Origin of the sequence: Pseudovibrio denitrificans JCM 12308 (assembly GCF_001310815.1) — a bacterium.
Classification (GTDB): Bacteria; Pseudomonadota; Alphaproteobacteria; order Rhizobiales; family Stappiaceae; genus Pseudovibrio; species Pseudovibrio denitrificans.
In genome coordinates this window covers 113,928-171,598 of record NZ_BAZK01000005.1, presented here as the reverse complement: position 1 = coordinate 171,598, position 57,671 = coordinate 113,928, and the positions used below count along the sequence as shown (strand labels likewise).

Below are 57,671 nucleotides of genomic sequence, written 5' to 3'. Positions count from 1 at the left end.
CATCCAGAGGCTCAATCCCAAGCTCCGGCGACGCCACATCTTTGTAAGAGGCAAACCCACTCTCCGTCAGAGCGCCATTGAGCATTTCGCCGGAAAAATCACCAAAGAACGGAATACCGGTGCGATTACCACCTTTGTGTCCCGGAGCCAGCCCTACAACAATGAGAGAGGCATCAACAGGACCATAGTCCAGCACAGGCGCATTGTGCCAATCAGGGTGAAGCTCGCGCAACTCCGCCCTATACGCAACAAGCCGGGAACAGAGTGGACACTCTCTCCCCGGCTTCTGCAAACTTTCGATACCGTGACAGACCTTAGTAGTCGTCATCTCCGATCTCATCATCCTCGTCTTCAACACGTGGTGGGCGCTCGTTTGGGTCACGACCAACACGTTGCATCAACGTGGAAAGTTCGATGAAGTGGTCCGCTTGACGGCGCAGATCATCAGCAATCATTGGCGGCTGCGTCTGAAGTGTAGAAACAACAGAAACCTTGCGACCACGACGCTGCAGCGCTTCAACCAGAGAACGGAAGTCACCATCACCAGAGAACAGAACGATATGGTCAACATGATCAATCAACTGCATGGCGTCCACAGCCAGCTCGATATCCATGTTGCCTTTAATTTTGCGACGTCCTGCTGAATCCACGAATTCCTTAACAGGTTTGGTAACGACCTTGTAGCCATTGTAGTCCAGCCAATCGATCAATGGACGAATGGAGGAGTACTCCTGCTCTTCCACCAGCGCAGTATAATAGTAAGCGCGTAGCAGGTAGCCCTTTGATTGGAATTCTTTCAAGAGACGCTTGTAATCGATGTCGAAACCAATTGCTTTCGCCGTCGAATAAAGGTTCGCTCCATCAATGAATAAAGCAATCTTTTCGCGGGGATCAAACATATTATTTTTAGCCTTTCCGCTGCACAGACGCGTAAGTCAGTAACTTGTTATAAGCAATCACTTTCTGGACATGCCTGTTTGCTGTCGTGACATGTCTAGAATGTATGCCGTTCTAATTGACCCGGTTGCACTCTACGTTAAATCGAATACGCATTCGTTACGGACAAACATAAAACCTTGTCCCTCAGCGTATATATTGCATTGGTCTAGTTAATATCGGACCAATACAGTTCGATTCACCGGCCAGAAACTAAAACAAGATGAATGAAATTTACAGATGTCATCTTGCATAAATTAACAGGAACCCACCAAATATTCCCACTTTATATTATAGTTCCAGTTTAGCTTAGAAACAAACCACCGGATATAGATACTAATGGTTCCAATAGAAACAAGGTTTCCTTGTTTTTTCGGATCTAGGGCATTCCAAGAATATCTGGACCAGAATTTCGGTTAATTCTAATTTGTTATTTTTTTTCATCTATTCCAATTCCAGTGTACAAAACGGATCTTGAAACTCACTCAGGAGTTGAAGATTTGAAAATTCGTTCCTCCAGAAAAACTAACAATAAAAAACTAATCCGACTTAGCACTGCACACTAAAGCAGCCCTTCACAATAGTATTGAAGTTAAAATCAAGCGCGTTAGACCTAAAGCCCCAATTTCTCTCTGGCCTAATCTTAAGCAGCTCCGGACTGGAAAATTTCTCCTTTCATAATAAGATGTAAAGGAGTTGCACAAAAAATACAGAAACGGCTCTTGCCTTAAAACAAGAAGCATTCTATGAGTGGCCTCTGAATTCCCAGATATTACGGAGTGATCGAATGGCACGTGTGACCGTCGAAGATTGCGTCGACAAGGTCGAAAACCGGTTTGAGCTGGTTCTGCTTGCCAGCCATCGCGCCCGGATGATTTCCAGTGGCTCGCCGCTGACAATCGACCGCGACAACGATAAGAACCCGGTTGTTGCGCTTCGCGAAATCGCTGAAGAAACAGTGAGCCCGGAGGACTTGAAAGAAGACCTCATTCACTCTCTTCAGAAGTTCGTGGAAGTGGACGAACCGGAAGCAGAAACAGCACCAATGGTTCCTAGCGACCCACAACAACTTCAGATCAATGCAGTTGACGATTCAGAAGTCGAATTCGACAGCATTACTGAAGAAGACCTGCTGAAGGGGCTTGAAGGCCTGGTACCGCCGGAACGTTCCGACGACTACTAATCGCCCTCACGCAAGATGTCGGCGTCGGCCGGGCCGGCGCCTCGCATTTTCAGGTCCGGCCCTAGCTTATTTGCATAGTGAAGCGGCCGCCCGAAAATGATGCGTCAATACGAACTTGTTGAGAGAGTAACCAGCTACAATCCTGATACGGATGAAGCGCTGCTCAACAAGGCATATGTTTATGCCATGCAAAAGCATGGTACCCAGACCCGCGCCTCTGGGGATCCTTATATTTCCCACCCTCTCGAAGTTGCAGCCATCCTCACCGACATGAAGTTGGATGATGCGACCATTGCTGTTGCCCTGCTTCATGACACTATTGAAGACACCGATGCCACACGTGCCGAAATTGATCGCATGTTTGGTGAGGAAATCGGCAAACTCGTAGAGGGCCTGACCAAGATCCAGCGACTGGATCTGGTATCCCGTAAAGCCAAACAAGCTGAAAACTTCCGCAAGCTTCTGCTTGCCATCGCTGATGATGTCCGCGTTCTCCTCGTAAAACTGGCCGATCGGCTGCACAACATGCGCACCCTGCACCACATGCGGGAAGATAAGCGCATCCGCATTGCCGAAGAGACCATGGAGATCTATGCGCCGCTCGCAGGCCGCATGGGTATGCAGGACATCCGCGATGAGCTGGAAGACATCTCCTTCGAGACCCTCTACCCGGATGCTCGCAACACCATCCGCGAGCGCCTTGCGATCCTGCACAGCAAGAACGAAGGCCTGATCACGGACATTGAGGAAGACCTCACACAGCGCCTCGCCGAACAAGGCATCACCGCCAAGATCAGCGGGCGCGAAAAGCGCGCTTACTCCATCTTCCGCAAGATGGAAGAAAAGTCCCTCGGCTTCGAGCAGCTCTCAGACATTTACGGCTTCCGCGCAATCGTGCCTGCACTGGAAGATTGCTACCGCGTACTAGGCGTCATCCATACAGCTTGGCCATGCGTACCGGGCCGCTTCAAGGATTACATCTCCACGCCGAAGCAGAACGACTACCGTTCCATTCACACCACGGTAGTGGGACCAAAGCGTCAGCGCGTTGAGCTGCAGATCCGTACTCAAGCCATGCACCGCATCGCAGAAAACGGCATCGCGGCACACGCGCTTTACAAAGACGGCGTCACTGGCGGTCGCAACATTCAGTCCATGACCGCGGAATCCCGAGCTTATGGCTGGCTACGCGGCACCATCGACCTGCTGGCACAAGGTGAATCTCCGGAAGAGTTCCTCGAGCACACAAAGCTTGAGCTCTTCCACGATCAGGTCTTCTGCTTCACACCAAAAGGCCGCCTGATCGCGCTGCCGCGCGGCGCAACACCGATCGACTTCGCCTACGCAGTCCATACGGACATCGGCAACACCTGCGTTGGCTGTAAGATCAACGGACGCATCTCCTCACTGGTCACAGAGCTGACCAACGGTGATGAAGTCGACATCGTGCGCTCACAAGCGCAGACCCCTCCTCCAGCGTGGGAAAACATCGCCGTCACCGGTAAGGCACGCTCTGCTATCCGCAAAGCGACCAAAGCCTCCGCCCGCCAGCAATACGGCGGCCTCGGCAAACACATTCTGGAACGCGCCTTCTCTCACGCAGGAAAGGACTTTGATGAGGCTGCTCTGGAAGCACACATCAAGAAGTTCAACCTGGAATCTACACTCGACCTACTCGTCGCCGTAGGCCGTGGTGACATTCAGGCAGGCGCAGTCCTCGAAGTCGCATATCCGGACTATGCGCCAGCACAAGGCACTGACCGCAATACAAGCACCCCTCCAGCAGGCTCAGCCTCTGAAGGCTGGTTCGATCTGGATAAAGGCAGCTCGGTCAAGTTCAAGATCCCTGAGGGGTCAGAGGACGGTGCAAAGAACGGTTCCCTACCGATCCGCACAAGCGTTTCCGGCTCTCTTCCAGTACGCTTCGCCCCAAGCGGCGGCGCAGTACCGGGCGACCGTATCGTTGGCATTCTGACACCAGGTGTTGGCATCACTATCTACCCAATCCAGTCCCCGGACCTGAAAGAGTTCGACGATCAGCCAGAGCGCTGGCTCGACGTTCGCTGGGATATTGACCCGAATGCACCAGAGCGCTTCCCGGCGCAAATCAGCGTGTTTGCAGTTAACGAACCGGGATCACTGGCGGCTATCACCAAAGTGATTGGCGACCATCGCGGCAACATTGATAATATCAAAATGATCCGCAAAGCCTCTGATTTTCACGAGATGCTAATTGATCTTGAGGTATGGGATTTGAAGCACCTGAATCTGATCCTGAACCAGCTGCGTGCCAAACCCAATGTCTCCGAAGCGCAAAGGGTGAATGGCTAGCCGCTGATAATAAAAAGGAAAACCCATGGGCCCAAATGCAGTCCTGGACGTTTTCAGAGAAACAGACGCCCTGAAGGAAGGCCACTTCGTTCTTCCTTCAGGCTGGCACGGCTCAGCCTACCTTCAACGACAAAAGCTGCTGGAGTATCCCGACAAAGTCGAGATACTCGCCTCCGAGCTGGTCAAAAAAATCGCCGCTCATCAGCTCCTGAACTTCTCCCATTTCGTTGCCCCCAGCTTAGGTGGCCTCATCGTTGGCCTGCAAACTGCAAGAATCATGCAGAAAAGTGCCCTATGGTTACGTCGCGAGGGTGGCGCGCTGACCACAGGCCCGGCAACCATCCCTCCAAAGTCAAATGTATTTATAGTTCAGGATGTTGTAGGAACAGGTCATCTATGCCTATCCACAATTGAGGCCTTGCAGTCACTGTCTCTTAACACCGTAGGTGTTGGTTGTTTTATCGACAGGAGTCTTGAGGATACAGACTTGGGAGTACCGCTAATATCTCTTGCTCCATTAAAACTGCCGGTGTATGCAGCCGAGAATGTACCAAAGGAACTCGCTGAGATACCGGCCATAGAAACAACCCCTGTCGAGCCATTCACCTGGCACGATTGAGAATAAGCAAAGTACTTGAACCGAAATGATTTTTAAACGGCGGGATAAACCAACAAGAATAGAACGTATCCGCGTGGCTGTCTGGCCGCGTCACAGTTGGTCTCGCTCATTCAGGTACTTTTCAAAGCGCGTCCTGCGCCTCTCAGCAAGCCCTCAAAAAGTGGCTGCAGGGTTCGCAGCCGGTGCCGCCGCCTCATTTACACCGTTCATCGGCTTTCACTTCATTCTCAGCTTCGTTCTCGCCTACATCCTGCGCGGCAACCTCTTAGCCGCCGCATTGGGCACAGCAGTCGGCAACCCACTCACCTTCCCGTTTATCTGGGCCAGCACCTACAAGGTCGGCCTTTACATCATGGCTGAAGGCGATCGCCCACTGCCGCATTTTGGCGATAAGCTCGATCACTCCATGCTGTCTCAGTCGCTGGACACCATCTGGCCAATCCTGAAACCCATGTTGATTGGCTCAATCCCATTGGGTCTTGTCGCTGGTGTTTTCTTCTATTTCGTTGTTCTGGGTTCTGTGTCCACCTACCAGAAAGCCCGTGAACATCGCTTCCGCCTGAAAAGAAAACTGGCAGCAAGAAGCAAAAAAGCAGATCAGGACAAATAAAAGCGGGCAGCTGGTAAAGCGCCCACCCCTGATCAGATGAACAAGAACGCTCCTTGAAAAAGCATTGCACCTGAACAACTTACTCTGAAGGCTTGTGGGTTTTCCGCTCACGCGCCAATATATCCGTCAATCAACGAGGCACAGATGATTATTGGCATTGGCAGCGATCTGAGCGACATCCGCAGAATAGAGAAAACGCTCTCCCGTTTTCCTGATCGCTTCACAAAACGCGTCTTCACAGACGTTGAACGCGAAAAGGCAGAAGGGCGCGCCAACAAGGCAGCGACCTATGCAAAGCGCTTCGCCGCCAAGGAAGCCTGCTCCAAGGCTTTGGGCACCGGCCTGTCAATGGGTGTTGCCTGGAAAGAGATGGGCGTGGTCAACCTGCCAAGCGGCAAGCCAACTCTGCACCTGACCGGCGGCGCGAAAGAAAGACTGGATAAACTTGTGCCAAAAGGCTTTGTGCCACGAATTGACCTTACAATTACGGATGATTACCCGCTGGCTCAGGCATTTGTGGTCATTTCGGCCTGGCCGGAGGACTGGCCTGGCCTAGAGCCGTGAAAACGTAAATGAACTGGATTGCAGAAGTGGTCTTGAACCGCTAAGAGATCCACCTATGTGAATTTTATTGTCTGGGGACTGACTCGCCTTAACAAAGTGATGGGCACCGGGCCAAGCGAGTATTCTCTTACCACGAAGGATGAACATGAGCCAATCCAAAGAAAAGGAGCAGGAAGGCGGCGTATATGAGACCATTAAGGTCATCGCCCAAGCACTGCTGCTCGCTCTGGTTGTTAGAACATTTCTTTTTCAGCCATTTTTTATTCCTTCGGGCTCCATGAAAGACACTTTGCTCATTGGCGACTACCTGTTTGTCTCCAAGTATAGCTACGGCTATTCAAAGTACTCCTTCCCGTTTGGGCTGGCACCGTTCGAAGGCCGCATCTGGAGCTCACCGCCAGAGCGTGGTGAAATTGCTGTCTTCAAACTGCCGAAAGACAATTCTACAGATTACATCAAACGTGTGATTGGCCTGCCGGGCGACGAAATTCAGATGATCAACGGTGTGCTGCACATCAATGGCGAAGCTGTTGAGCGCAAGCGTATCGACGATTACATCGAAAAAGATGCCTACGGCAACATCCACAAAATCCCGCGCTACATTGAGACATTACCGAATGGCGTGAGCTATCAGACTCTTGATATCACAACCAATGGCTCGCTGGACAACACACCCGTTTATCACGTACCAGCAGATCGCTATTTCATGATGGGCGACAACAGGGACAATTCGCAGGACAGCCGCGTACTTTCTGAAGTGGGCTACGTCCCGTTCGAGAACTTTATCGGCCGCGCTGAGATCATCTTCTTCTCCGTTGAAGACGACCAGCCAGCATGGATGTTCTGGAAATGGCCTTGGACCGTTCGCTGGGATCGACTTGGTGACGTACTCTAACAAGCCTGCAGCGCAGGCTTTGAAGGAATTAGCCGGAATATGAGCAGAAGAAAAAGACCGGTATCTGACGCAGCGCTGGAAGAGCGCATTGGCTACAAGTTCACGAACAAGGAACTCCTTGTTCGTGCGCTGACTCATGCCAGTGCCCTTCCGGTCGCCAAGCTTCTTTGCAAAGCTACCAGCGCCTTGAGTTTCTTGGCGATCGCGTGCTTGGCCTTGCGATTGCGACAATGCTGGAAGAAAATTTCCCTAAAGCGGATGAAGGGGAACTTGCTCGTCGCCTGAACCAGCTTGTGAAGCGCGAAACCTGTGCTGAGGTCTCTAAGGTCATTGGCATTGGCCAGCACATGCGCGTGGGCGAAGCTGAGGCGCACACTGGCGGCAGAACCAAAACGGCAATTCTTGCAGACATGTGCGAGAGCCTGATTGCAGCAATTTACCTTGATAGCGGATTTGACGAAGCAGAGAACTTCATCAAGCGCTATTTTGCTGAAAGAATGGTATCTTACACAGGCCCGTTGCGAGACGCCAAAACAACGCTTCAGGAGTGGGCGCAGTCCAAAGGACGCCCTACCCCGCAATACGAAACAATCTCTCGCAGTGGTCCCGACCACGCCCCGATCTTCAAGATCCGCGTCAACGTGGAAGGTGTGGACCCGGGCGAAGCAGTTGGAAGCTCAAAGCGCATCGCTGAACAGTCCGCTGCCGAGAACATCCTGCGCCGCGAAGGCGTGTGGAGCGAATAGGTCTTAAATGAACGACGAAAACAACAACAACGACGACCTGCCGGAAGGCTTCAACTTCGGCCTGGCGCCGGTCAACGAAAACTCACGCGCTGGCTTTGTCGCGTTGATTGGCGCGCCAAACGCGGGCAAGTCTACGCTGCTGAACCAGTTGGTTGGCACAAAAGTCTCAATCGTCACCCACAAGGTGCAGACAACCCGCGCAATCGTACGTGGCGTTGCCATTGAGGACGACAGCCAGGTTATCTTTGTTGACACTCCTGGTATCTTCCGCCCGAAACGCCGTCTCGACCGCGCAATGGTCGACACAGCCTGGGGCGGTGCAAAAGACGCTGACGTGGTGGCCGTGCTCATCGATGCCAAGAAAGGCATCAATGAAGCTGTTGAGCGCATCCTGAACGAACTGGAGCATATCAAGCTTCCAAAAGTCTGATCCTCAACAAGATCGACATCACCAAGCGCGAGCAGTTGCTGGAGCTGGCAGCAAAAGCCAACGAATACACCAAGTTCGATCAGACCTTCATGGTATCCGCCATCAATGGCTCAGGTACCAAGGACATTCTGAAGTACTTCTCTGAGCAGATGCCAAAAGGTCCATGGCTCTACCCGGAAGATCAGGCCTCCGACATTCCTCTGCGGATGCTGGCAGCTGAGATCACCCGTGAGAAGCTCTATCTGCGCCTCCATGAGGAACTGCCGTACATCTCCACCGTCGAGACCGACAAGTGGGAAGACAAAAAGGACGGCTCCATCCGCATCGAGCAGACCATTTTTGTTGAGCGTGACAGCCAGAAGTCCATCGTGCTGGGTAAGAACGGCCAGACCATCAAGGCAATCTCCAAAGCGGCACGTGAAGAGCTCACCGAAGCTTTCGAGACCAAAGTCCACCTCTTCGTGTTTGTGAAAGTGCGCGAGAACTGGTCCGACGACCCAGAGCGTTACCGCAACATGGGACTGGACTTCCCTCATTAGAGCAAAACCATGCAGTGGCAGGCAGAAGGCATCGTCATTGGAACGCGCAAGCAGGGTGAAAACAACATCCTGCTTGAAGTCCTGACGCCTGACAGAGGCCGTTGCCTTGGTTTGGTGCGCGGCGGCAGATCACGCCGCCAGCAACCTGCCCTTCAACTAGGCAACCACCTCAATCTCACATGGCGCGCCAGACTGGATGAGCATCTGGGCTTCTTCACCGTTGAGCCCTTACAGCTCCGCGCGGCCCACCTCATGCAAACGGCACGTGCCATTCACGGCCTGCAAAGCCTGTGCGCACAAATCCGTCTGTTGCCAGAACGCGATCCACACCCCAATCTGTTCCATGCGCTGGATGTCATCCTCGACCATCTGGAAGATCCGCAAATCGGCGCAGCGCTCGTGCTTCGTTTTGAGCTGGAACTACTCAATGAACTTGGGTTCGGTCTGGATCTCACAGAATGCGCTGCCACTGGCGTGACAGATGAGCTGATCTGGGTCTCTCCCAAATCCGGCAGAGCCGTTTGCAAAACCGCAGGCCAACCTTACGCCAGCAAGCTTCTAACCCTGCCAGAGTTCCTGAAAGCCCCGCAGACACGCCTTTCACAAAACATCCAGATCTCGAAAGGCGACATGGAAGCTGGCTTCTCACTCACCGGATACTTCCTTTTCAAATACATCTACGAGCCGCGCAGCATCCCTTGGCCACCGGCACGCGACAGCTACGTGACAGCGCTCAAGAAAGACTTCGCCGAGCTCTCAGACATGAGCTGAGAACTTGCAGCCTCAGTCTGACTGCGGTCCATTTCCACCCGGCAGAACAATCACTGGCCCAGTGCTATCCCCTCCCAGCGGAACATAACGCTTTTGAGGTGGCGGAACATAAGGGTGCTGATCTTCTGGTGGAGGCTGAAACCAGCTGCGAAGAACGCCCGGTGCTTCAACAACGGAGTTCTGCTCCGCCCATTCTGTTTGGGCACTCTGCTGCGCCGAACCTTGAGGGACGGATCGCTCAGTATCTGCAGCATGACTGCAAGCAGAAACCGCAACCACCCCAAACGCCATCACAAATCCTTTGACAGTAAGCACCTGCATAAACTGCATCGGTTCACCTCCCTACTTCTTCTTGGTTTTACCTTCAGGGATCACCAGCATAGGACTGTTGCTCTTACCACCCAGTGGAATACGGATTTCAGACTGAGCAGGCTCTTGCTTCTTGGCTGTCTGCTTTGGATCCTTCTTCGGATCAGTCGCAGCGGCTTTGGGATCTGCCTTGGTGGTCTTCGTAGTTGCCTTCGACTTGTCCGCGTCAGCCTTTTTATCAGACTTCGGGAACTCCAATTTGATTTGCGGAGAAGACTTGCCGGAACCAGCCAATACCTCAGGCGCAGCAAGAGGCTGCCTGCAAATGCAACAGTGGCGAATACGGAAAGAGTTTTCTTATAATTCAACACCTTATCTCCCTGCCAATAACAATATCCTGCCATTTCCTAGGCTTAGGGTAGTCGAGCAAGTATCAGGCTGACTTAAACCAACGCTGCAAATTCGAGCATTGGTCGAAACAGGTTGTTACCGCTGCTATTTGCGGTTGATTAAGGAGGGCTACGTATTCATCACACTGAGTCGCAAAACACATGCCCGTTACACAGGACTAAACCTCGAAAAAGCGCTGTTTTCTGAGGATTTCATAGGCAGAACGGTGCGTTAGCATGGACAGAACAAGCCAAGAACGATAACCAAGTGTCATGGGACAGGAAGTGATTGGCCAGGATGGCCCGGAAACAATCAATCTTAAAGATGCACTGGAAGAGCGCTACCTCAGCTACGCTCTGACAACCATCATGCATCGCGCACTGCCAGATGTACGCGATGGCCTGAAGCCAGTGCACCGTCGTATTCTCTACGGCATGCGCCTTTTGAAGCTCGATCCTAATCAGGGCTTTAAGAAGTGTGCGCGTGTTGTCGGTGACGTCATGGGTAAATACCACCCGCACGGTGACGCCGCCATTTACGACGCTCTTGTCCGCCTCGCGCAGGATTTTTCCGTGCGTTATCCGATGGTGGACGGTCAGGGCAACTTCGGCAACATCGACGGCGATAGCGCCGCTGCGATGCGTTACACCGAAGCGCGCATGACTGATGTGGCCACCCGCATTCTGGATGGCCTCAACGAGAACGCTGTCGACTTCCGCGAAACCTATGACGGTCTGGACTCTGAACCGGTTGTTCTGCCGGGCAGCTTCCCGAACCTGCTGGCCAACGGCTCCACAGGCATCGCGGTGGGTATGGCAACCTCCATCCCTCCACACAACGTGCACGAGCTGTGCAACGCCTGTCAGCATCTGATTTCAAAGCCGGATGCTGAAGTGGAAGAGCTGCTGGAGTTCATCAAAGGCCCGGACTTCCCAACTGGCGGTACCATCGTCAACGACCAAGGCTCCATTCTGGAGGCTTACAAAACTGGCCGCGGCAGTTTCCGCACCCGCGCCAAATGGCACAAGGAAGAAGGCGCCCGCGGCACCTACAACATTGTTGTCACCGAAATTCCTTATCTCGTTCAGAAGTCCCGCCTGATCGAGAAAATCGCAGAACTCCTCATGGCGCGCAAACTGCCGCTGCTGGATGACATCCGCGATGAATCTGCAGAAGACGTGCGCGTGGTTCTGGTGCCACGCAACAAGAACGTTGACCCTGAACTGCTCATGGCTTCTCTGTTCAAGCTGACGGACCTGGAAAACCGGTTCTCGCTGAACATGAACGTCCTGTCCAAAGGCGTCGTGCCAAAGGTCATGAGCCTCAAGGACGTTCTGCAGGAGTGGCTTGAGCACCAGAAAGAGGTTCTGGTTCGCCGCTCCAACCACAGACTGGACCAGATCAACCACCGTCTTGAGGTTCTGGAAGGCTATCTGGTTGCCTACCTGAACATCGACGAAGTGATCCGCATCATCCGTGAAGAGGACGATGCCAAGGCGTCCCTGATCAAAGCCTTCGACCTGACAGAAGTTCAGGCCGAAGCGATCCTGAACATGCGCCTGCGCTCTTTGCGAAAGCTTGAAGAGTTCGAGATCAAAAAAGAACACGACAAGCTCTCCAAAGAGAAAGCTGGTCTGGAAGCCCTCCTCGCCTCTGACAAGAAGCAGTGGAACCGAGTTTCCAAACAGGTCGGCGAGATCGGCAAGGCCTACGGCCCTGAAACCGAAATCGGCGCCCGCCGCACAAACTTCGGCACAGCTGATGATCGTGATCTGGAAGAGATCAATCAGGCCATGATCGAGAAAGAACCAATCACGGTTGTTATCTCCGAAAAAGGCTGGATCAGAACGCTGAAGGGTCACGTGCAGGATGTGACCAACCTTGCCTTCAAGCAAGGTGACCAGTTGCACCTGTCCTTCCATGCAGAAACCACCAGCAAGATCCTGATCTTCACCAGCGGCGGCAAGTTCTACACCCTTGGTGCTGACAAGCTGCCAGGCGGCCGTGGCCATGGTGAACCGATCCGCCTGATGCTGGACATGGACGAGACGCAGGAAATCGTCAGCGCCTTCGTACACGATCCAGAACGCAAGCTCCTCATGTCCACCGACGGAGCCTATGGTTTTGTCGTTCAGGAAAAAGATGTGATTGCCAACACCCGCAAAGGGAAGCAGGTCCTCAACGTGACAGCTCCTGCAAAAGCTGTTCTATGCGTACCGGCTATTGGAGACTATGTCGCGGTCATCGGCCACAACAGAAAACTCCTCACCTTTCCGCTTGCCCAGATCGCAGTCATGACGCGCGGTCGCGGTGTGCGTCTGCAGCGCTACAGAGACGGTGGCATTTCCGATATCAAGACCTTCGATTCCGAAGAAGGCCTGACATGGACAGATGCTTCCGGTCGCATCTTCAAGCGCACCCTGGAAGAAATGCAGGACTGGCGCGGAGACCGCGGTCAAGCCGGGCGCCTGCCACCAAACGGCTTCCCACGAACCAACAAATTCGATGGAAATTCAACAGGTTAACGCAAAATTCGGAATCAAACTCTTCGCAGTTTTGCGACCACCTACAAAAACAGAGCCGAAATGGCTCTGTTTTTCGTTTCAGGTGAATCATAGTCTCAGCAACGCCTGCTAAGTGACTCTAAACGCAGGAGATCTGAACGGCAGCAACGCACAAAACAGCGTATCCACGTAGGTAGAGGTGCGCGTCAAACGCCCGCCAGTCAAAAGACCAACAGCTCCTGCTTTCTGTTTGATATTATCAGTCCCATAGATCTCATCAATCGCATGCCCCAGTTCCATACCAGACCGCACCAATTGCATCACTTTGTCTGGCAGCGGAAGCAGCATGGAACGGCTTGCAGAGACCTGCCCTTCACGCGAGATCACAACCATCCAGGCAAAGGTGTAGGCAATGCCATGCAACTCACAAATGCCGCCTTCCAGCCCTACACCAAAGTCCGCATCGGCTTCTGCTTCCAACGCATTTTCCGCACGCTGAACAGCACCCTGACGCGTCTCCTCATCACTCATCGGCTGATCAGCAACGCCAGATGGCACACTGGCCGAAACCAGATCAATCTCATCTGCAGGGAACTGAGCCCTGAACGCCTCAAGCGTCGCATTCACCTTGACCGGATTTTGAGAGGCAACAACAACTTTCATTAAAACACTCCAGAACAATCAGAGTTCTCTGGCCTACATTTTGGGCAATCAGAAACAGACCGCAACACACGCACAAGCAAAGGCAAAATCACGCCTGACCTATCTCACTGACGCTCCATTTCGCTTGCCTGATCACCAAACGGCGCTTCAAGATCACTCCGCGTGAAAACAGGATAGACGGGCAGCTCAGGCGCAGCTTGGATTGCCGGAGCCCCTTCACCGCGCCAAATAGCACAAATAACGGCCCGTACATCTGCGCCTTCTTGCCTAGCTAACTGCAATGCATCAGCAACAGCCCCACCGGTAGAGATAACATCTTCTACAAAGACAACCTTTCGCCCAGTCAGATCCTGACCCTCGATCGCACGGCATGTACCGTAAGATTTAGGCTCTTTTCGAACAAACGCTGCAGGAAGACCAGTTTCCAGAGACAGCGCAGTAACAAGCGGGACACCGCCAAGCTCAAGGCCAGCGATGATTTCCGTCTCATCCGGAAGCAACGCGCTCATGGCTTGTGCGAGTGGTCGTAATATGTGGGGAAGTCCTTCGAAGCTGTACTTATCGAAGTAACGATCAGAAACCTGCCCGGAACGAAGTACAAACTCACCTTCGAGCGTTGCAACTTCCGCAATTTGCCGCGCGAGATCGGGCAACAACAACTTCGTTTCACTAGACATCCGCTCCACCTCCAAATTCAGTTGCCCCTTCTTAAAAGGAATGCAACTTTCCGGCAAGTTTTCGCGGCAGTCTTAATCGAGCAGGTGTAAGGAGAGGAGCTGGAGCATCACCAGCAAAACTTGAGATGCTCTAGCCGTTTTTCAGCAGACGTTGCTTTTCGCGGTTCCAGTCCCGCGTCTTTTCAGTCTGGCGTTTATCGTGGGCTTTTTTACCCCGAGCCAGCGCAACTTCCATTTTCGCCCGTCCATCTTCATTGAAGTAGATCTTCAGCGGCACGATGGTCTTGCCTTCCTTCTGAACAGCAGCAAACAGCTTGTTCAGTTCCCGGCGATGCATCAACAGTTTACGTGGACGGCGAGGCTCGTGGTTAAACCGGTTGCCCTGCGTATATTCAGGGATGTAGATGTTGTAGACCATCATCTCACCCTGATATTCAGCGGCATAGCTTTCGGCGATGTTGCTTTTGCCTTGACGAAGAGACTTAACTTCAGTCCCCTTCAGCTCAATGCCAGCCTCAAACACATCTTCAATTTCGTAGTTAAAACGGGCCTTCCGGTTATCCGCAACAACCTTGCGCCCGGGAACGCCACCTTTTTTGGCAGCCATTTCTTTTCCTTATTTCACTCAATAAAAGCCTCCGCGCACACTCCTATAAGGTGCGCGGAGCAATAGCTTAGTTGATCAGGCCTGCATGAACCATAGCCTTGCGAATGCTATCCTGAGTTTCTTCAGTTACCTGAACCAGTGGCAAGCGCAGCTCGTTCTCCATTTTACCAAGCAGAGACAGAGCATACTTTGGACCAGCTGGGTTCGGCTCAATGAAGAGAGCCTGATGCAGCGGCGCAAGACGGTCCTGAATGGACAACGCAGTCGCGTAGTCACCCGCCAGGCAAGCTTCCTGGAACTGAGAGCACAATGCAGGAGCAATGTTCGCAGTCACGGAAATGCAGCCAGTCCCGCCATGTGCATTAAAGCCAAGCGCAGTGATGTCCTCACCAGAAAGCTGGATGAAGTCCTTGCCACACAGATGGCGCTGCTCGGAGGCGCGCGCAAGGTTCGCTGTCGCATCTTTCACGCCAACAATATTGTCCACTTCATGGAACAACTCAGCCATGGTCTGGCTTTCCATATCAATGATGGAACGACCTGGAATGTTGTAAATGAAGATCGGCAGATCTACAGACGCAGCAATCGCCTTAAAATGCGCCTTCAAACCAGCCTGATTTGGCTTGTTGTAGTATGGCGTAACAGACAAAATCGCATCCGCGCCCACTTCCTGAGCGTGCTGCGCAAACTCAATTGCCTCAACCGGGTTGTTGGAACCAGCGCCTGCCATAACAGGAACGCGGCCTGCAGAAACCTCAACTGCCATCTGGATGACACGCTTGTGCTCATCAAAAGAAAGTGTTGGGCTTTCACCGGTTGTTCCCACGGGCACCAACCCGTGGGTGCCCTGTTTTATCTGCCAATCCACGAATTCCCGGAAGGCCTTCTCATCCACTTTGCCATCCTTGAAAGGTGTGACAAGTGCTGGAATTGATCCTTTAAACATCTCAGGTTCCTCGTTGGATTACATATATACAGAGCAAAATTTGCCAGTGCCCTCAAAGGGGTGGCATACAATAATGTGATCTAGCCTATCTCGGCAACATCACCAAGAGTTTCTCTTATAAGATTCGGGAATTTTTTTGTGCTCATATTTAGGCCAGTTTCACAGGTGAGTATTACGGGCCCTTCGGCAAAACATTAAACAGATATTTACCCTGTTTGTGGCAAGCAGAATGAGGGACTTTTTGGGAATTAAACCGTCCGGTGCGTTTTTGCCGGATTAACAGCACTCAGGTGAGACGGGCCGACGAGTAGTATGCGTATCCGTGAGTTTCTTTTAGTATCGACACGTGTTAGTGCGATTGCCATTGCCACGACATTTTCCGCATCGGCATTTTCTGCTGTATCCTCTTTGAATCACAGCGTAATTCCAGCTCCGAACCCTGCAAAGGTTATGCGCACCGCCGCCCTTAGCACGCAGAATGCTGCCGTGCAAAGCGGATCACGTGCCGCCACACCGCGCTCCAAGCCACCCGTGATCGGCAAGGGCTATGCAGGCGGAACGAACAACACTCAACTGTCCAGTTATGCCCCGGCAGCACCTGCTGCCAATGGCCCGGCACAAGTTTCAGGCCGCCCTTCCAGCCCGCAAAATGCACTGGAAGCAACCGCCGCGCTGACAAGTTCTTATCCACAGGGATTGAGCACAGCTCAAGCAACAGGGTCCGTTGAACCACTCAAAACAGTGCTCCAGCACGTCAAAGCCGGACGTCTGAATGAAGCACTGCGCGCCCGCAATGCATTGCCGAACAATCTTGACCGCCGTCTGGCAGATTGGTTCATCATGCTACGCGGTGGCCCGCAAACCCCCGTCACTCACATCGCCCAGTTCGCAGCAGATGCCCCGCACTGGCCAACAGCCAAAGTCGTGCGCGCACGTGGTGAAGCCGCCCTCGCCGCATCCACTCTGACACCGGATCAGATCATCGCGGCTTTCGGCTCAACTGTGCCCGAAACCAATGACGGTAAACTGGCGCTGGCAAAAGCACATCTGGCCAAAGGTAACCGCAATGAAGCTGCCAAGCTCATTCGCCCGCTTTGGCAAACCACAGCCTTTGAAACGAATGACGAAGCTGCCATCCGCAAGGCATTTGGTAGCCTGCTTCGTCAGAAAGATCACCGTCTAAGAGCAGAAATGCTCCTGTATCGCGACAGAGCAAAAGGCGCTGAACGCCTGCTTTCTGAACTGTCACGCGATGAACAGACATATATAAAGGCACGCATCGCCAGCATCCGCAAAAACGGCAATGCACTCAGCAAGTTGAAGAGCGTTCCGCGCTCTATGAAATCAGACAGCAACTATCAGTTTGCGCTGATCCAGCACTACCGCTTGCAGGGTGACTACAACACCGCCGCCAAGTTGATGGAAGCAGCGCCAACCGACCCAAAGGTGCTGCTGAAGGGCGACAGCTGGTGGAAACAACGCCGCGACATTTCCCGCGAGATGATCGAAGCAGGACAGCCACGCCGCGCCTATAACATCGCCGCCAATCACGCCGCAGAATCTCCTGGCATGATTGTTGAGGCCGAGTTCCACGCCGGCTGGTTCGCACTGCGCTATGTCGGAGATCCACGCCTTGCAGAGCCTCACTTCAAACGCATCGCGAAACTGGGCAAAACCTCCCAGACCCTTTCCCGTGCCTATTACTGGCTGGGCCGTACCCGCGAAGCACTGAAGGATACAGAAGGCGCTATCTCCTACTACCAGCAGGCCGGAGCGTTCCAGACTTCTTATTACGGACAGCTCGCCCTCGCCAAGCTCGGCATCAACCAAATGCCGCTGGCATCCCTGCCGGAAGTGACCTCAGCAGATCAGAGCGCTTTCAACAGCAACGAGCTCATTCAGGCGATCAAACGACTGGACGAAGCCGGACTGCACAATGATACACTGTTGTTTTATACACACTTGGCGCGCACACTTCCGACCAACGGACAAATCCGGCTCCTTACAGAGCTTGCAGAGTCCCGGGGCGTCTATCAGTGGGCCACCATGGTTGGTCGTCTGGCGCAGGCTGAACGCGTGGAAGCTGCACCACTGGCTTACCCAACCAACGCAATTCCGCGCAAAACGCGCATCACAAAAGGTGTAGAAAAACCAGTCGTTTACGCGATCGCTCGACAAGAGAGCTCATTTAACCCAAAAGCGCGCAGCAGTGCAGGTGCATTGGGATTACTTCAGCTCATGCCGGGGACAGCACGCGACACCGCACGCAATCTCGGCGTCTCCTACAAGAAGTCTCGCCTGACCTCTGACCCAGCCTACAACGCCACACTCGGCGCTGCATTCCTGGGTGAACTGGTAGAAGAATTTGGCGGCTCCTACATCCTCACCTTTGCAGCTACAACGCTGGCAAAAACAAGGTGAAGGAGTGGATTGAACGCTTCGGCGATCCTCGCGATCCAAAGGTTGATCCAATTGATTGGGTTGAATCAATCCCTTATGGCGAAACACGAAATTATGTTCAGCGTATTACAGAAAACCTGCAGGTCTATCGCTACAAGCTTGAAAACAAGCCCCTGACCATCACGCAGGATCTTACACGCGGGTACTGATCGCTTTCTTAAGCATTAATTTTTCAAAGAAGCCCGGCAATCATGTCGGGCTTCTTTGCATCTGAAACCGAACATCAACCTTTACCAAGCGAATGCCCATCTCCCCCTCAACTTTGACAAGACAGGTGAACAAACCTGCCCTATGGTGAGGATAACCACCCAGCGAGTCATCAGGCACCTGTTACAAAGCGTAGTCACGACAAGCGCCTGAACAACACTTTTGAGCAACAGTCAGAAGCCGGGGAACAAACCGGACCGCTCTGCTTTCGCTGGAAACGCAGAAGCATTTCGGGAGGATTTTATGCTTCAAGCCTCTGATTACATTGATGTTGATCTTCAAAACCTGACAGGCACAACCCGCTTCACCTGGAAAGCCAGCGACGGCCTCACGCTCTCCGCAAACATCTGGGAGCCAGACAATCCCCGCGAGCCAACCGTCCTCTGCCTGCCGGGCCTCACAAGAAATACCAGAGATTTCTTCCACTTAGCAAACTTTTTGAAAGAAAACGGCCTGCGCGTTATCGCCATGGATTACCGCGGCCGCGGCCATTCAGACCACTCTGAAGACTACGAGAGCTACAGCCTTGAACAGGAAGCGGACGACCTCGACCGCGGCATTGAAGCACTCGGCCTCACCAAGCTTGCCCTGGTCGGCACCTCCCGCGGTGGCTTCATTCCTTCTCTATGGCACAGCGCCACCCTGAACGCCTTTTGTCGGTCATTATCAACGACATAGGCCCTATCATCGAACCTCCAGCACTCGATGATATTGTCACCGCGGTTGGCACAGTCATGTCACAACCAAGCATGAAAATCGCAGCAGAACGTCTGGCCTCCATACACGGCACAACCTTCACCGCCATGTCCGAAGCAGACTGGATAACCTTCGCCAATCAATTATATACCCCATTTTCAGAGGGCGTAACACTTCGCTACGACAAACGCTTGGGCGACACCATCCGCGGAGAACACAAGGCCGCTCCGGAAGAAGACCTCTGGCCATCTTTCAGCGCCATGAAGCCCATCCCACACCTCCTGCTCCACGGCGAAAACTCGCGTCTTCTTTCAACAAACACCGTAGAGATGATGCAACAACGCCATGAAAACATGGAGCTATTGACAGTGCCCAATCAAGGTCACGCCCCACTGCTGTGGGACAATCTCAGTCAGGATCGCATCCTGAGCTTCATTCTCCAGCACGCATAAACACAAAAAAGAGGAGTTGGATCATGCAATCCAACTCCCAAGTTCTTCAAGAAACTCTATATTTTAGAAAGTCGTCTGAACCCTGAAGAGTGCACTCGCCTCGTCAAAATCCTTCTCATCATCAGGAGACGTTCTGGAGTACCCTAGGTCTACCCCCATCTCCATGCCGGCAACCGGAGACCAGACCAGATCCCAATCCAACGCAAACCGATCAAAGTCTGGAAGCGCCGCACCCGTCGGCGTATCAACCACCGCATAACTGGCATCAAAGTCAGTTCTCACTTCCGGCGTCACATAGTGTGTAAACCCACCAGAGAAGGACAAAGCCTCAGTCTTCCGCGTATCTCCATTGATGTAATAGGCGTCAAAAACCTCATCATCATCAATGCCTACGTAAGAAACAGCACCATTTGCATACTGGAACTGCAAGGCCATAGCATCCTGACCACCCAGTTGCGGCAGGTTAATAATAGCCCCTGCCCCCATGGCCCAACCGATATCACCAGGAACATATGCAGCTTCTGGACGTATATTCGTTACAGCAGCTGTAAGCTTGGCACTGCCCCAATCCCCATCCATCCGAAACGCAGCAATCGCATCCGGCGCTTTGTTACCAGCCTTACCATTCTCGCTGGCGACACCCGTAAACACGCCGTGTGCCCGATAAACCGGGTCTTCGATGGAAACGGTCACAGACACACCACCATCAAATACTTCGGTATAAGCCGCAGCCCATGAGTTGGTATCAGACCAGTCCCGATGCACCGCCCCAAACGTTGCTCCAGTGAAGAAGTCAAACAGAGAGCCTGTCCGGCCGATCGTGAAACCACCAAACTGAATGTACGCCTTGTTCAAATCCATTTCCGGAGACTCTCCATACCGTTCTGTATCGGAGTCCACAGTTGCACGAAGCTCGGAAAACGTACGAACAAAGCCAAACTCGGTCTCGGATCGCGCATCCATACGGATATAGGATCGCGCCCGGAAGCGCATAGAGTTCAGATCACGTCCCTTAGGACCATCATCAACCACCCCACCCCAGTTATTGGGCTTTTTGGGGAACCGACGATACTGCGCATCCGTCCGCACCCGCCCACTCAAACGCAGGCATGTCTGTGTTCCTGGAATAAAGAAAAAGCCCTCTCCGTAAGCATCACAGACCTGAACGTAGTCCAGCGGCTCTACCAGATTGAGCGGCTCAGGCTCAGCTTCAAAAACAGGTTTAGGCAAGTCAGTCGCCTGTGCTGCTACTCCGAATGACAGCAAGACCGGCAGGAATATTAGCTTCTTCGTCATGGTATCGAACCTCCATCCGTCACTCGGAGTAGTCGAACACCCACAAATGCGCCGCTTTAAATCAGCTGCAATGACTACCCCTGTGCAACTAGACAATTACGCCAAGGTTCAATTTTCGCAATTACTATGGATTGGGCAGGATTTTCTCACCCAATCGAAACGAGCAAAGGATTTAACTGAGCAAAATAGTGCGGATTAAGAGATCACCCAATCGGAATACTCATTGAGAACTTAAGTACTACGCACAATTGGGAAAGCCCGACGGGTTGGAACCGCCGGGCCTGAGAGACTGATTGAAAGATCAGGATATATGAACTTCAACCAGATATAGATTAGAAGGTTTTGACCAAAACCAAAACTCATAAAATCTTGAAGTAGTACCTTCCTATACACCCTGCACATGCAAGTCTGTGGCAGGTATCACATCAAGGCTTTATAAAAACGGTCCCGGCGACACCGCCGCCGAGACCCTAAATCTAAGAGATCTTAGAAGGAGTACTGAACGCGAGTGGAGATTTTTGCCAGCTCACCGTCTTCAGAGTCACGTGCAAGACCACCGTCAACAACGAACTTCAGGCCAGCAACTGGAGCGTAAACAACAGAAGCGTTTACAGTAGTTACGCTAGCGTCAAAGCCAGATACATCGATTGAAGTGTAAGATGCATCGAGAGCTGCAGTTACAGTGTCAGACAGACCGAATTCTGCGCCAGCTACGAGGTTGTAGCCAGTTGCACCCAGAGCGTCTGTGAACTGAGCAAAGTCACGGTTTCCGCCGATGTAAGACAGAGCAGAGTCAGCGTAAGCAGCACCGAAGCCAACTTTTACGCTGTCTGTTACGTCTGCTTCAACCTGACCAGCAACTGCGAAGCCGTAGTCATCGTTGTTGTAAGCATGTGCTGCAGCAAATACGGACGCGGAAACCATACCCTGAGTATAAGACAGGCCAGCTTCAAAGTTAGCATCTTTGGATGCGCCGCCATATGCGTTGGAGTCCAGGATACCGAAGGAAGCGGTCAGACCGTTACCGAGGTCTGCTGTTGCGGAGATCTGAAGCGCATCTTCACCACCAGCAACTGGACCAACAGTACCGATTTCGGAGTAACCACCAAATGGATCAAATACGCCACCAGTGCGACCGATCAGAACAGAAACATTATCGAAGCCAAGCTGTACGTATGCGCTACCTGTGCCAACAGAGCTGGTGTTATCGTCGTTCCAAGTACCTGTCAGTTCAGTGTAGGTCTTGATGGAAGCGAACTCAGTGTCAGTCATAGACTCGAGGTAGATGTAACCACGAGCGTATGCAGAATAAGTATTTCTAACTTCAGCTTTTGCAGGAGTTACTGTTGCCGGGTTAGCAGGTACTGCAGCTTCCAGAACTTCGTCATAAGATTTGGTCAGGTCATGAGAAGTGTAGTTGGTGCGGATGCGACCATGTACGCGGATGCAGGTGTCCTGGCCTGGCAGCTGGAAATAGCCAGCGCCGAATGCGTCACATGCCTGTACGTAGTTTACTGGCTCAGCAACTACTGGAAGGTCAGCAGCCATTGCTGGAGTTGCTGCTGCAGCAGCAGCTGCTGCGATAGCGATTTTCTTGAAGTTCATCACAAGCTTCCCATAAATTAGGATTTTAAACTTTATTTAAAACAGATCATCAAACCGCAATTCAGGTGCGAGCACCGTCATCAAACGTATCTGAACTGTCCCCGTGAACCTTCCGCCTCAATTCAAGCGCCTACTTGAAGAGAAAGCCCCCTGAAGGTTCGTGGGGAGAAATTACAATGTTGAGATTATTAGGCAAGCCTATTCTGGTCGTCATATTGCCTATTTCTATTTGTCAAATTTTACATGTGTTTTTTTTACAACACGACAAATAGGCAAATCAAATCAGTTTATGAAAAGCAAAAGTTATCACTTTGCCTCCATGACAATATGGAGACACGACCTAGGAGAAATATTTCAGTAAATATTATCTATTAAATTCAATGCTTTAATACCAAGAGCAGAGAGCATGACAAAATAACAGCAACGTCCTGCATACGACGTAAACGTTCATAGGCACATCAGTACCCCTCGCACAGCGCAGTGTGAATAAAATAACTAGAGAAATAGGCAATCAAGTCCGAGTTCGATCTAGATTGCCCTTCAAACTTTATTATCAAGATTAAGTTGAAGACCCTGCCTATCTCATAGATTTAGACAAGGATCTGACAAACAGACGAATGTAAAGAGTGCCTACGGAGATACTGAGCGAACACTTATATATCTATTAATAGGCGCATATCCGCACGACTATCAGTTACAGCAATACGCAAGCTATAAACTCCGTTGCCGCTCATCGGATCAGAAACTAGCTAACAAATAATCTAATGAGCGTAAACAGAGCGCCTTTTCAAAACAGACGCGCATGACGCTGCAAGCAACCGTGATGTTGACGGTAAAAGCTGCCTCGACAACATAACCCTCACCGCTCATCAAATAGAATTTACTCTTATTGGGAAAGCCCTACTTGAAGCACGAAAAAACCCCGGTAGTTTGTACTACCGAGGCTCTCAAAAACCAAATAGCGATTAAGCTATAAAATTTTTACACCAGATTAGAAGGTGTACTGAACACGAGCACCAATTTTGGTTTCGTCTTCGAATTTTGTAGCTGCGTCGTCGTCATCCTGAGTGTTCCAACCAGCAGCCAGAGCCAGGCCAAGACCTGCAACTGGAGAGTAAACGATAGAACCGTTCACAGAAGTCTTGGTGTAGTCTGCACTGTCATCGTCAAACGCAACGTGGGAAACGTCGAGCTGAGCGGATACTTTGTCAGACAGAGCTGTTTCGAGACCACCAGACAGGGAGTAACCGCTCTTCGCTGCGTCGTCTTTGCTGGAAGTGATGTAAGCACCAGCTTCGTCAGCATACTGAGCCTGGAAAGTGATTTCTGTACCTTCACGAACCATGTCGAGGTTGAAGGTTGCAGTTGCACCAGCTGCGTAACCATAACCGTCGCCGTCAGCTTTGTTGTGCGCTGCACCAGAAAGCTGGAAAGAACCCCAACCCTGAGAAACTTTCAGAGCACCAATGAAGTCAACAGCATTCTCATCACCACCACGGTAAGAAGAATCTTCTACAGAAGCAGCCGCAGTGAAGCCGTTGCCAAGGTCAGCTGTGAAGGATGCCTGCAGTGTGGAAACGTCTGACAGGGAGATACCGCCTGGAACGATCCAAGTGTAGCCGGTGAAGCCATCAAACACGGAAGATTCACGACCGAACAGGAAAGTACCGTAGTCAGCACCAATCTGAACCCAAGCGTCGCCAATACCATTCTCACCAGAGCCATTCTGATCCCAAGTTGCAGTCAACTCGGTAAATGTCTTGATTGTACCGATATCGGTAGCAGTCATAGATGTGAAGTACAGGTAACCACGGGTATATGCAGACCAGTCGTTAGTTATATCTTTACCGTCTTTGTCTTTACCAGTTACGTCTTCCAGACCGTCCTGCAGGTTGTGGGAAACGTACTGAGCGCGGATACGGCCGCCGAGTTTGATGCAGGTGTCTTTGCCTGGCAGCTGGAAGTAACCAGCGCCGAATGCGTCACATGCTTTTACGTAGTTTACTGGCTCAGCAGCGAGTGGCAGATCTGCAGCCTGTGCAGAAGTTGCAGCTGCAGCAGCTGCTGCAGCGAGTGCAAGAGTCTTAACGTTCATAATCCTGACCTTCCAATGTCTCTCAATAGAAAGAGGAAATTGGCGTGACCTGTTTGGAGCAGCTCACATTTCCTCTTTTCCCAGCGACACGAGAACCTGAGAGGCTCGCCCAAAATTTGGCAAAGCAATCAATCGGCTCGACCGCGTCGATGGACATATTGATGCCCGACGAGATGGAAGATCGCAATATCAACCTAGTAGTTTGAAAGGGGAGAAACATCACCACGCGAAAGTAGTGTGTTTTTTTTGACACAACGGCTTTTGGAAAGACGCAGTCCGTACAAATAAAGCGGGCCAACTCATAGCTATTCTAATATTAGCCAACCATTTGAATTTATATGGATATTCCCCCTCGAAAGCGAGGAGGTTTATGAGTACAAACTATTAAAGTTATACAATCCCAAAGAGTTGCTGCAAAAAATCGCGCACTGGGGATTAAAATGCTGACTAAAATTTAACAAGCAAATCTGAAGGAGAAATAGGCAAGCTCATTCATTGGCCGGCCTTAACAAACGGAGGAACCCGGTGGTTTTGGACACCACCGGGAATGAGAGTCATTGGAAAATCAGGATTATTGAAGGTCCAATGGAGGTCTAAAGCTTAACTCAACCTTAGAAAGAACGCTCTACGCGGAAGTTCAAAGTTGCAGCATCTGTTTTGTCAGCACCGTCAACATCTTCCTGTTTCCAACCAGCACCAGCAGAGAACAGAAGACCGGAAACTGGGCGGTATTCAAGAGTGCCAGCTACAACAACTTCGTTAAAGTCTGCGAGGATTGCTTCATCGCCAGATTCTACATCGAGGTATGAGCCTTCAAGACCGGAAGACAGCTCGGAAGTCCAGTGGTGCTTATAACCAGCAACAACAGACCATGCCTTGTTAGCTTCAAGGTTGTCGCCATCGAGAACTGCATCAACAGTGTCGTCAGCACCAACGTAAGCCATAGCGCCTTTTGCGTAAGCAGCCTGGAAGTTAATGGTGTCACCTGGAGCAATCATATCAAGATTGAAGCCAAAGCCACCAGCTACGCCATAACCAACTTCAGATGAATCTGCAGCTTCTGCGTCAAGCTTTGTTACAGCACCAGAAACGCCTGCCCAGCCCCAACCTTGGGTAAGAAGTGCTTTAGCAACGAATGTTGGAATGGTGTTGCCAGCTTTGCTGATTACACGATCACCTTCGGAGTCTACAGTACCGGTGTCCGCACCGTGCTCACGGTCAGCATTGTCTTCAATAGAAGCGGCAAGTGTCAGGCCGTTTGCAAGTGCGTGGGTGTAGGATGCCTGCCAAACGGTGTCATCAGCCATGTGACGATCAAAGACGTTAGAGGACAGGTCACCGGTCCACAGATCGAATGCGGAAGTTGCACGACCGAAGGTGAAGCCACCGATCTGAACGTAACCTTTGTCCAGCTTAACGCCTTCATTGCCGCGCTTGTCAGAGTCAGAAGTGTACTGGAAATCCATGTATGTACGGATCAGGCCCAGCTCGGACTGAGTACGGGTGTCAACGCGCAGGTTAGCACGGGAGCGGAAGTTGTGGTTGTTCTTGTCATTACCGAAATCTTCGTCTTCGGTCAGGTTGTTGATTTTTGCTTCAACACGGATACGACCGCCGATTTTGATTGCAGTCTCAGTGCCAGGCAGAACGAAGAAGCCTGCGCCGTATGCGTCGTTGATGCGTACGTAGTCTACTGGCGCGATGTCAGCTGGAAGATCAGCAGCCTGAGCGGAAGTTGCAGCAGCTGCAGCAGCGGCTGCGATTGCGATAGCCTTAAAGTTCATAATTCTAACTTTCTTTAAAACCAGAGCAGCTCGACCCTATGTCGATCCCTGACCACTCTGGCTCCCCACTTGCGCTTGCCGGTCAAATCAATGTTTGAAACAATGATTTTCTCAGCGGGCACCGTCATGTGTGCCCCGCGCTGTTCACAACATCAATATTTGTGATATTTCGATTTTAATCAATCATTCAAATGGAGTTTGAATTTCGCGAAATACCGATGTGACACAATTAACACACCAGAAATGAAGGAATATATTGCGTTCCAGCTTCACCTCAGAGCGTTCTCAAAGAGAAACTGAAGCAACTTGCGCGTAAATATACATCATATTTTGTGATATTAAGAATTCACTTATCAACCCAAGTCATACTGGCTACAACCCGAGTACATCCACCCTACAACTCTATGTTTTCTGCGGCAATATTCAGTGAGCCAAACTTAGAAATACATACCTAAACACGAAATCTGAGATCGAACACATCACGACCACACCACAAATCAATTACATAAACATTATTGATGAATAACATTACACCAAATACATCAATACGATAAAATTCAACAATATCAAACACTTAAGTCATAAATTCACTTCAGATCCAAATATCCAAAGCCTAAATGCATTTTTTGACAATGCCGTGCGCGATGTGGACAAGCCTACCAGCAATCCGTTTTTCCCGATAAAACGCACCACAAAACAGCACTCAAAACAAAAGGGCAGCCACTTATGTGACTGCCCTCTTCAATCAAAACCGTGTTTGAGACTTAGGCTTGTCCCTCAATCAGCTTCCTGCGCAACCATCCCGAGAGCTGATCCATCAGCATCACGACAATAATAATGAGGAAGATAAGGTAGAGCGTATTCTCCCAATCCTGGCGCGTGCGCATTGTCTCAATCAGCTTGAGGCCGATGCCCCCTGCTCCCAGAGCCCCAATCACAGTCGCGCTGCGGGTATTACTCTCCAGATAGTAAAGCATCTGAGAAATGAAGAGCGGCAGAATTTGCGGAAACAGACCGAACCGATATTTCTGAACCGGAGAAGCCCCTGTTGCCTGAACTCCTTCAGCCTGCTTCTTGTCCGCATTCTCAATCGCCTCAGAGAACAGCTTACCGAATGTCCCCGTATCGGTGAAGAAGATCGCAAAGATACCGGAAAGAGGCCCCAACCCAAACGCTCGGATAAAGATCAGTGACCAGATCAGCATGTCGACCCCGCGCAGGAAATCGAAGAACCGCCGGACACCTGTCCGAGCTAACTTAACCGGATTCACATTCGCCGCAGCAGCAAAGGCCAGAGGCAAAGCCAGAATGCCGGCAATCAGTGTCCCAACCACAGCCATGATCAAAGTCTGCAGCAAAGCAAAATAGACTTCACCATGCTGCCACTCACTGTTTGTCCAAAACTCATTGAACATAAAGCGCAGGTTGGAAACATCCGGATCAATCCTGTCAGAAGAGAATGCCAGCGAAAGCAGCTCCCCCGAGCTCAGCCTATTCAGCTTACTGTCAAAGTCGAACCAGAAGTTTTCCCAACCCACAAAGTAGCGATGCACTTCAACCTTGCTCTTCGTCAGCCAGATACGGGTATATAAAGAGGGGCGCGCATTCACCTGCGTCTTGGAAACCTTAAGCCAGTCAGCCGCCGCACCAGACACAAACTGCGGCGCGCCATCTCCAACCTTGAATATAAAGTCCTGCTCATAAGAAGGATGGGCATAGGTCACCACCCCATCCCCAAACCGCAGCACTCCATCTCCGCCAAGATCAATGGTGGTTTGACCGCCAGACTGCGCAATCCAGTTTGGCTGCTCTTTATATATAGAGCGCCGATTGCCTTCCAGGCTCACAACAAAGCCCTGATCCGCTTTCTTGAACTGATACTTCGCGTGCACTTTGTGAGCATAAGCATCCAGCGCAAACAACTGCGCCATGTCCCCGCGAGCTTTTTCAATCACGCCCGAAACGCCGAAAGCAAAAAAGCAAATCACGAGATAGACAACAACGAGCAGAGAAAGCCCGGGCCCTAACAGCCGCTTTTTCCAACCCTGCTCAATGATACCGGGATAGAGAGTACCCAACCGCTGCGCATCATCGGAAAGCGCGGCGCCTGATAAACGAACATCTGTCATAGCGCGTTCCCTCAAACCTGACCTGTCTGGCCAATCAGCTTCTGCCGCATCCATCCGCTCAGGTAGTCAATGGATGTAATAGAAATGACCAGCATGAAGATAATGACGAGAATGTCGGCACCGTAGTTCCAATCCACCACCATCTTCAGCTCGGCCCCAAGGCCACCGGCCCCTACAAAGCCGAGGATGGCCGAGGCACGCACATTCACTTCCAGACGAAGCAGCCCGTAAGAAAGAAAGTTCGGCAGCACCTGAGGCAGAATGCCAAAGCGGATTTGCTCCAGCCAGTTGCCCCCTACACTGCGGATCCCCTCAACAGCCTTCAGGTCACAGTTCTCATTCACCTCAGAAAACTGCTTGGCCAAGGCTCCAATCGTGTGCGTGGTCACTGCAATCACAGCAGCGACTGGGCTCGGACCGAAAATCAGCACCAGCAAAAGCGCAATCACGATTTCAGGAAACGCACGGAAGATATCCATCACACGGCGCATAACACCAACAATATACCGGTTGCTCACCAGATTGCGGCTGGCCACAAAACTCAGCGCACCACCAAGAAAGAAAGCCAGAAGCGTAGAGACCAGCGCAATGTTCACCGTCTCCAGAAGATAAGGGAGGTATTGAAGCACAAGCCCGAAGAGACCAACCAATCCCTTTTCATAGGCCCCGACGAAAAGCTCTACCGGATAATCAAAGAATTTATCCAACCCGGCCCAAAAGCCACCGGAGTTCGCCTCGTCGGCAATATATAAGCCGCCGAAAATGCTCAAAGCACAAAGCCCGAGCAGTGTTATTGTATAAAGAGTACGGCGCCGGGCAACTCGCTCATAGGCCTGAGAGATCTCGGCCAGACGGGAAGCTTCGGCAAGCGCCAGATGAGCGGCCACTTCAACATCCTCCAAACAGGAAAAAACTGAGAGCCCTCGCGACCCTCATAAAGAAAGGGCGCGGTGAGATCCGCGCCCTTCAACAATCAATGAGAGTTAGTTAGCTTTTTTCGCTTCAATTTTGCGGCGACGCGCTTCAACAATAGTCTTGTAGAAGTCGTGGTTCACGTCCACGAAGTCAGCATACTCACCGCCCTGTGCGGAGTAAAAACACTCGGTGTTGTCGGTCACCATGGACTTCAACGAGGCAACAACCTTCTGTTTCACATCAGCTGGCAGAGATTTGCGTACAACAAGCGGGCCATTCGGGATCAAAGGTGACTTCCACACCTGAACCAGATCGGACATATCAACCATGCCCTTATCAACCATCTTGCGCAGGTTACCGGAGGTGTAGCCCTCTTCCCATTCACCAACGCCGGATGCCCAGGTCACACCGCCATCAACATCGCCATTCAAAACAGCCAGAACGTTTTGTTCATGGCCACCAGAGAACTGAGTAGACGCGAAGTACTCATCCAGCTTCAGGCCCATTTCATCAAAAGCAACGGAAGGCACTAGATAGCCTGAGGTCGAGTTTGGGTCAGCAAAGCCCATGCGCTTACCCTTCATGTCTTCCAGAGTTTCAATGCCGGAATCTGCACGCGCAACCATCACAGAATAATAGCCAGTCGCACCATCAGTCTGCTTAGTGGTCAGCACAGGCTCAACCGCATCTGGGGCAGAAAGATAAACTGCGGAATAGCCGGAAGCGCCAAGCTCAGCATAATCCAGATTTCCACCCTTCAGGCCTTCAATGGTGCCAGCATAGTCAGCTGCCGGGAAAAGCTTAACCGGAACACCAAGCAGCTTTTCAAAACGATCAACCAGACACTGGTTAGAACGAAGACGATCCGCTTCGTTTTCACCACCAAGAATACCAATGCGGAACTCGGTGATTTTCTCTTCAGCCAGAGCCACAGGCGCAGCAAGAAGGGTTGTGCTGACAGCAAGAGCTGCAGCAACTTTAGCGACGACTTTCATCAGAGCACTCCAATATCAGAATAAAAATCTAAAACCCGCTGCTACTCAGCAGCAGAGACGACAGGTGAAACCTCACGTGTCGCCAGTTCCAGGGCAGCGATCTTTGCACCTTCGCTGCCAAGAGACGTAGAGGTCATCCCCTCCTCAAAACTCTCATCTGCACCGTAAATCTCACGGGCAACGCTGGTGGAAAGCTCATCCGGCTTCCCATCAAACACAATCTCACCGTCACGCATGCCAATTACGCGGTCGCAGTAGTTGCGAGCTGTATCAAGAGTATGGAGATTACAAATAACTGTCAGGCCATCTTCGGTGTTGATCGCCTTCAGCGCATCCATCACCACCTGCGCATTCATCGGGTCAAGCGACGCAATCGGCTCATCCGCCAGCAGCATCTTCGGCTCCTGCATCAAAGCCCGGGCAATCGCCACACGCTGCTGCTGACCACCAGAGAGATTTTCGGCCCGCTTCAAAGCCGTTTCAGCAATACCCAAACGCTCAAGCTTCAAAAGAGCCTGCACCCGTTCTTCCCGAGTGAACAGCTTGAGCATGCTGGAAACAGTGCCATGTGCATTGAGCCGGCCAAGCATCACATTGGTGAGAACATCAAGCCTCGGCACAAGGTTGAACTGCTGAAAGATCATGGCACAGTCACGCTGCCATCTGCGCTTATGCGCGCCTTGCAGAGCCAGCACGTCAACGCCACCAACAAGAACCCGCCCATCTGTGGCAGGCGTCAACCGGTTGATCATCCGCAGCAAAGTGGACTTGCCCGCGCCAGAGCGACCAATGATGCCGATCATCTGAGGCTTCTCGACAATAAAGCTTGCGCCTTTTACGGCAACATGCGCCCCAAATTCTTTTCTAACGCCTTCAAACTGGATCAAGAGTTCAACCCCGGTGCCTGTTAAAATTTCACGTACTAGGCACACGCGATTGTTACAGACAAATGACGCCTCTCCTCAAACCCACCCCGTCAAAAAACCGTCACACCCCACCTCCCCCACCTAGCTGGCAAAACAAGCAGTGCATTACGTTTTTGTGACAGAGAGGATAAAGACGAGGCAGTCAGAGTGATCTGGAGTGCTCTGCGTTTTTTAGGAGAATCGAAGGAACGAAGCACACTTAAATATGCTCTGCAGAAAGGTCTGCCCAAAAGAAAAGCGGGCGGTGTTGGGTACCGCCCGCTTTATGAACTCGGTCGCTGAAATCAGCTCTTAGAAGTGAACTGATTTGGAGTCCAGTGGCTTCTGGAGTGGTGGGGCGAATTTGGTGAGGTTGATGCCTTCTACCGCTGCCTTGTACTCGTCCATGCTTGGTGTTCTGCCCAGAATTGCGGAAAGAACAACAACAGGCGTGGAGGCCAGCAAGGATTCACCCTTCTTCTCAGCAGTATCTTCTACCACACGGCCCTGGAACAGGCGGGTAGAGGTTGCCAGAACGGTGTCACCTTTCGCAGCCTTTTCCTGGTTACCCATGCAAAGGTTACAGCCAGGACGCTCCAGGTACATGATGTTTTCGTATTCGGTACGAGCTTTTGCTTTTGGCATCAGATCGTCGAACTCGAAACCGGAGTACTTCTGCAGGATCTCCCAGTCGCCTTCTTCCTTCAACTCATCAATGATGTTGTAGGTAGGTGCAGCAACAACGAGTGGAGCCTTGAATTCCACCTTATCACCGCTCTTCTCAAGATTCTTGAGCATCTGAGCAACGATCTTCATGTCGCCCTTGTGAACCATACAGGACCCAACGAAGCCCAGATCAACCTTCTTGTCGCCACCGTAGTAGGAAACAGGACGGATGGTGTCGTGGGTGTAACGCTTGGACACGTCGTCGTTGTTCACGTCCGGATCAGCGATCATCGGCTCATCGATCTGATCCAGATCAACAACAACTTCAGCAAAGTACTTCGCGTTGTCATCCGGAGTCAGAGCAGATTTCTCGCCAGACTTGATCTCAGCAATACGCTTGTCCGCTTTCGCGATCAGACCAGCCAGAACCTTCGCATCATTGTCCATGCCTTTGTCGATCATGATCTGGATGCGATGCTTGGCCAGCTCAAGAGAACCGATCAGGGTTTCATCGTTAGAGATACAGATGGAGGCTTTTGCCTTCATTTCTGCAGTCCAGTCGGTAAATGTGAAGGCCTGGTCAGCCAGCAGAGTGCCGATGTGCACTTCGATGATGCGGCCCTGGAACACGTTGTCGCCGTGCTGCTTAAGCATCTGCGCCTGTGTTGCGTGCACAACATCACGGAAGTCCATGTGATCCTTCATGGTGCCTTTGAAGGTCACCTTCACGGATTCTGGGATCGGCATGGTTGCTTCACCGGTTGCCAGTGCCAGAGCAACAGTACCGGAGTCCGCACCGAACGCCACGCCTTTGGACATACGGGTGTGGCTGTCACCGCCGATGATGATGTCCCAGTCGTCCACGGTGATGTCGTTCAGCACCTTATGGATCACGTCTGTCATGGAGTGATAGACGCCCTTAGGGTCGCGCGCGGTGATCAGGCCGAACTTGTTCATGAACTTCATGAGTTTAGGAATGTTAGCCTGCGCCTTCAGATCCCAAACAGAAGCGGTGTGACAGCCAGACTGGTATGCACCATCAACAGTTGGAGAGATGACGGTTGCCGCCATGGACTCCAGCTCCTGAGAGGTCATCAGACCAGTGGTGTCCTGGGAACCAACAATGTTCACCTTCACGCGAACGTCGGAACCTGCGTGCAAAGTTGCGCCCGGAGTGGTGCCAACTGCGTTGCGGTTGAAGATCTTCTCAACAGCGGTCAGACCCTGACCCTCAACGGAGATCTCTTTGGACGGTGCGAAAGCAGATTTCAGCTCAATGCCCAGTGTTTCTGATGCAAATGTCTGCAGCTTTTTACCAAACACAACAGCGTAGGAACCGCCTGCTTTCATGAACTCAACTTTTTGAGGTGTGAAAGCAGAAGAAATATCGACCAGCTCTTTGTCACCGTCATAAAGCTTCTTGGTCTTGCTGTTGATGGTCAGAACCTTACCAGTCTCAACAGAGTAAGCTTGCTCAAGAACCGGATCGCCATTTTCGTCCAGAACAGCATTGCCGTCTGCATCCAGCTTCTTGACCCAGTTTTTCAGGTCAAGACCGATACCGCCGGTCACGCCAACAGTGGTCAGGAAGATTGGAGAAATGCCGTTGGTGCCTGCAACAACCGGTGCGATGTTCACAAAAGGAACGTATGGGCTTGCTTGCTTACCCGCCCACAGTGCAACGTTGTTTACGCCGGACATACGGGAGGAGCCAACACCCATGGTGCCTTTTTCAGCAATCAGCATCACGCGCGCATCAGGGTTTGCTTTCTGCAACTCCTGAATTTCAGCCTGTGCTTCAGGTGAAATCATGCACTTGCCGTGCAGTTCACGGTCAGAACGGGAGTGTGCCTGGTTGCCTGGAGACAGAAGGTCAGTGGAGATATCGCCTTCACCAGCGATGAAGGTAACAACCTTGATCTCTTCTTCTACTTCAGGAAGCTTGGTGAAGAACTCAGCCTTCGCGTAGCTTTCCAGAATATCTTTTGCAACAGCGTTGCCTGCTTTAAACGCAGCAGCAAGACGATCAGTGTCAGCGTCGTACAGGAACACCTGAGTTTTCAGAACGTCTGCAGCCTGAGCAGCAATTGCAGCGTCATCACCCAGCGCCAGATCAAGCAGAACCTCAACAGAAGGACCGCCCTTCATGTGGGAAAGCAGCTCGAATGCAAATGCAGGCGTAATCTCTTCTACAACAGAGCCACCAAGAATGATCTCTTTCAAGAACGCAGCCTTTACACCAGCAGCGCTCGTGGTGCCTGGCAGCGTGTTGTAAATGAAGAACTTGAGCGACTCTGCTCTGTGTTCGTTCTCAAGATCTTTAATCTGCGCGATGATTTCACCAACAAGGGCACCATCTTCAATCGGCTTCGGGTTCAGTCCCTCACCTTTACGCGTTTCAATCTCATTCAGGTAGTCTGTGTACAAGCTCATGATTATCCTGGCGATTTAGTGTTAGATGTAGCTTGAACGCCGGGTCACAGAATCTTCTGTCAAACCGGGGCAAGTTTGTTGTATGCGGATGTATACCAAACAATACAAACTTGCAAGATTTTTCCGAGATTTAAAGGATAAGTGATCCACCTGTCAGAAACGAGGCAAACGCACCATCTCAGCCCAGACAGAATGAACCGGCAAAAAGAATCTCCCTTAAGATAGAGAGACTAAGCACAAAACACCACACTCTTGAGAAATGAGCAGATGTAAAACTCTGGTAGCCACCAAAGTGCATGATAGCTCAGTTGGAAAAGCTTACTTTAAAAACTTTCAATAACTCCCTCACGCAGTGCACATTGCGTTGCCGCCTGACACACGGCATAATATCAATACATATTGCATAAAATTAATACTATGAAGCCATGAAACCAAACGAACGTCTTAGAACAGCCCGCTTCAATGCGGCTTTAAAACAGCTTCGGCTGCCGCCAGATCTCTTGGTGTCAATGTGAGCACCTACTCAAGTCATGAGAATGGCTCCAGGTCCTTTGGCCAGGAAGAAGCGACCCATTATGCGCGCCGCTTCAAAACATCTCCTCAGTTCTTGCTGTTCGGGGAAGACCAGATACTCACGGACACAAAACCAAATGCTGAGAACCTGACACACAGCCTCTTGGGAGAAATTGCAAACGATCCCAACAGGCCCCAAACAGATAAACTTGACTTGGAGTTATTCTTACAGTCTTTTGAAGAAGGAATAAGACTCGAAGAACAGATTCTTGAAGGAAGGGGCAGCATAAGAGACTTATCTATTATAGTTGAAAATATATACAACGCAGCGAAGACGAATAATACTAATAAATGATATTTTTTAACTAACGGATACTGCCTTATAGTTTGATCAGGCGCTCTTATCGTAAGTACCTAAAGAGAGACACATATGGAAAACGAAAGCGCACTATCACTCATCTGGCATCGCCCAACCCTCTCACATAAAGAAGAGGTACTGGACTTAATTAAGACTGCCGAGAAGTTCGACCTGATCACAGCACTTAAGATGATGTGCATTAATCTTTATGATTGCCCCTACATCGATTTACTGAGCGAAAAACAACAAAAGGAAGTGATCAACGCCTTCCGCCCTGCGCTGGTTCTCGCCTATACGCAGCAAAGACAGGAGCAAGAAGTTGCTTGAATATACCGAGAGGCGACCGGCAACAGCACTCATACTCGAAGAGTTAAGCACAACGGGCGCTCAACTTTTGCACATCTGGAACCAGTCCAACGGCCACCTCTCACCCGAGTTCATTGATTACGCCCGCAAAGTATTGCTCATGGCGCCTCCCGCAACACCGGGTGACAGTCCTGACATTCTAATGATAGGAACCGAGAGCTTCGCGCGCCATGTGTTCGGCTCAAAATGGGCGCAGCACCCGACCAGAGCTCGAAAAGCAATGCCGCAAACCTACCGAAAACTGGTAGCGAGCAGTTATTGGAATGCCTATCAAACCAACAAGCCCATCTTTGATTTGATTGGCGCAAACCTTTCCGATGAGAGCTATCGTGAGTATTGCAGATTGATCCTGCCCGTGCATTCACGAGCAGGAGTATCTCAGCTTGTTGTCTTCACGCAGGAATTACCCAATCAAGCATCGCGCGCTATATCCTCAATCAACTGAGTAAGCGCATAGGAAGGGTTTGCACACAATGCCAACCCTTCAGGAAAGTCCCGAGCTGGAACTTCAAAGCGAATTCCATCAGGCTGGCCGACCATCCATCCCCAACGTGCCCCATTTCCATTCAGGAAATCAGCAGGCCGCATCCAGCAATAGATCCAGTCAAGACGCCAGAGATCAAAAGCCAGAAGCTGTGCAAGCTCCATCAATCTTCGCGCATACCCCAGTTTTCTCAAGTCCGGCCTGATCCAAAGATCCCCCAGATACCCGACTTGCCCCGAAATACGTTTCGCAATCTCCGGCTGAGCATCTGTCATCTGCACCGGATTGCCATTCACATCGTCATATCGCAAGCGCCAATAAGATGCCCAAAAATCAGAGAGCACCATCCCTTGCAGCGGCTCTAGCCGAATTGCCGCAAAACCACAGAACTTCTTTTCACCAGGAAGCCTGAGCCCTATCCATGCGGCATTCTCTTTACTCTGTCCATTGAGCGAGTGAGCAAAATGCGGTGTAAGCCCTCCCTTGACCTTCGGCAAAGCCTTGGCCGCGTCTGCAAATGAATCTCCCTGTAAAATCTCAAAACCATTTTTTTCAAACTCAGAAATCAGCTTAGCCGCTGCCTGATAGAGCACTAAACGTGCCACCACCATGTCGGTACCTCCAAAGACTCAAAGAGCAAACAGAATCAGATATCCACACTAAACCTAGTGAATTTACCCCCTAAATCTAACAATCAACATACTCTGTCTTTTGTCCAGATTCACGACACAGGACAGCATGTGCAAAATTGATACGTTACGCATTGGGGTAGCGTCTGCGAGAGCAATTTTTTTAACACTAAATGTGTGAGTTTAAACATCATGACTGACTTTGAAGTAATTAAGCTTCTTCGTGAACATCGAAGAAAATTATCTCGTCTTCCAGCAGGTTCAATTGTCCGTTTCAAAGGCAGCTACCCCGAAGACTTAGGAGAATGCAACATTGGCATTGTGCAACGCGATGCAGCCCTGAGTGCTGTGGTTGTCTTGTACATCGATGCAGAGGGACAACCTCAGCAAGCAGTCGCAGCTGCGTCAGATCTGTCTATTGTTGAAAGTGAACGAGATGAGCCGTTAGATCAGGACAATACAGCGCGAGATACACGTAACGACCTGCAGCCGGGCATTAACAAACTGACCAGCCAGATCAAAAGCGCTGCCATATCTGACACAGACAAGGCAACTCTTGCCTTGCGGGCCGGAAAAGCAATCCTCTCAAACATTGCAGATGAGATCTTGGTGAGCCAGTTCACCGAGACGCTGGAAACAGAAGACGCAACCACCATTTAATGCATCTGTTTCTGATGAGGCGCCAAAAACAACGGTGGCTTCCGTAACAAAGTGGCAGGGCCCCGCCCTGCTCCTCTCTACACATGTGGTGCAGGAATGAACAAAGGCACAAGCCATAGCAGGCTGGTTTGCCTGTATTTTCATTCAATCATGTAAAGGGAAGATGGCGGACACGGAGGGATTCGAACCCTCGAGACCCTTCCGGGCCTACTCCCTTAGCAGGGGAGCGCCTTCGACCACTCGGCCACGTGTCCATGCCCGGGTAGATACCCACGAACCATCTGAAATTCAAGAGCAAGTAGCTACTGTAGCTGTGGAAACAGAAAATACCCTGTGTAGAAACTGCAAAACATCGCAGACCTCCCCGATTTCTCCTCAGCAAGAAATTTTGGCACCCTCTTTACAAGAAAACAAAACAGGCGTAAATTTCAATCAATCGATTGATTGAATAAGAAGGTGCCATCATGTCAAACACCCCTACCCCTGACGAACTGCGCGAAGCGCTGGCATCTGACACGCCCTCTGCAAAGACAAAACGGGATCTGATTGAATCTGCCCTCTACCACTTCGGCCATGAAGGGTACGCTGGCACCTCAACCCGCTCCATCGCGCAAACAGCAAAAACAAACATCGCCTCAATCGCCTACCACTTTGATGGCAAGGCCGGATTGAAGCGGGCCTGCATCAACTTTGTCGCCATGGCCATTGGAGATGTGCTCTCGGTCATCCTGAACAGAAAGCTCACGGACATTGAGCATCTGTCGCCAGAAGAAGCACGCGCCAAAATTCTGGAGATGATCGACCGTATGATCACTTTCACCCAGACCAATAAGCGTGCAGAGCTGGTGATCGGCTTTATGCTGAAGGAAGTGCTCCACTCTCCTGATGAGATCGACATGCTCTATCACATGCTCTTTGAACCGCTGATGGACCGCGTCACCGCCCTCTTCAGCCGCGCCACTGGACAACCCGTCACGTCGGATGAGCTGAAGCTCGCCATCTTCGCCATGATCGGCCAGCTGCTTTACATCCGTCTGGCCCGCCCACTGGTGCTCAAGCGCATGGGATGGCAGGCCGTTGGTCCGGATGAGCTGGCGCAGATCAAGGCGATCCTGACACGCTCCATCAATGCTCTCCTCGATGATCTGTCGAAAGGCCCGGACCATGCTTAATGTCTGCGCACTTCCCATTGTTGCAGGTTGGGTCGCGTTTTGTGCGCCAGAACCCAACCTCACCGCTGGCTATGTCGAAGGAGAGTACCTCAAGCTCGCGCCGGTGGAACTCTCCGAGATTGCTGATGTGAAGGTGGAAGAAGGAGAACTGGTCAAGAAGGGCCAGCTCATCGCCGTGCTGGAAGCCTCAGATGCCACCATGAAGCTGGCTGAAGCAAAAGCACAGCTACAGCAGACACTCGCTTCGCTGAACGACCTCAAGCTCGGCAAACGCCCGGAAGAAATCGACGTGCTGAACGCCACCCTGCGCTCAGCACAGGCGCAGGCCAAACACTCCCAGAACGTCTACGACAGATATCAGGGCCTCCTCACCCGCAAGGTCATATCACAGGCGCAGTTTGATGAGGTGGAAACCGCCCTCCTCGTGGCACAGGCCCGCATCACCGAACTGAAGGCCCAGCTCTCCGTTGCTAAACTGCCCGCAAGAAGATCAGATCGCCGCAGCTGAAAGCCAGTATGAAATGGCTAAAGCAAAGGTTGATCTGGCAAAATGGCTGCTGGAGAAGCGGAAAATCTACGCACCAGAAGATGCCAAGGTCACAGACGTGTTCCTGCACTCTGGTGAAATGGCAGGCCCAACGGCGCCTGTTGCCAGCCTGTTGCCGGTCAACTCCATCAAGCTGCACTTTTATGTGCCAGAAGAGCACTACGGTCAGCTGAAGCTTGGCACCAAGTTCAATGCAGATGCTCCGGCTGCACGACGCTGCAAGCCCTGCAGATCACCCATATTGCAGAAGGCCCGGAATTTACACCGCCTGTCATCTATTCTTTAGAGACACGGGAGAAACTGGTCTACGAAATACAGGCCAAGCCCATCACCACGCATTCTCAGTTGAGACCCGGTCAGATTTTTGACGTTGATCTGGACAGCTTGCAATGAACGCAATCGAAGTCACAGGCCTGACAAAACGCTTTGGCGACAAGTTGGTCGTCAACAATGTCTCGCTTAAAGTCAAATCAGGTGAAATAGTTGGCTTCCTTGGACCCAACGGCTCAGGCAAAACCACCAGCATCCGTATGATGTGCGGTCTGCTGCGGCCAGACGAAGGCCACGGTCAGGTGCTGGGCTACGATCTGATCAAAGATCGCCTGCTGATCAAAAGCCAGGTCGGCTACATGACGCAGAAGTTCTCATTCTACGAAGACCTGACCATCGAAGAGAACCTGAGTTTTGTGGCGCGGCTCTATAATCTGAAGCCCGTCAAGAAACACACAACCGAAACACTGGAAAAGCTCGGCTTGCTTTCCCGCCGCAATCAGCTGGCCGGAGAACTGTCAGGGGGCTGGAAGCAACGCCTCGCTCTGGCAGCTTGCACCATGCACAAGCCCAAACTGCTTCTGCTGGACGAACCAACCGCAGGCGTTGACCCCAAAGCCCGCCGTGACTTCTGGGAGGAAATCCACCGCCTCGCTGCTGATGGCATGACGGTACTGGTCTCCACCCACTACATGGATGAAGCAGAACGCTGCCATCGCATCACGTACATCTCTTATGGCGAACTTCTGGCCGATGGCTCCCTGCACGATGTCATCGCAGACGCCGGACTGTACACATACTCACTCACTGGCCCCAACCTTGAACGGTTCATTCCTGAGCTTCAAAACAACAAAGGCGTGCAGCAGGTTGCACCATTCGGCAACTCTCTGCACGTCACAGGAACAGACCTTCAGGCCCTGAAACGCGCGCTCAAACCGCTTGAGCAGCACGAAGACATACAGATCGAACAATCAGAAACCAATCTGGAAGATGTCTTCATCAAGTTCATGAGCGACAGCACGGACAATATGCAATGAGCAGCATCTTCTCCCTACAGCGGCTCTTCGCCATGCTCATCAAAGAGTTCATCCAGATGCGCCGCGACGCGTCACCTTCGCCATGATGCTCGGCATTCCGCTGGTCCAGCTCGTGCTGTTCGCTACGCCATCAACAACGATCCACGCGGCCTGCCAACAGCGCTGGTCTCTCTGGCAAATGATCCCTACTCCCGCGCAGCTGTCACCGCACTGGAGAACTCCCAGTACTTCAAGTTCACGGAGAGAAACCTCTCTCCGTCTGAAGCTCGCACTCTTCTTAGAAAAGGCGAAGTCACCTTTGTGGTGACGATCCCGAGCGACTTTGCCAAACAGGCAGAAGCAGGAACACCCAACGCCCTGATTGAAGCAGATGCGACTGACCCGGCAGCCTCCGGCGCGGCTGTAGCATCCGCCCCCTCCATCATTGAACGCGCCGTTGCTTCGGTGAAGCAAAAGAACCCGAGCCTGAAGCAGGACCTTTTGAAGTCCAGCACGATCATTCATCGCAAATACAATCCGGAAGGCATCACCCAGTACAACATCGTGCCCGGCCTGCTTGGCGTCATCCTGCAGCTGACACTGGTGATGATGACAAGCATTGCTCTCACCCGCGAGACGGAACGCGGCACCATGGAGAACCTGCTGGCCATGCCTGCCTCTCCCTTTGAGATCATGTGCGGCAAAGTCCTGCCCTATCTGGCCGTGGGCGCAGTTCAGGTCGCTGTGGTGCTGGTTGCTGGCCGCATCCTGTTCAGCATCCCGTTTGAAGGCGGCCTGATGCTGCTCATTGGCGCTATTCTGGTCTTCGTGCTCTCGCTGGTGCTGCTGGGGTACTTCATCTCAACCATCGCCCGCACTCAGATGCAGGCCATGCAGATGACGTTCTTCTTCTTCCTGCCATCCCTGCTGCTCTCCGGCTTCATGTTCCCTTATGCAGGCATGCCGGGCTGGGCGCAGACATTGGGCGAGATCTTCCCGCTCACCCATTTCCTAAGAGTGGTCCGCGCGATCCTGCTCAAAGGTGCGGAATGGAATGAGATTTCCGTCAGCGTCTACACGCTCTTCCTCTTCGTAGCCGTGCTCCTGATGCTGGCCCTCAAGAGATTCAAACGCACGCTGGACTAAGGCAAGAAACAAAAGAGGCGCTGAACTACAGCGCCTCTTTTCGTTCATCAGCTCGCTTCCAAAGCCTCAGCTCTTTGAGAGGTCTCTCCCTCTCCTGAACCATTTGAGACAAGGTTTGCCATCAGGCGGAAGGCACCTGGCACCAGCTTCTCCATCTGGTGATGCAGAATGAGCGAGGTGTGAATGTGTTGGCCTTGCCCAAACGCACCAGAAAGCAGAATGCCCTGGTGAGGCGCTTCATCCGGGTCTGCCATCTCCAGCAGCGGCTCATAGGCCTCATCCCAGCTCTTGGCAAAGTAAAGCCCGCGCTCTTTGTGCCAGTTCGCCCAATCTGTCTCACCAATGGCGTTCGGCTGGTTGAGCAAATCATGCTGCGGGTTCAGGTAGCACACTTCTGCATTTTCATCAGTCACCCGCCAGCGCAGGCTCGGTGAGCCAATCTCAAGCCGTTTCAGCGGAAGTTTGTCCGCATCCCAGCGATCCCATGGGCGATGATAAAGCGTGATCAGACGGCCACCACCCTTCACCCACTCATGGATCTCTTCAATCCCGTCATGCAGATCCTGCCTGTTGCGGAACGCGAAGATACCAATCACCAAAGTATCCAGCTCTTGCAAGCGCTGCGCACTCAGCTCGCCAACGGACAGCTCCATCACATCGGCACCAATGTCGCTGAGCCATTTGCCAACCCGGTCGTTGCCGCTGCCAACATAACCAACACGCTGCGCCGCAAGACGGGCCTCAACCACGCAAACACGGATCGTCGCTGGTGTGACCCGCACCCGCTGGCTCACATGCGGATAGGAAACCACATGCACAGTATGAGCAGGCTCTCCATCTTGCAGGATAGGCAACTCATAAAGCCCGTCGGCCACATTGTCCGGCAATGCCAGCTGGAACACACCATCGTCTGAGCGCACTTGCCAGCCATCCGGCACATCAAGTGACAAGCCGGACGCATTGCCATTCACAGCAACACTAAGAAAGCGATCCGCCAACGCGCTGTTGAGCACGAAGTTGGCTTCATCAAGTTCCACCACATGACTTGGCAAAACAACTGGCTCCACCTCAAACGCAAGCCGCGTTTCAACCTCCACCCCATGGGATGTAAACTGAAGCTTTGCACATGGTGCCTGAAGAACATCTGGCCGATAGATCGCAGGATACGGATCGCTGGTTGCAGCATCTGCACTTACCTGCACACGGCCCTCTTGCACGCTCCACCCATCAGGCAGATCCAGCTCATAGCGCACAGCATCACGGTTGCATTCAAACGTAACCTCAGCCGCATCACCACGCTTCAGCTGATCCTGAGAGAGACGAAGAGAAGCAACAATGCCTTCGGACAGCTCCAGCACTTTCGCCAATTGCAGCTCTTTGCGCTGCAAGCGGTGCAGAACTTCATCACGCGCTGCCTCAGGACATTCCTCCTGAGCCTTGCGAACCAGCTTCAGAGCCTGTGCCGCCGCCGCTCCAATCATGGCGCGGTTTGGGAATGCCTCAATCGCATCCAGACAGTGATCGTGTGCCTTGTCCAGCAGAGCAGCCAAGGCAGGCGCCCCAGCAAAGGAGGCAAGCTCCGAAAGATCACGCGGCAGGTTATCAGAAAGAGACTGCTCCTCAGTACCAACGGTGCTTTCTGCCAGATGCAACGGCCAGACGTTGTTGGTGCTGTAATTCCGCCAGCGTCCCATGCCTTGGGTTTTGTGGAACGCACGCGATTGCTCGCCAATCTGTGCCCAGCTCCAGCCGGTGACTTCTTCCTCACCATTGCCATCAAACTCAAGCGTTGCAGGCGGTGGCGGCACTTCATCATCATACGCCCCACCGGCGCCAGACCAGGCTGGCAGATAGAGCTTCTTCACCGTCCAGCATGGCAGATCAACCTCAGGGAAGTCAGGATCAGCCGCCGCCTTCATCACCTCAAACGCAGCCTGTGTCATGGCGCAGTGGTGCCCATGCTGGCCGGGAATGTTCAGAAAGGTCGGGCTGATGATGTCAGGACGTTCCTGCCGGATGATCTCAACAAACCGCTTCAGCGTGCGCTGATGTCCCCATTTGCCAAGCGTCTCCACCCCACTCTTGGAAAACCCGAAATCGAAGATATCGTCCTCAGCATTTTCAGAGAGCCAGTACATGCGCATGTTAAGCACATCACAGGCTTTTTCCATCTCAGCCGTGCGCAGAACACCCAAGTTCTCAGTGGCCTCAGTGCCAATATCATTCTGCCCGCCCTCACCGCGGTTGGCGCAGGCATAGGACAACGCAATCCCGTCACGAAGACCGATCGCTGCCAGCATTTCAGAAATCTCATCATCCGGATGAGCACCCGTATTCATGAAGGAGACCGTTGACTTGAGCGGTTGCAACGCACGCCAAAGCTCCACCATCCGCACATGTTGCTTATGCGCGGCAATACGTTCTTGATCTGAAAGTGGCATCTCGTCCCCTCAGGCTACCTTCGAAATACTTGGAATATACGTGTCGTGAATAATCAGGGCCGCTGCGCCAAGAGCAGCCGTCATCCAACCGGAAGCACCACGCACCACGCGCGGCAAAGTCCGGTCAGCGCGAACGGAAACCGTCGCATCAATCAAATCCAGCTTTTCAATCAGCCGTTCCAACAGTTCCGGCGGCATGGCCCCGCCCAGAATAACGGCTTCCGGATCAAACAGATTTTCCAGCGTGCCAATGGCCTGTGCCAGCGGATCAGCCGCCTCACTGATCCACTCTTCCAGATCAGGATCATTGGCAGCCAGCAGATCAGAAAGATCCTTCTGGTTCTCCGCAGACTTGCCACGCTTTTGCAAAAACTCGCTGGCCGCCATTCGGCTGGTGTAGGTTTCAAGGCACCCGCGATTGCCACAGGAGCAAAGCCGTCCGCCCCGCTCCACAACCACGTGCCCCAGCTCACCCGCGTTGCCAAACGCACCGCGCAGGATCTCTCCGTTGGAAATCACACCAAGGCCAAGGCCAGTCCCGAAATAAACAAAACAGAAGGATTGCAGCTCCGTCGCCGAGCCTGTGGTCTGCTCCGCAATCGCTGCCGCCGTCGCATCATTTTCCACCCGCACCGGCACCTGCAGCACGTCTTCAAACAGCGCCTGCGGGTCTTTATCGTCCCAACCAACCAGCTCCGCTTTACCCGCACCGGTTAATCCTACGCGTCCAAACGGACCCGGCATAACGATTCCCGCACCCAGAACAGGTGGCGCGTTCTTGCCAATGGATGAAAGCGCCTCATCACAGGCCGCCTTCACCGCAGGCAGAACAACAGCCGGTTCACTGCTCTTGATGTGTATGCGTTTGGTATAAAGCGTATCGCCGAGAAAGTTCACCAGCGCGCATAAAATCGCATTGGGCCTAACCTCCACTCCCAGCGCCACAGCGCCTGCCGGGTTCAGCGTGTATTGCACCGCAGGCAGTCCGCGTCCTTTTGTCTGGCGTTCACCAGCAAGAATCAGCGCCTCACCTTCCAACTCCGCTATGATGTTACTCATCGCTTGTGTGGACAAACCAGTCAGGCGGGCAAGCTCTGCACGCCCCAGTTTACCATGGGAACGTAAGTGTCCGAGAACGACTTTCCTATTGTGAAGTCGAGTTCTTTCAGCGTTTGAGCCAATGATTTTAAGTGGTGCTTTTCGATGCATATCTATCCATTAATTCAAAACACTTGAATATTCAACTTAATTGAATTAAATCTGTTCAGCATTGTGAAATATTAAGAGAAGAACATTTCTTTTCGCAATTTATCAAAAGAAGCTGGGGCGAGGAATAGAGGGCAGCTCCGACTTTAGGACTTAGGAGAGGGTCAATGAAGCAATTGAAAAAGTGGATGCTGGGGGCAACCACCGCAGCTTGCGCAATGTATGCGGCAGGCAGCGCACAGGCAGTAGAAATTGAGTACTGGCAGTATTTCTTTGAGCCACGCGTCAAAGCAATGGAAACCCTGATCGAGAACTTCGAGAAGGCAAATCCGGACATCACCGTCAAGATGACCCACTTCCCGTATGCGGATTACCGCACGAAAGTGGCAGCAGCGATCCCTGCAGGTCAGGGCCCGGATGTGGTGCAGCTGTTCTATGGCTGGCTGAACGACTACGTCAACGCGCAGCTCATCCAGCCGCTACCAAACGACGTATTCCCACCAGCTGAAATCGAAGCTGAGTTCTTCCCAATGGTTCAGGCCATGAAGCGCGGCGATCAGTACATGGCTCTGCCAACTGCAGTGCGCTCGCTGGCTCTGTTCTACAACAAACGTCTCTTCGACAAAGCAGGCATCGATGGCCCGCCAAAAACACTGGACGAGCTGGTTGAAACCGCCAAGAAGCTCACCCAGACAGACGGCGCAGGTAACCTGTCAACTGTGGGCATCACCACCGGCATGAACGCACAAGATCACCACTGGTTCCGCGAAGTGCTCGTACGCCAGTTCGGCGGCGATCCGTACATGGATAACTACAAGAAGGTGAACTACAACACAGAGGCCGGTAAAGCCGCTCTGAAGTACTACTCCGATCTTGAGTTCACCCACAAAGTAACCGCAGCTGGCTTCATGGATGAACCGCAGGCAGCCTTTAAGGCGGGCCGCGCAGGCATGCACATCGATGGCTCCTTCCGCATCGGCGCACTCAACAAGGTACGCGGCCTCAAGTGGGGCGTGGCAGAACTGCCAGCAGCTGCTGACGGAACCCAGTCCAACTACTCCTCCTACTGGGTCAACGGCATCACCTCCAAGGCAACTGGCGAGAAGTACGACGCAGCCGTCAAGTTCATGAAATACGTGACCTCCGATGAGGCCATGCAGGTCTGGCTCGACACCGTTGGCGAACTTCCAGCAAAGCCATCTGCTGCGATGACCGATGCAAACGCAAACCACGAAGTCTACGGCCCGTTCATCAAAGGCCTCGGCTATGCAAAGACAACCATCTTTGCCAACGAAAGTGGTCAGCGTCAGGCTCTGATGGACATGGTTGGCCGTATGCGTCTTGAAAGTCAGTCTGCAGAAGATTCCCTTGCTCAGGCAGCAGGCGAAGAGCAGAAGATCCTCGACGACTACTATAACTAAGTGTCAAAAACCGCTGCTTCTGCGAAGGTTGGAACCCGCTCTTTGGAAGAAGCACGACGCAAAATAGAAGCATGTGAGGGCGATCCCTTTGCCCTCACATCTCAAGGTCAGCATATAGGGCAAAGGCTCTTTCAGCAGAGCCACAAAACACCTTAAAACAAATAGTTAGAGCAGTCTCATGAATCATATTATGAGCAAACTGCTGCAATTCCGGCTATAATCAGGGGGCGGTTTTGGGGATTTATAAAAGGCTCTCGATCTCGCAAAAGCAGATCGTCTGGGCATGGGGCTACTCGCCATCCCGATCGTTTTTTATGTGGTTGTGCGCTTCTATCCAACAGCGAACGCCATTCTGCTCTCTTTTCAGGAATGGAACCTGCTTGGCTCCCGCAGCTGGGCCGGGTTCGACAACTACGTAAAGCTATTCAGCGATCCAACCTTCTGGAAAGTGTTCGCCAACACCTTCCTCTATTTGATACTGGGAACACCAACTTCCCTGCTTCTGGCATTCGTGATCGCGTTCCATCTGGATAAGCTGCGCTTCATGCACGGCACCATCCGCGCACTGTATTTCCTGCCATTCATGACCAGCGCTGTGGCCATGGCATGGGTCTGGCGCTGGTTCTACCAGCCGGTTCCAATCGGCGTCTTCAACAACGCTCTGGCAACCTTCGGCATTCCGCAGATCCCGTTCCTGAACTCCACAACCTACGCCCTGCCATCCATTCTGGCACCGGCCATCTGGCAGGTCTCGGCTTCCAGGTCATCATCTTCATGGCAGGCCTGCGTGCCATTCCGCAAACCTATTATGAGGCAGCTCGCATTGATGGCATCTCCGCATGGGAAACCCTGACTGAGATCACCATCCCACTGCTCAAGCCAACCATCGTCTTTTTGGTTGTCTTCTCCTCAATCGGCTTCCTGCGCATCTTCGATCAGTCTTCAACATGACCACGAACGATCCGGGCGGCCCACTGAACTCCACCAAGCCGTTGGTTCTGATGATTTACGACACGGCCTTCAACTCTTTTGACATGGGGTATGCGGCAGCACAAACAGTTGTCCTGTTCACCGTTCTGCTCGTCGTCAGCCTGCTGCAACTGCGCGTCATGAGGGACAAGTAATATGGCTTTTTCAGAAACACTGGACACAGGCAAGAGCGCTGCATCCCTGCGCAGCTCAGCCCGCAGAAAACGCAGTCAAGCACAGTTCATCCGCTGGCTCCTGCTGTTTGCAGGCGGCATCGCCATGATCATGCCAATCGTGTTCATGCTGTCCACGTCCTTCAAATACCCGTTTGAAGTCTACAACCTGAACCTCATCCCGGAAGAACCAACCATCGAGAACTACACCTATGTTCTGGAAGATGGCCGTTTCTTCGGCTGGTTCACCAACTCGCTGCTCATCGCCACCATTACAACCATCTGTAATGTGCTGTTCGACAGCCTCGTCGGCTACGTCCTGTGTAAGTACACCTTCCCGGGCCGTTACATCATCTTCATCGCCATCCTGTCGACTCTGATGATCCCGACCGAAATGCTGGTCATTCCGTGGTACTTGATGAGCTCCACATTCGGTTGGCTCGACACCTACTGGGGCATCATGTTCCCGGGCCTCATGACAGCCTTCGGCACCTTCCTCATGAAGCAGTTCTTTGAAACTGTGCCGGACGACTTCCTAGAAGCGGCGCGCATCGATGGCCTCAATGAACTGCAGATCTGGTGGACCGTGGCCATGCCGCTGGTGCGCCCTGCTCTGGCGGCTCTGGCAATCTTCGTGTTCCTCGGCAACTGGACAGCTTCATCTGGCCGCTCATCGTCACCAACAGTCAGGAAATGTACACCCTGCCCGTTGGCCTCACCACCTTCTCCGTAGAAGCGCAGGTGGAGTGGGAACTGATCATGACCGGCGCAGCAATCTCAACCATCCCGACCCTGATCGTATTCCTGGTGTTCCAGCGCTACATCATTCGCGGCGTAGTAATGGCAGGGCTTAAAGGATGATCGACAGTTCCAAGTTCCCGCATCCGGTCTACAAGGACACCGTGCTCGCACCGCTTTTTGAAGGGGTCAAAGCACACCACACCACCTCGATCACACAGATCAATCAGGCCCATCTGGTGATGCTGTGCGAGACTGGCATCGTGCCACTGGAAACCGGCAAGCAGATCGCCAAGGCGCTGGTTGAGATCGAGAGAGATCTGGCCGATGCCGATCCGGAATACACTGGCGAGTACGAAGACTACTTCTTCCTCGTAGAAGCTGAGCTGAAGAAACGTCTGGGCCCGGACATTGCTGGCATGCTGCACACAGCCCGCTCACGCAATGACATGGACCACACGGTCTTCAAGCTGGCACTGGCCAAACGCTGTGATGCCCTCACCCAGCAGGCGCTGCACCTGTGTGATGTGCTGATCAGAAAAGCCGAGATCGAGAAGGAAACGCTGATCGTTGCCTACACCCACGGGCAACCGGCACAGCCATCCACCTTCGGCCATTACCTGTCCGCAGCATTGGAAGTATTGCTGCGCGATCTGGAGCGCCTGAAGCTGGCAAGAGCTGGCATTGACCACTGCCCAATGGGCGCCGCTGCCATCACCACCTCCGGCTTCCCGATCAACCGCGAACGCATGGCAGAGCTGCTGGGCTTCAGTGAGCCCCTGCTCAACTCCTATGGCTGTATTGCCTCAGTTGACTACGTGACTGGCCTTTACTCGGCCATGAAGCTCATGTTCCTGCATCTGGGCCGCGTCATTCAAGACATGCAGTTCTGGAGCGCATTCGAAGTCGGCCAGCTCTACGTGCCAAACAGTCTGGTGCAGATCTCGTCCATCATGCCGCAAAAGCGCAATCCGGTGCCAATTGAGCACTTACGCCATCTGGCGTCTGTCACAGTTGGACGCTGCGATGCGATCGTCGGCACCATGCACAACACCCCGTTCACCGACATGAATGATAGTGAGGGTGAAGTGCAGCAGGCAGGCTACGCCGCCTTTGAAAGCGGCAGCCGCGTGCTGGACCTGTTTGCAGCGCTCATTGCGGCAAGCTCCATCAACGAGGAGCGCGTGGCGAAAAACACGGACGCCTCCTGCATCACCATCACAGAGCTGGCAGATACGCTGGTGCGTGAGGAAAGTCTCTCCTTCCGTCAGGCCCATGAGATTGCAGCGGAAACAGCCAAGGCTGTGATCGCAGAGCAAAAGCCACTGCGTGATGGGTTCGACCCGTTTGGCAAGGCCTTTGAGGCCCATGCACAAAGGGTCTCCCGCATGAGCGAAGACCAGTTCATGCATGCTGTCAGTGCAGAAAATTTCGTTGCCATTCGCACCCGCCCCGGCGGGCCAGCTCCAAGCGCATTGGACGCTGCTTTAGAAAGCTACAAGCAGTCCGCCAAGCGTTGAGAGCCAATAACAAATCATTTGTAGATCAAAGCGCGCAGGCCACCAAGGTGCGCAGCGCTGCTTTTGCAAAACTAGTGCAGGAGTGATCGATTGACCACCGTATCTCTAAACAATCTCGTTAAGTCCTACGGGAACACGCAGGTCCTGCATGGCATCAATCTGGACATCCAGTCCGGCGAGTTCGTTGTTCTGGTTGGCCCGTCCGGCTGCGGCAAGTCCACCACCCTGCGCATGATCGCAGGCTTGGAGGAAGTCTCCGCTGGCGACATCCGCATCGGCGGTGATGTGGTCAACGACATGGAGCCCAAAGAGCGCAACATCGCCATGGTGTTCCAGAACTATGCGATCTACCCGCACATGTCCGTGCGCAAAAACATCGGCTTCGGACTGCGCACCTCCAAGCTCTCCAAGGAAGAGAAGGATGCCCGCATTGATGAAGTCGCAGGCATTCTGGAACTGACAGAGCTGCTCGACAGAAAGCCAAACCAGCTTTCCGGTGGCCAGCGTCAGCGCGTTGCCATTGGCCGCGCCATGGTCCGTGACCCTGCCGCCTTCCTGTTCGACGAGCCGCTATCTAACCTTGACGCACAGTTGCGCACTCAGATGCGGCTGGAGATCAAGAAGCTCCACCAACGCGTTGGCAACACGATCATTTTCGTAACCCACGATCAGGTGGAAGCCATGACCATGGCAGACCGCATCGTGATCATGAAAGACGGTCATATCCAGCAGGTCGGTACGCCGTTTGAAGTCTTCTACGAACCAGCCAACATCTTCGTGGCTCAGTTCATCGGCGCTCCCTCCATGAACATGCTCAAGGGCATTGTGAAGGGCGAAGCCATCGCGCTGGAAAACGGCACAGCCATTCAGCTGCCAACCGCCAAGCTCAACGAAGACCAGAAGGTCGCCGTTGGCCTACGCCCGGATGCGCTGCTCGTTCAGGAAGGCGAAGGCCTGTTCTCCGGCGAAGTCTCCGTGATTGAGCCTCTTGGCACCGACACCCTCGCCTACGTGAAGGTGGGCGATGAGGAAGTCATTGCAAAAGCCTCCGGCAGAACACCACCAGCCGTAGGCGACACAGTCAACCTGCATGCAGCACCTGAAGCCATTCACTTGTTTGATGCAGACACCGGGGAGGCTATCCGGTGACCTCAAAAGAAACCGATGGGGCAATCGTCTGTGCGGGACGGGTTTATTGCGACCTCATCTTTACAGGGCTCACCGAACTGCCACGCTAGGCGAAGAAACCTACGCCAAGGATCTGGCAGTTGAACCCGGAGGCGGCGGTTTCATCACCGCTGCCAACCTTTCCGCGTTGGGCCACAAAACCACGCTGCTGGCGTCCATGCCCGGCGGCCCGTTCGGCTCTGCGATCCTTGAAAAAATGCAGCGCAGCGGTGTCGATCTGAGCCTGTCGCCGTACGATCAGCCAATGGCGCACAGGTCACAGCCGTGATCGGCTGTCTGGAAGACCGCGCCTTCCTGACCAAGCGCAATGGCACCGCCGTTCCAAGAGACATGCTGGAGGCCTTCAGCGCCTCAAAAGCCAGACACCTGCATATCGGCGAGCTGGCAACACTGCAGGAGCTGCCAGAGCTTCTGGAGATCGCCAAAGCAGCTGGCATGACCGTCTCTCTGGACTGCTCCTGGGATCAGAACTGCCTGCTCAATGGAGACGTTCAGGACCTCATCGCACAGGTGGACCTGTTCCTACCCAACGAAATGGAAGCTGAGCATCTGGGTTACTTGAAAGATCCGGCCAACTGCCCGACCCTCACAGTGGTCAAGAAAGGCAAGGCAGGCGCAACTGCCATAACGCCCGATGGCGAGATCACCGTTGCCGCCGACCCGGTACCCGTGGTCGACACCACTGGCGCAGGCGATGCCTTCAATGCTGGGTTCTTAAGCTCGTGGCTACGTGGTGCAGATATTGAGACCTGCCTGCACGACGGGAATAAGTGCGGCGCAGCAGCTGTCATGCGCGTCGGCGGCGCACCTTAATCAAACAAGAAGGGTCACGATCACCGTGGCCCTTATCCCCCTTCTATCCCCGCATCTCCCAATCCTCAGCATCGCTTGCAGCCGCAGCACATGTGCGCGCATCACTGCATAACCGATGAACGCACCCTTTTGCCTCTTCAACGCAATTTTTACAAAACAACGCACATTGCAACGCAAAAATTAAAACGTATTTTCTGATTTCTTAGGGAATCGTCAACAAGACCAAAAATCCCATATTTTCAGCCATTCTTGACAGATCAAAATTTTGATTCCTAAAATACAAACGTTTCAATTATTGCTTTTTCGGTTCCGGAAGAGCGCATACTGTCGGATTTCATAAAGTGGCTCGCGCAACAATCAAAACCATCGCTCAAAAAGCTGACCTTTCCGTCGGCACCGTTTCCAGAGCTTTGAAGGATTGCTCTTCGGTCAAGGACAAGACCAAGGAACGCGTGCGCCAAATCGCCGAGGAAATCGGCTACGTCCGCAACCTCGACGGCCTGCGTTTGCGTACAGGCCGCACCTACTCCGTCGCCGTTGTCATGACCACACCAACCACCGGCAGCCATGAGTGGGAGGGTGTTGAATATACCAATATTCTCAATGGCATAATGGGCGCCCTGCGCGGCACCATGTACCGCGCTGCGATCTATCCGGTCGATGATTTTGACAGCAGCTTTCAGGAAATTCGCAATATCGTGGAGCAGCGTCTGGCCGATGGCATCATCATCTCAGGCACCCGCCCCGATGACGCCCGCATCAGCTATATGCTGGAAAAAGACTTTCCATTCGTCACCTACGGCATGAGCGAGCACTTCACGCCCTACTCTTATGTGGACGCAAACTCCCAGCAAATGTCCTATGAGGCCACCGCCCGCCTCCTCCGCCTCGGTCACACCAACATCGTCACTATCAACCCACCAGACGAACTTATGTACTCAAAACAGCGCCAACGCGGTTACCTGCGAGCGCTGGAGGATGCGGGGATAAAAACACCAACAGATTTCATCGCCACCGGACCGCTTACACCGGAATTCGGCAAGGCAACTGTTAAAGCATTGTATAATCACAACAATAAGCCAACAGCCTATATTTGCGCCAACGAAGCGAGCGCACTCGGCGTGCTGTCCGCCTTTCACGAACTGGGCATAGAGTTCGGCAAGGATGCGATCGTCAACGCCACCGACGACATCAACGTCAGTGCATATTTCACCCCACCGATCACGACATATTACCTGCCCATTGAAGAAACCAGCAAGGCTCTCGGCGAGTTCATCATTCGCCGCATAGAGGGAGAGCCGGCACAAGACCTCCAAAGAATGGTCATGCCACAACTGATCGAACGGCAGGACGACCGCCTGAAACCTTAGGCTTCAGGCATACGCGGCCCAGCGCTCTGGCTGAGCCCAAATACATTATGAGGAGAGCATAATATGTTACGTGAATTTATTGCCGCGACAGTATTTGGAACCATGATGATCGCAGGCGCACAAGCCGCAGATCTGGGAGGACAAGTCCTCAAAATCGGCTCCGACACCACCTACCCACCAATGGAAACCGTTGATGAGAAAACCGGCGAAATCGTTGGGTTTGACGTAGATATCATGGACGCCATCTGCGCGAAAATTAATTGTAAGGCAGAGTTTGTAACCACTGCATGGGATGGCATTTTTGCGGCGCTGGTTCAGGGCGAATTCGACGTGGTCATGTCCGGTGTTTCCATCACGGACGAGCGCAAGAAAACCATGGACTTCTCTGATCCATACCTCGTTGTCAGTCAGGCAATCCTGCTGCGCGTCGAAGATGAAGGCACCTCACTGGACGCCTTCCAGAACGGCAGCAAAACACTTGCAGCCCAAACCGGCACCACCAACGCCCAACTGGCTGAAAAACTCGTCACACGCGACAACACCCGCCTCTACGACACCTTTGCAGCCGCCATCCTGGCCCTGCAAAACGCTGACGTAGACGGCGTCATCATCGACGGAACCTCCGCCCACGCCTACGAGCAGGAGTTTGCCGGCGAACTGACAGCTGCAATCAAAGGCCTGGAATCCGACCCACTCGGCATCGTGTTCCAGAAAGGCTCTCCAATGGTTGACGCCTTCAACGAAGGCCTCGAGCAGATCAAAGCAGACGGCACATGGGATGCCCTCGTCGCCAAGTATTGGGGCGTTGAGAACTAATCTCTTTTAGGCACTTCGCCTAAACCTCCGGGGCGGGCCTGTTCCCTGAGAGCAGCCCGCTCTCCCAATGTATCGAAGCGATCCACGAAACACATCAACCCATTGATGTGAGTGGAGGATTCCCGTGAATGTCTTAAGAACACTGCGGCCCAGCAATGTCATCCTCATTGCTGCAATGCCCTTCATCATCTACCTGTTTGTCTCAACCAACAATTACAAGCGCTCAATCTACGCCATTGTCGGCATCGGAGAGAACGCCAGCACGCTGTTCGCAAGCTTTCTCTGCGCGCTCGCAATCTTCTGCGCAGGCTTCTGGCTGGCCTACTCTCTGCTGAAAAATCCAGAGAAAAGCAAAGCCAGCCAACTCGGCCAGAATGCAGCTCTGATTATCTACTTTACGCTTCTGGCCCTGATCGCCACCAATGCCGTAGACCTGTCCATCTTCGTAGACTCCATCGTCGCCAACAGCGTTGATCCGTACACATCCGATCTCATTCAAAAGGCCGTCAGACCACGCCAGCTCACGCCTGAAGCCCAGGTACTGGTGCTCAGCATTTTCTCCAAAGCAACCTTCGCCTACCTGATTGCCTCACTTGGCCTGCTACTGATTCATTTTCTCAGCAAGTCAAAGCAAGCCCTTGTTTCTTTAAGTAGATACGGACTGACCCTACTACTCTTAACCAATGCACTTGGAGCGTTCTACATCCTGTTCGTAGCCCATGCCGGATTTGCAGCGGGCCTGATGGTGACACTACGAGCAGCATTCTTCGCCTACTTCGCTTCCATGATCCTCGGCCTGATCTGGGCTGGCCTGCAAAGCCTTGAGAAGAAGAAACACACCAACCTCTTCTATTCCATCGCAGCACTTATCTTCTTCGGCCTGTGCGCCTTCTTCGTCATGCAGCCCCAGCAGTCCTACAGCCTGATCGGCTCTCTGGAAGGCCGCGTCGCCATCATCAAGGGCACACCACAACCAGTCACCGACCAGATCCGTTTCGGAGAGTATGACGGCGCTAACCACACCAGCATCGACATCCGAAGCGTGAAGGATCCGAGCCACGCATTGATCACCGTTGAAAAGAACAAACGTGTATCAGCAGCCTTCATACCGACTGAGGCGGTTCCAGCCGATGCAAACCTCATCTGGCAAACATCGTTTCTGCCGGATGAAAGCAAGTACCCGGCCATCACATTTGGCGTGCTCGGCTTCTTCACAATGCTACTGGTGGTCTGCTCGATCTACCGTGCCGAACACCCACTCGCCATCGCTGCAGAGTTCTTCATCGACACCGTCCGCGGCATCCCAATGCTGGTGATCATCCTCTACGTTGGCTTGCCCCTCAGCGGCGCCATCAAGAGCGCCTCGGACGGAGCAATCAACCTTTCCAACATGACCCGCGGCATCGTCGCCATTTCCATCGGCTATTCCGCTACATGGCAGAGATCTTCCGTGCTGGCATTCTCGCTGTTCCCAAAGGCAGATCGAAGCGGCCAGAAGCCTTGGCCTAAGCCGTTGGCAAGTCGCACGTTTTGTAGTTCTACCTCAGGCCCTGTCCATCGTCATACCGCCACTAGGCAACGAGTTCATCGCCATGCTCAAGGACACATCCTTGCTGTCCATCCTCTCCGTTCGCGACGTTACACAGCGTATGAGAGAGTTTCAGGCGAGCAGCTTCTTACCCTTCGCCCCGTTCAACTCCGCTGCAATTCTTTATGTGGTCCTCACACTGGGCGCAGCCAGCATAATCAAATCAATCGAGAGACGTTATGAGCGCAAATCACACTAATAAACTGGAGCGCCTCCAGCAGCTGGCAAACTCCATCAGCCTTCCAAAAGATATGGTGCTGGGTGCCGCAACGGCCTCTTACCAAATTGAAGGCGCCATCAACGAAGGTGGCCGCGGTCCAACCGTGTGGGATCACTTCACCCACATCCCCGGCAACATCGCAGATGGCACCAACGGCGACATCGCCTGCGATCATTACCACCGGTTGGAAGAAGACGTCGCCTGATGAAAGAGCTCGGCCTCACCGCCTACCGCTTCTCCATCTGCTGGTCACGCATCCTGCCGAACGGCAGAGGCCCAATAAACGAAGATGGCCTTGCCTTCTATGAGCGCCTGACTGACCTGCTATTGGAGGCAGGCATCACCCCCTACGCAACGCTGTATCACTGGGATTTGCCACTCCCCTTACAGGAAGAAGGCAACGGCTGGCTGCGCAGAAATCTGGTGGAGGATTACGTCCACTACGTCAACATCACAACAAAGCGACTGGGCGCAAAGATCAAACACTGGACCACCTTCAACGAGCTCTTCACCTTCACCTGGTGGGGCTATGGCCTGAAAGAGGATGCTCCCGGCCTCGGCGGCGGAGCAAAAGCAGCACTGACCGCCAGCCACCACGCCCTCCTCGCCCATGGCAAAGCTGTACCTGTCATCCGCAAGAACGTCCCAGACGCACAGATCGGCATCGTCCTGGACCTGAACCCGGTCACACCAGCCAGCAATGCCCCGGCAGATATAGATGCTGCACGACGCTTTGAAGGCTGCCAGAACCGCTGGTATCTGGATGCTATCTTCAAAGGCCAATATCCCGCTGACATGCTGGAGACTTACAAAGACGTCCTACCTGCCATAGAACCCGGAGATCTCGACGAAATCGCGCAGCCACTCGATTACCTCGGCATCAACATCTACCGCAGGTCTGTCATTGAGGACGGAACGGAATTCGCACCAGTCAACTTCAAGCGACATTTACCTGAGGGCCAATACACCCAGATGGGTTGGGAAGTGCATCCACAGTGCCTCTATGACATCCTCCAGTACGTCAACACCAACTACTCACCGAAGCAACTCTACATCACGGAGAACGGCGCAGCGTTTCCAGATACAGTGGAGGCGGATGGCAGCATTCAGGATTGGGATCGCAGCTCCTATATGCTCACTCACTTGGAACAAGCCGCCAGAGCCATTGAGGATGGCATCCCGCTCAAGGGTTACTTCTGCTGGACCCTCATGGACAATTTCGAGTGGGCCGAAGGCTACCTGCCACGCTTTGGTCTGATCCATGTGGACTTCGGAACTCAAAAACGCACCATCAAACAGAGTGGCAAGCTTTACGCCATGGTCGCCGGCCAACTGCAAGGCAAACTGCAGGAAAGTTGAGGCCTAGAATATCCGGTCTTTCAGCGAAAACCACGTGTAACTGAGAGCAAGAAGATGGCGCCGCATAGATCCAAACGGAAACAGTGTCGGCGCCGTTTTCAGGAACGCTGGATATGCTAAGTTGGTCGCCTCACCCAACATCTCATGGGCAATCAACTGACCGGCATAAGTCGCCATGGCCACTCCGTTTCCATGATACCCAAAGGCTGCATATAGCCCGGATGTGTTGGGCACAGCTCCAACAAACGGCACCAGATTGTTTGTAAGACACGCCAGACCTGACCAGAAGTCCGGTGTCTCCACCTTTGCCCATTCCGGGAACATTCGCTC

49 protein-coding genes, 1 tRNA gene and 6 pseudogenes (2 of these 56 cut by a window edge) are annotated in these 57,671 nt (G+C 52.7%); 34 read left to right on the top strand and 22 right to left on the bottom strand.

Annotation, left to right across the window (positions count from 1 at the left end; translation table 11 throughout):
- Both JCM12308_RS07905 and JCM12308_RS07900 read right to left on the bottom strand, forming a co-directional pair.
- Positions 1-328 carry the beginning of a uracil-DNA glycosylase gene (locus tag JCM12308_RS07905; protein ID WP_208608985.1) on the bottom strand. It extends 344 nt beyond the left edge of the window, so the window shows 328 of its 672 coding nt (coding positions 1-328); the start codon lies at positions 326-328; the stop codon falls past the left edge of the window.
- Entirely contained in the window at positions 315-899 is a 585-nt protein-coding gene (locus JCM12308_RS07900) for a LabA-like NYN domain-containing protein (RefSeq protein WP_008547287.1), read from the bottom strand. Before JCM12308_RS07900 ends, JCM12308_RS07905 begins: the two co-directional genes overlap by 14 nt.
- Positions 900-1,723: 824 nt before the next feature.
- Between JCM12308_RS07900 and rpoZ the strand changes: the two genes are divergently transcribed.
- From rpoZ to recO, 9 genes and pseudogenes are all read left to right on the top strand, one after another.
- Positions 1,724-2,119, top strand: a complete 396-nt coding sequence (gene rpoZ, locus JCM12308_RS07895) for a DNA-directed RNA polymerase subunit omega (RefSeq protein WP_008547174.1) — start codon at positions 1,724-1,726, stop codon at positions 2,117-2,119.
- Positions 2,120-2,215: 96 nt separating this feature from the next.
- Positions 2,216-4,450: a RelA/SpoT family protein gene (locus tag JCM12308_RS07890; RefSeq protein ID WP_014286080.1), complete on the top strand. Its 2,235-nt coding sequence runs from the start codon at positions 2,216-2,218 to the stop codon at positions 4,448-4,450.
- A 25-nt stretch (positions 4,451-4,475) separates the two neighbouring features.
- Positions 4,476-5,069, top strand: coding sequence for a type I phosphoribosyltransferase (locus JCM12308_RS07885; RefSeq protein ID WP_008546661.1), 594 nt, complete (start codon positions 4,476-4,478; stop codon positions 5,067-5,069).
- Between the two features lie 25 nt (positions 5,070-5,094).
- Positions 5,095-5,679 carry a DUF2062 domain-containing protein gene (locus JCM12308_RS07880; RefSeq protein ID WP_054783379.1) on the top strand — a complete coding sequence of 195 codons (585 nt, stop codon included), beginning with the start codon at positions 5,095-5,097 and terminating at the stop codon, positions 5,677-5,679.
- Positions 5,680-5,823: 144 nt separating this feature from the next.
- Positions 5,824-6,243: a holo-ACP synthase gene (gene acpS, locus JCM12308_RS07875; RefSeq protein WP_008547316.1), complete on the top strand. Its 420-nt coding sequence runs from the start codon at positions 5,824-5,826 to the stop codon at positions 6,241-6,243.
- A 145-nt stretch (positions 6,244-6,388) separates the two neighbouring features.
- Positions 6,389-7,138, top strand: a complete 750-nt coding sequence (gene lepB / locus JCM12308_RS07870) for a signal peptidase I (protein WP_008546781.1) — start codon at positions 6,389-6,391, stop codon at positions 7,136-7,138.
- Between the two features lie 39 nt (positions 7,139-7,177).
- Positions 7,178-7,884 (top strand): annotated as a pseudogene (gene rnc / locus JCM12308_RS07865) (ribonuclease III).
- A gap of 7 nt (positions 7,885-7,891) precedes the next feature.
- Positions 7,892-8,853, top strand: a pseudogene (era, locus tag JCM12308_RS07860) (GTPase Era).
- Between the two features lie 9 nt (positions 8,854-8,862).
- Complete coding sequence (recO, locus tag JCM12308_RS07855; RefSeq protein ID WP_054783378.1) at positions 8,863-9,624, top strand: DNA repair protein RecO; 762 nt, start codon at positions 8,863-8,865, stop codon at positions 9,622-9,624.
- A gap of 12 nt (positions 9,625-9,636) precedes the next feature.
- On the opposite strand, the gene JCM12308_RS07850 is transcribed toward recO, so the two are convergent.
- Both JCM12308_RS07850 and JCM12308_RS07845 read right to left on the bottom strand, forming a co-directional pair.
- On the bottom strand, positions 9,637-9,954 hold the full coding sequence (locus JCM12308_RS07850; protein ID WP_054783377.1) for a hypothetical protein: 318 nt from the start codon (positions 9,952-9,954) through the stop codon (positions 9,637-9,639).
- A gap of 12 nt (positions 9,955-9,966) precedes the next feature.
- Positions 9,967-10,227, bottom strand: a complete 261-nt coding sequence (locus JCM12308_RS07845) for a hypothetical protein (protein ID WP_054783376.1) — start codon at positions 10,225-10,227, stop codon at positions 9,967-9,969.
- Between the two features lie 368 nt (positions 10,228-10,595).
- Between JCM12308_RS07845 and parC the strand changes: the two genes are divergently transcribed.
- On the top strand, positions 10,596-12,848 hold the full coding sequence (gene parC / locus JCM12308_RS07840) for a DNA topoisomerase IV subunit A (RefSeq protein ID WP_054783375.1): 2,253 nt from the start codon (positions 10,596-10,598) through the stop codon (positions 12,846-12,848).
- A gap of 108 nt (positions 12,849-12,956) precedes the next feature.
- On the opposite strand, the gene yjjX is transcribed toward parC, so the two are convergent.
- From yjjX to dapA, 4 genes are all read right to left on the bottom strand, one after another.
- On the bottom strand, positions 12,957-13,490 hold the full coding sequence (yjjX, locus tag JCM12308_RS07835; RefSeq protein WP_054783374.1) for an inosine/xanthosine triphosphatase: 534 nt from the start codon (positions 13,488-13,490) through the stop codon (positions 12,957-12,959).
- Positions 13,491-13,594: 104 nt separating this feature from the next.
- The gene (pyrE, locus tag JCM12308_RS07830) at positions 13,595-14,167 is read right to left on the bottom strand and encodes an orotate phosphoribosyltransferase (protein WP_054783373.1); all 573 of its coding nucleotides are present in this window, start codon (positions 14,165-14,167) and stop codon (positions 13,595-13,597) included.
- A 130-nt stretch (positions 14,168-14,297) separates the two neighbouring features.
- Positions 14,298-14,774: an SsrA-binding protein SmpB gene (gene smpB, locus JCM12308_RS07825; RefSeq protein ID WP_008547141.1), complete on the bottom strand. Its 477-nt coding sequence runs from the start codon at positions 14,772-14,774 to the stop codon at positions 14,298-14,300.
- Between the two features lie 67 nt (positions 14,775-14,841).
- Entirely contained in the window at positions 14,842-15,720 is an 879-nt protein-coding gene (gene dapA, locus JCM12308_RS07820; protein ID WP_054783372.1) for a 4-hydroxy-tetrahydrodipicolinate synthase, read from the bottom strand.
- 312 nt (positions 15,721-16,032) lie between these two features.
- Between dapA and JCM12308_RS07815 the strand changes: the two genes are divergently transcribed.
- The 4 genes from JCM12308_RS07815 (at position 16,033) to JCM12308_RS29365 (ending at position 19,535) form a co-directional block, all read left to right on the top strand.
- On the top strand, positions 16,033-18,141 hold the full coding sequence (locus JCM12308_RS07815; RefSeq protein ID WP_208978373.1) for a transglycosylase SLT domain-containing protein: 2,109 nt from the start codon (positions 16,033-16,035) through the stop codon (positions 18,139-18,141).
- Positions 18,138-18,329 carry a lysozyme family protein gene (locus JCM12308_RS29375; protein WP_208978372.1) on the top strand — a complete coding sequence of 64 codons (192 nt, stop codon included), beginning with the start codon at positions 18,138-18,140 and terminating at the stop codon, positions 18,327-18,329. The genes JCM12308_RS07815 and JCM12308_RS29375 overlap by 4 nt, the downstream gene beginning before the upstream one ends.
- 301 nt (positions 18,330-18,630) lie before the next feature.
- On the top strand, positions 18,631-19,065 hold the full coding sequence (locus tag JCM12308_RS29370; RefSeq protein WP_208978371.1) for an alpha/beta hydrolase: 435 nt from the start codon (positions 18,631-18,633) through the stop codon (positions 19,063-19,065).
- Positions 19,041-19,535, top strand: coding sequence for an alpha/beta fold hydrolase (locus tag JCM12308_RS29365; RefSeq protein WP_208978370.1), 495 nt, complete (start codon positions 19,041-19,043; stop codon positions 19,533-19,535). The genes JCM12308_RS29370 and JCM12308_RS29365 overlap by 25 nt, the downstream gene beginning before the upstream one ends.
- A gap of 63 nt (positions 19,536-19,598) precedes the next feature.
- Here JCM12308_RS29365 and JCM12308_RS07805 read toward each other — a convergent pair whose 3' ends face one another.
- The 9 genes from JCM12308_RS07805 to JCM12308_RS07760 form a co-directional block, all read right to left on the bottom strand.
- Positions 19,599-20,831, bottom strand: coding sequence for a porin (locus JCM12308_RS07805; protein WP_054783371.1), 1,233 nt, complete (start codon positions 20,829-20,831; stop codon positions 19,599-19,601).
- A 486-nt stretch (positions 20,832-21,317) separates the two neighbouring features.
- Entirely contained in the window at positions 21,318-22,436 is a 1,119-nt protein-coding gene (locus tag JCM12308_RS07795; RefSeq protein WP_054783369.1) for a porin, read from the bottom strand.
- A 991-nt stretch (positions 22,437-23,427) separates the two neighbouring features.
- Positions 23,428-24,531 carry a porin gene (locus JCM12308_RS07790; protein ID WP_054783368.1) on the bottom strand — a complete coding sequence of 368 codons (1,104 nt, stop codon included), beginning with the start codon at positions 24,529-24,531 and terminating at the stop codon, positions 23,428-23,430.
- A gap of 611 nt (positions 24,532-25,142) precedes the next feature.
- A complete protein-coding gene (locus JCM12308_RS07785) occupies positions 25,143-26,315 on the bottom strand; it encodes a porin (RefSeq protein ID WP_054783367.1) in 1,173 nt (390 codons plus the stop codon).
- A 764-nt stretch (positions 26,316-27,079) separates the two neighbouring features.
- The gene (gene phnE / locus JCM12308_RS07780; protein ID WP_054783366.1) at positions 27,080-28,444 is read right to left on the bottom strand and encodes a phosphonate ABC transporter, permease protein PhnE; all 1,365 of its coding nucleotides are present in this window, start codon (positions 28,442-28,444) and stop codon (positions 27,080-27,082) included.
- An 11-nt stretch (positions 28,445-28,455) separates the two neighbouring features.
- Positions 28,456-29,331, bottom strand: coding sequence for a phosphonate ABC transporter, permease protein PhnE (gene phnE / locus JCM12308_RS07775; protein ID WP_054783458.1), 876 nt, complete (start codon positions 29,329-29,331; stop codon positions 28,456-28,458).
- A 96-nt stretch (positions 29,332-29,427) separates the two neighbouring features.
- Positions 29,428-30,354, bottom strand: a complete 927-nt coding sequence (phnD, locus tag JCM12308_RS07770; protein WP_054783365.1) for a phosphonate ABC transporter substrate-binding protein — start codon at positions 30,352-30,354, stop codon at positions 29,428-29,430.
- Positions 30,355-30,395: 41 nt separating this feature from the next.
- Positions 30,396-31,241 (bottom strand): phosphonate ABC transporter ATP-binding protein, encoded by an 846-nt coding sequence (phnC, locus tag JCM12308_RS07765; protein ID WP_054783457.1) that lies wholly within the window; start codon positions 31,239-31,241, stop codon positions 30,396-30,398.
- A gap of 330 nt (positions 31,242-31,571) precedes the next feature.
- Positions 31,572-34,358, bottom strand: coding sequence for a bifunctional aconitate hydratase 2/2-methylisocitrate dehydratase (locus tag JCM12308_RS07760; RefSeq protein ID WP_054783364.1), 2,787 nt, complete (start codon positions 34,356-34,358; stop codon positions 31,572-31,574).
- A gap of 511 nt (positions 34,359-34,869) precedes the next feature.
- Between JCM12308_RS07760 and JCM12308_RS07755 the strand changes: the two genes are divergently transcribed.
- The 3 genes from JCM12308_RS07755 (at position 34,870) to JCM12308_RS27720 (ending at position 36,040) form a co-directional block, all read left to right on the top strand.
- Positions 34,870-35,226, top strand: a complete 357-nt coding sequence (locus JCM12308_RS07755) for a hypothetical protein (RefSeq protein ID WP_128647350.1) — start codon at positions 34,870-34,872, stop codon at positions 35,224-35,226.
- Between the two features lie 75 nt (positions 35,227-35,301).
- Entirely contained in the window at positions 35,302-35,556 is a 255-nt protein-coding gene (locus JCM12308_RS07750) for a hypothetical protein (RefSeq protein ID WP_008547279.1), read from the top strand.
- Positions 35,549-36,040, top strand: a complete 492-nt coding sequence (locus JCM12308_RS27720) for a hypothetical protein (RefSeq protein ID WP_128647349.1) — start codon at positions 35,549-35,551, stop codon at positions 36,038-36,040. Before JCM12308_RS07750 ends, JCM12308_RS27720 begins: the two co-directional genes overlap by 8 nt.
- Here JCM12308_RS27720 and JCM12308_RS07745 read toward each other — a convergent pair.
- Entirely contained in the window at positions 36,007-36,690 is a 684-nt protein-coding gene (locus JCM12308_RS07745; RefSeq protein ID WP_054783362.1) for a GNAT family N-acetyltransferase, read from the bottom strand. The two genes, JCM12308_RS27720 and JCM12308_RS07745, sit on opposite strands and share 34 nt — an antisense overlap.
- A gap of 210 nt (positions 36,691-36,900) precedes the next feature.
- On the opposite strand from JCM12308_RS07745, the gene JCM12308_RS07740 reads away from it, so the two are divergent.
- Positions 36,901-37,368, top strand: a complete 468-nt coding sequence (locus JCM12308_RS07740) for a hypothetical protein (protein ID WP_054783361.1) — start codon at positions 36,901-36,903, stop codon at positions 37,366-37,368.
- Between the two features lie 164 nt (positions 37,369-37,532).
- Here JCM12308_RS07740 and JCM12308_RS07735 read toward each other — a convergent pair.
- Positions 37,533-37,622 (bottom strand) — tRNA-Ser (locus JCM12308_RS07735).
- Positions 37,623-37,832: 210 nt separating this feature from the next.
- On the opposite strand from JCM12308_RS07735, the gene JCM12308_RS07730 reads away from it, so the two are divergent.
- The 5 genes and pseudogenes from JCM12308_RS07730 to JCM12308_RS07715 all read left to right on the top strand — a co-directional run bounded on the left by JCM12308_RS07730 (position 37,833) and on the right by JCM12308_RS07715 (position 41,519).
- On the top strand, positions 37,833-38,540 hold the full coding sequence (locus JCM12308_RS07730; RefSeq protein WP_054783360.1) for a CerR family C-terminal domain-containing protein: 708 nt from the start codon (positions 37,833-37,835) through the stop codon (positions 38,538-38,540).
- Positions 38,533-39,048: an HlyD family secretion protein gene (locus JCM12308_RS29360; RefSeq protein WP_208978369.1), complete on the top strand. Its 516-nt coding sequence runs from the start codon at positions 38,533-38,535 to the stop codon at positions 39,046-39,048. The genes JCM12308_RS07730 and JCM12308_RS29360 overlap by 8 nt, the downstream gene beginning before the upstream one ends.
- A 13-nt stretch (positions 39,049-39,061) precedes the next feature.
- Entirely contained in the window at positions 39,062-39,373 is a 312-nt protein-coding gene (locus JCM12308_RS29355) for an HlyD family secretion protein (protein WP_208978368.1), read from the top strand.
- 103 nt (positions 39,374-39,476) lie between these two features.
- Positions 39,477-40,394: an ABC transporter ATP-binding protein gene (locus JCM12308_RS07720; protein WP_054783359.1), complete on the top strand. Its 918-nt coding sequence runs from the start codon at positions 39,477-39,479 to the stop codon at positions 40,392-40,394.
- Positions 40,391-41,519, top strand: a pseudogene (locus tag JCM12308_RS07715) (ABC transporter permease). The gene JCM12308_RS07720 and the pseudogene JCM12308_RS07715 overlap by 4 nt, the downstream one beginning before the upstream one ends.
- Before the next feature lie 47 nt (positions 41,520-41,566).
- On the opposite strand, the gene JCM12308_RS07710 reads toward JCM12308_RS07715, so the two are convergent.
- Positions 41,567-43,960 carry a PIG-L family deacetylase gene (locus JCM12308_RS07710; RefSeq protein WP_054783358.1) on the bottom strand — a complete coding sequence of 798 codons (2,394 nt, stop codon included), beginning with the start codon at positions 43,958-43,960 and terminating at the stop codon, positions 41,567-41,569.
- A gap of 9 nt (positions 43,961-43,969) precedes the next feature.
- Positions 43,970-45,019, bottom strand: coding sequence for an ROK family protein (locus JCM12308_RS07705; protein ID WP_054783357.1), 1,050 nt, complete (start codon positions 45,017-45,019; stop codon positions 43,970-43,972).
- Positions 45,020-45,333: 314 nt separating this feature from the next.
- Between JCM12308_RS07705 and JCM12308_RS07700 the strand changes: the two genes are divergently transcribed.
- The 11 genes and pseudogenes from JCM12308_RS07700 (at position 45,334) to JCM12308_RS07655 (ending at position 57,341) form a co-directional block, all read left to right on the top strand.
- Positions 45,334-46,587, top strand: a complete 1,254-nt coding sequence (locus JCM12308_RS07700; RefSeq protein ID WP_014286110.1) for a sugar ABC transporter substrate-binding protein — start codon at positions 45,334-45,336, stop codon at positions 46,585-46,587.
- A 233-nt stretch (positions 46,588-46,820) separates the two neighbouring features.
- A pseudogene (locus JCM12308_RS07695) lies at positions 46,821-47,711 on the top strand (carbohydrate ABC transporter permease).
- A gap of 1 nt (position 47,712) precedes the next feature.
- Positions 47,713-48,590 (top strand): annotated as a pseudogene (locus JCM12308_RS07690) (carbohydrate ABC transporter permease).
- Positions 48,587-49,987, top strand: coding sequence for an argininosuccinate lyase (gene argH / locus JCM12308_RS07685; protein ID WP_128647348.1), 1,401 nt, complete (start codon positions 48,587-48,589; stop codon positions 49,985-49,987). The pseudogene JCM12308_RS07690 and the gene argH overlap by 4 nt, the downstream one beginning before the upstream one ends.
- Positions 49,988-50,077: 90 nt before the next feature.
- The gene (locus JCM12308_RS07680) at positions 50,078-51,136 is read left to right on the top strand and encodes an ABC transporter ATP-binding protein (protein WP_054783356.1); all 1,059 of its coding nucleotides are present in this window, start codon (positions 50,078-50,080) and stop codon (positions 51,134-51,136) included.
- Between the two features lie 46 nt (positions 51,137-51,182).
- The gene (locus tag JCM12308_RS29350; RefSeq protein ID WP_208978367.1) at positions 51,183-51,443 is read left to right on the top strand and encodes a carbohydrate kinase family protein; all 261 of its coding nucleotides are present in this window, start codon (positions 51,183-51,185) and stop codon (positions 51,441-51,443) included.
- Positions 51,440-51,988, top strand: coding sequence for a carbohydrate kinase family protein (locus tag JCM12308_RS29345; RefSeq protein ID WP_208978366.1), 549 nt, complete (start codon positions 51,440-51,442; stop codon positions 51,986-51,988). The genes JCM12308_RS29350 and JCM12308_RS29345 overlap by 4 nt, the downstream gene beginning before the upstream one ends.
- Positions 51,989-52,329: 341 nt before the next feature.
- Positions 52,330-53,358, top strand: coding sequence for a LacI family transcriptional regulator (locus JCM12308_RS07670; protein WP_054783355.1), 1,029 nt, complete (start codon positions 52,330-52,332; stop codon positions 53,356-53,358).
- A 63-nt stretch (positions 53,359-53,421) separates the two neighbouring features.
- Positions 53,422-54,174, top strand: coding sequence for a basic amino acid ABC transporter substrate-binding protein (locus tag JCM12308_RS07665; protein ID WP_083416952.1), 753 nt, complete (start codon positions 53,422-53,424; stop codon positions 54,172-54,174).
- A gap of 1,424 nt (positions 54,175-55,598) precedes the next feature.
- Positions 55,599-55,961, top strand: a complete 363-nt coding sequence (locus JCM12308_RS29340; protein WP_208978392.1) for an ABC transporter permease subunit — start codon at positions 55,599-55,601, stop codon at positions 55,959-55,961.
- Positions 55,942-57,341 (top strand): annotated as a pseudogene (locus JCM12308_RS07655) (GH1 family beta-glucosidase). The gene JCM12308_RS29340 and the pseudogene JCM12308_RS07655 overlap by 20 nt, the downstream one beginning before the upstream one ends.
- A gap of 3 nt (positions 57,342-57,344) precedes the next feature.
- Here JCM12308_RS07655 and JCM12308_RS29335 read toward each other — a convergent pair.
- A protein-coding gene (locus tag JCM12308_RS29335; protein ID WP_208978365.1) for an NAD(P)/FAD-dependent oxidoreductase crosses the window boundary here: on the bottom strand, positions 57,345-57,671 show its 3' portion. The gene runs 138 nt beyond the window's last position; 327 of the gene's 465 nt are visible here — the last part of the coding sequence; the start codon falls outside the window, past its right edge — the gene reads right to left on this strand; it ends in the stop codon at positions 57,345-57,347.

What these genes read in the sequence shown, in the direction of transcription:
- JCM12308_RS07900 (WP_008547287.1), bottom strand. Translation starts at nt 899, where the DNA reads ATGTTTGATCCCCGCGAAAAGATTGCTTTATTCATTGATGGAGCGAAC.
- rpoZ (WP_008547174.1), top strand. Translation starts at nt 1,724, where the DNA reads ATGGCACGTGTGACCGTCGAAGATTGCGTCGACAAGGTCGAAAACCGG.
- JCM12308_RS07890 (WP_014286080.1), top strand. Translation starts at nt 2,216, where the DNA reads ATGATGCGTCAATACGAACTTGTTGAGAGAGTAACCAGCTACAATCCT.
- JCM12308_RS07885 (WP_008546661.1), top strand. Translation starts at nt 4,476, where the DNA reads ATGGGCCCAAATGCAGTCCTGGACGTTTTCAGAGAAACAGACGCCCTG.
- JCM12308_RS07880 (WP_054783379.1), top strand. Translation starts at nt 5,095, where the DNA reads ATGATTTTTAAACGGCGGGATAAACCAACAAGAATAGAACGTATCCGC.
- acpS (WP_008547316.1), top strand. Translation starts at nt 5,824, where the DNA reads ATGATTATTGGCATTGGCAGCGATCTGAGCGACATCCGCAGAATAGAG.
- lepB (WP_008546781.1), top strand. Translation starts at nt 6,389, where the DNA reads ATGAGCCAATCCAAAGAAAAGGAGCAGGAAGGCGGCGTATATGAGACC.
- recO (WP_054783378.1), top strand. Translation starts at nt 8,863, where the DNA reads ATGCAGTGGCAGGCAGAAGGCATCGTCATTGGAACGCGCAAGCAGGGT.
- JCM12308_RS07850 (WP_054783377.1), bottom strand. Translation starts at nt 9,954, where the DNA reads ATGCAGTTTATGCAGGTGCTTACTGTCAAAGGATTTGTGATGGCGTTT.
- parC (WP_054783375.1), top strand. Translation starts at nt 10,596, where the DNA reads ATGGGACAGGAAGTGATTGGCCAGGATGGCCCGGAAACAATCAATCTT.
- yjjX (WP_054783374.1), bottom strand. Translation starts at nt 13,490, where the DNA reads ATGAAAGTTGTTGTTGCCTCTCAAAATCCGGTCAAGGTGAATGCGACG.
- pyrE (WP_054783373.1), bottom strand. Translation starts at nt 14,167, where the DNA reads ATGTCTAGTGAAACGAAGTTGTTGTTGCCCGATCTCGCGCGGCAAATT.
- smpB (WP_008547141.1), bottom strand. Translation starts at nt 14,774, where the DNA reads ATGGCTGCCAAAAAAGGTGGCGTTCCCGGGCGCAAGGTTGTTGCGGAT.
- dapA (WP_054783372.1), bottom strand. Translation starts at nt 15,720, where the DNA reads ATGTTTAAAGGATCAATTCCAGCACTTGTCACACCTTTCAAGGATGGC.
- JCM12308_RS07815 (WP_208978373.1), top strand. Translation starts at nt 16,033, where the DNA reads ATGCGTATCCGTGAGTTTCTTTTAGTATCGACACGTGTTAGTGCGATT.
- JCM12308_RS29370 (WP_208978371.1), top strand. Translation starts at nt 18,631, where the DNA reads ATGCTTCAAGCCTCTGATTACATTGATGTTGATCTTCAAAACCTGACA.
- JCM12308_RS07805 (WP_054783371.1), bottom strand. Translation starts at nt 20,831, where the DNA reads ATGACGAAGAAGCTAATATTCCTGCCGGTCTTGCTGTCATTCGGAGTA.
- JCM12308_RS07795 (WP_054783369.1), bottom strand. Translation starts at nt 22,436, where the DNA reads ATGAACTTCAAGAAAATCGCTATCGCAGCAGCTGCTGCTGCAGCAGCA.
- JCM12308_RS07790 (WP_054783368.1), bottom strand. Translation starts at nt 24,531, where the DNA reads ATGAACGTTAAGACTCTTGCACTCGCTGCAGCAGCTGCTGCAGCTGCA.
- JCM12308_RS07785 (WP_054783367.1), bottom strand. Translation starts at nt 26,315, where the DNA reads ATGAACTTTAAGGCTATCGCAATCGCAGCCGCTGCTGCAGCTGCTGCA.
- phnE (WP_054783366.1), bottom strand. Translation starts at nt 28,444, where the DNA reads ATGACAGATGTTCGTTTATCAGGCGCCGCGCTTTCCGATGATGCGCAG.
- phnD (WP_054783365.1), bottom strand. Translation starts at nt 30,354, where the DNA reads ATGAAAGTCGTCGCTAAAGTTGCTGCAGCTCTTGCTGTCAGCACAACC.
- JCM12308_RS07760 (WP_054783364.1), bottom strand. Translation starts at nt 34,358, where the DNA reads ATGAGCTTGTACACAGACTACCTGAATGAGATTGAAACGCGTAAAGGT.
- JCM12308_RS07750 (WP_008547279.1), top strand. Translation starts at nt 35,302, where the DNA reads ATGGAAAACGAAAGCGCACTATCACTCATCTGGCATCGCCCAACCCTC.
- JCM12308_RS07745 (WP_054783362.1), bottom strand. Translation starts at nt 36,690, where the DNA reads ATGGTGGTGGCACGTTTAGTGCTCTATCAGGCAGCGGCTAAGCTGATT.
- JCM12308_RS07740 (WP_054783361.1), top strand. Translation starts at nt 36,901, where the DNA reads ATGACTGACTTTGAAGTAATTAAGCTTCTTCGTGAACATCGAAGAAAA.
- JCM12308_RS07730 (WP_054783360.1), top strand. Translation starts at nt 37,833, where the DNA reads ATGTCAAACACCCCTACCCCTGACGAACTGCGCGAAGCGCTGGCATCT.
- JCM12308_RS29360 (WP_208978369.1), top strand. Translation starts at nt 38,533, where the DNA reads ATGCTTAATGTCTGCGCACTTCCCATTGTTGCAGGTTGGGTCGCGTTT.
- JCM12308_RS29355 (WP_208978368.1), top strand. Translation starts at nt 39,062, where the DNA reads ATGGCTAAAGCAAAGGTTGATCTGGCAAAATGGCTGCTGGAGAAGCGG.
- JCM12308_RS07720 (WP_054783359.1), top strand. Translation starts at nt 39,477, where the DNA reads ATGAACGCAATCGAAGTCACAGGCCTGACAAAACGCTTTGGCGACAAG.
- JCM12308_RS07710 (WP_054783358.1), bottom strand. Translation starts at nt 43,960, where the DNA reads ATGCCACTTTCAGATCAAGAACGTATTGCCGCGCATAAGCAACATGTG.
- JCM12308_RS07705 (WP_054783357.1), bottom strand. Translation starts at nt 45,019, where the DNA reads ATGAGTAACATCATAGCGGAGTTGGAAGGTGAGGCGCTGATTCTTGCT.
- JCM12308_RS07700 (WP_014286110.1), top strand. Translation starts at nt 45,334, where the DNA reads ATGAAGCAATTGAAAAAGTGGATGCTGGGGGCAACCACCGCAGCTTGC.
- argH (WP_128647348.1), top strand. Translation starts at nt 48,587, where the DNA reads ATGATCGACAGTTCCAAGTTCCCGCATCCGGTCTACAAGGACACCGTG.
- JCM12308_RS07665 (WP_083416952.1), top strand. Translation starts at nt 53,422, where the DNA reads ATGTTACGTGAATTTATTGCCGCGACAGTATTTGGAACCATGATGATC.